The organism is Bythopirellula sp. (genome assembly GCF_041737835.1).
In the GTDB taxonomy this organism is placed as follows: domain Bacteria; phylum Planctomycetota; class Planctomycetia; order Pirellulales; family Lacipirellulaceae; genus Bythopirellula.
Map to the genome: position 1 here is coordinate 115,344 of NZ_JBGSQY010000040.1, position 57,671 is coordinate 173,014.

46 protein-coding genes and 1 tRNA gene (2 of these 47 cut by a window edge) are annotated in these 57,671 nt (G+C 56.0%); 13 read left to right on the forward strand and 34 right to left on the reverse strand.

Annotated features, from left to right (window positions below):
* From AC6T8Q_RS12065 to AC6T8Q_RS12085, 5 genes are all read right to left on the reverse strand, one after another.
* A protein-coding gene (locus tag AC6T8Q_RS12065; protein WP_500679315.1) for a S8 family serine peptidase crosses the window boundary here: on the reverse strand, positions 1-1,234 show its 5' portion. 794 nt of this gene lie to the left of the window's left edge; only the first 1,234 of its 2,028 coding nucleotides appear in the window; it begins with the start codon at positions 1,232-1,234; its stop codon lies off the left edge, out of view.
* A gap of 68 nt (positions 1,235-1,302) precedes the next feature.
* Positions 1,303-2,046, reverse strand: coding sequence for a hypothetical protein (locus tag AC6T8Q_RS12070; RefSeq protein WP_500679316.1), 744 nt, complete (start codon positions 2,044-2,046; stop codon positions 1,303-1,305).
* A 24-nt stretch (positions 2,047-2,070) separates the two neighbouring features.
* Positions 2,071-2,790, reverse strand: a complete 720-nt coding sequence (locus tag AC6T8Q_RS12075; RefSeq protein ID WP_500679317.1) for a hypothetical protein — start codon at positions 2,788-2,790, stop codon at positions 2,071-2,073.
* Between the two features lie 225 nt (positions 2,791-3,015).
* On the reverse strand, positions 3,016-3,264 hold the full coding sequence (locus AC6T8Q_RS12080; protein WP_500679318.1) for an antitoxin family protein: 249 nt from the start codon (positions 3,262-3,264) through the stop codon (positions 3,016-3,018).
* A gap of 89 nt (positions 3,265-3,353) precedes the next feature.
* Positions 3,354-4,331, reverse strand: a complete 978-nt coding sequence (locus AC6T8Q_RS12085; RefSeq protein ID WP_500679319.1) for a D-2-hydroxyacid dehydrogenase — start codon at positions 4,329-4,331, stop codon at positions 3,354-3,356.
* A 214-nt stretch (positions 4,332-4,545) separates the two neighbouring features.
* Here AC6T8Q_RS12085 and AC6T8Q_RS12090 point away from each other — a divergent pair, with 214 nt between their 5' ends.
* Positions 4,546-5,685 carry a DoxX family protein gene (locus AC6T8Q_RS12090; protein ID WP_500679320.1) on the forward strand — a complete coding sequence of 380 codons (1,140 nt, stop codon included), beginning with the start codon at positions 4,546-4,548 and terminating at the stop codon, positions 5,683-5,685.
* On the forward strand, positions 5,682-7,478 hold the full coding sequence (locus tag AC6T8Q_RS12095; RefSeq protein WP_500679321.1) for a Gfo/Idh/MocA family protein: 1,797 nt from the start codon (positions 5,682-5,684) through the stop codon (positions 7,476-7,478). Before AC6T8Q_RS12090 ends, AC6T8Q_RS12095 begins: the two co-directional genes overlap by 4 nt.
* A gap of 4 nt (positions 7,479-7,482) precedes the next feature.
* On the opposite strand, the gene AC6T8Q_RS12100 is transcribed toward AC6T8Q_RS12095, so the two are convergent.
* The 16 genes from AC6T8Q_RS12100 to AC6T8Q_RS12175 form a co-directional block, all read right to left on the reverse strand.
* Positions 7,483-7,803, reverse strand: a complete 321-nt coding sequence (locus AC6T8Q_RS12100) for a type II toxin-antitoxin system RelE/ParE family toxin (protein ID WP_500679322.1) — start codon at positions 7,801-7,803, stop codon at positions 7,483-7,485.
* Positions 7,803-8,081, reverse strand: a complete 279-nt coding sequence (locus AC6T8Q_RS12105) for a ribbon-helix-helix domain-containing protein (protein WP_500679323.1) — start codon at positions 8,079-8,081, stop codon at positions 7,803-7,805. Before AC6T8Q_RS12105 ends, AC6T8Q_RS12100 begins: the two co-directional genes overlap by 1 nt.
* Before the next feature lie 71 nt (positions 8,082-8,152).
* A complete protein-coding gene (locus AC6T8Q_RS12110; protein WP_500679324.1) occupies positions 8,153-8,713 on the reverse strand; it encodes a hypothetical protein in 561 nt (186 codons plus the stop codon).
* 202 nt (positions 8,714-8,915) lie between these two features.
* A complete protein-coding gene (locus AC6T8Q_RS12115) occupies positions 8,916-10,898 on the reverse strand; it encodes a PDZ domain-containing protein (RefSeq protein ID WP_500679325.1) in 1,983 nt (660 codons plus the stop codon).
* Positions 10,895-11,995, reverse strand: coding sequence for a S1C family serine protease (locus AC6T8Q_RS12120; protein WP_500679326.1), 1,101 nt, complete (start codon positions 11,993-11,995; stop codon positions 10,895-10,897). The genes AC6T8Q_RS12115 and AC6T8Q_RS12120 overlap by 4 nt, the downstream gene beginning before the upstream one ends.
* Positions 11,995-13,797 carry a S1C family serine protease gene (locus tag AC6T8Q_RS12125; RefSeq protein WP_500679327.1) on the reverse strand — a complete coding sequence of 601 codons (1,803 nt, stop codon included), beginning with the start codon at positions 13,795-13,797 and terminating at the stop codon, positions 11,995-11,997. Before AC6T8Q_RS12125 ends, AC6T8Q_RS12120 begins: the two co-directional genes overlap by 1 nt.
* Entirely contained in the window at positions 13,794-15,026 is a 1,233-nt protein-coding gene (locus tag AC6T8Q_RS12130; protein WP_500679328.1) for an NPCBM/NEW2 domain-containing protein, read from the reverse strand. Before AC6T8Q_RS12130 ends, AC6T8Q_RS12125 begins: the two co-directional genes overlap by 4 nt.
* A 14-nt stretch (positions 15,027-15,040) precedes the next feature.
* A complete protein-coding gene (locus AC6T8Q_RS12135; RefSeq protein WP_500679329.1) occupies positions 15,041-16,093 on the reverse strand; it encodes a hypothetical protein in 1,053 nt (350 codons plus the stop codon).
* A 5-nt stretch (positions 16,094-16,098) separates the two neighbouring features.
* The gene (locus AC6T8Q_RS12140; RefSeq protein ID WP_500679330.1) at positions 16,099-17,955 is read right to left on the reverse strand and encodes a hypothetical protein; all 1,857 of its coding nucleotides are present in this window, start codon (positions 17,953-17,955) and stop codon (positions 16,099-16,101) included.
* Between the two features lie 16 nt (positions 17,956-17,971).
* The gene (locus AC6T8Q_RS12145; protein WP_500679331.1) at positions 17,972-20,209 is read right to left on the reverse strand and encodes a hypothetical protein; all 2,238 of its coding nucleotides are present in this window, start codon (positions 20,207-20,209) and stop codon (positions 17,972-17,974) included.
* Between the two features lie 8 nt (positions 20,210-20,217).
* Positions 20,218-22,698 carry a VWA domain-containing protein gene (locus AC6T8Q_RS12150; protein ID WP_500679332.1) on the reverse strand — a complete coding sequence of 827 codons (2,481 nt, stop codon included), beginning with the start codon at positions 22,696-22,698 and terminating at the stop codon, positions 20,218-20,220.
* Entirely contained in the window at positions 22,695-24,902 is a 2,208-nt protein-coding gene (locus AC6T8Q_RS12155; protein WP_500679333.1) for a BatA domain-containing protein, read from the reverse strand. Before AC6T8Q_RS12155 ends, AC6T8Q_RS12150 begins: the two co-directional genes overlap by 4 nt.
* A gap of 25 nt (positions 24,903-24,927) precedes the next feature.
* Positions 24,928-25,839 (reverse strand): DUF58 domain-containing protein, encoded by a 912-nt coding sequence (locus AC6T8Q_RS12160; protein WP_500679334.1) that lies wholly within the window; start codon positions 25,837-25,839, stop codon positions 24,928-24,930.
* On the reverse strand, positions 25,805-26,800 hold the full coding sequence (locus AC6T8Q_RS12165) for an AAA family ATPase (protein WP_500679619.1): 996 nt from the start codon (positions 26,798-26,800) through the stop codon (positions 25,805-25,807). Before AC6T8Q_RS12165 ends, AC6T8Q_RS12160 begins: the two co-directional genes overlap by 35 nt.
* Before the next feature lie 100 nt (positions 26,801-26,900).
* On the reverse strand, positions 26,901-27,971 hold the full coding sequence (locus AC6T8Q_RS12170; RefSeq protein ID WP_500679335.1) for a prenyltransferase/squalene oxidase repeat-containing protein: 1,071 nt from the start codon (positions 27,969-27,971) through the stop codon (positions 26,901-26,903).
* 86 nt (positions 27,972-28,057) lie between these two features.
* Positions 28,058-32,656, reverse strand: a complete 4,599-nt coding sequence (locus AC6T8Q_RS12175; protein WP_500679336.1) for an outer membrane protein assembly factor BamB family protein — start codon at positions 32,654-32,656, stop codon at positions 28,058-28,060.
* 544 nt (positions 32,657-33,200) lie between these two features.
* On the opposite strand from AC6T8Q_RS12175, the gene AC6T8Q_RS12180 reads away from it, so the two are divergent.
* The 5 genes from AC6T8Q_RS12180 (at position 33,201) to AC6T8Q_RS12200 (ending at position 37,931) form a co-directional block, all read left to right on the forward strand.
* Positions 33,201-33,527, forward strand: coding sequence for an HU family DNA-binding protein (locus tag AC6T8Q_RS12180; RefSeq protein WP_500679337.1), 327 nt, complete (start codon positions 33,201-33,203; stop codon positions 33,525-33,527).
* Between the two features lie 273 nt (positions 33,528-33,800).
* The gene (locus AC6T8Q_RS12185; protein WP_500679338.1) at positions 33,801-34,544 is read left to right on the forward strand and encodes an SDR family NAD(P)-dependent oxidoreductase; all 744 of its coding nucleotides are present in this window, start codon (positions 33,801-33,803) and stop codon (positions 34,542-34,544) included.
* A 71-nt stretch (positions 34,545-34,615) separates the two neighbouring features.
* Entirely contained in the window at positions 34,616-36,079 is a 1,464-nt protein-coding gene (locus AC6T8Q_RS12190; protein ID WP_500679339.1) for an SDR family oxidoreductase, read from the forward strand.
* Positions 36,080-36,210: 131 nt separating this feature from the next.
* Positions 36,211-36,864 (forward strand): heme-binding protein, encoded by a 654-nt coding sequence (locus tag AC6T8Q_RS12195; protein ID WP_500679340.1) that lies wholly within the window; start codon positions 36,211-36,213, stop codon positions 36,862-36,864.
* Between the two features lie 230 nt (positions 36,865-37,094).
* A complete protein-coding gene (locus tag AC6T8Q_RS12200) occupies positions 37,095-37,931 on the forward strand; it encodes an SMP-30/gluconolactonase/LRE family protein (protein ID WP_496922971.1) in 837 nt (278 codons plus the stop codon).
* A 47-nt stretch (positions 37,932-37,978) separates the two neighbouring features.
* On the opposite strand, the gene AC6T8Q_RS12205 is transcribed toward AC6T8Q_RS12200, so the two are convergent.
* From AC6T8Q_RS12205 to AC6T8Q_RS12220, 4 genes are all read right to left on the reverse strand, one after another.
* A complete protein-coding gene (locus AC6T8Q_RS12205) occupies positions 37,979-39,184 on the reverse strand; it encodes an NTP/NDP exchange transporter (protein WP_500679341.1) in 1,206 nt (401 codons plus the stop codon).
* A 77-nt stretch (positions 39,185-39,261) separates the two neighbouring features.
* Positions 39,262-39,708: a hypothetical protein gene (locus AC6T8Q_RS12210; RefSeq protein WP_500679342.1), complete on the reverse strand. Its 447-nt coding sequence runs from the start codon at positions 39,706-39,708 to the stop codon at positions 39,262-39,264.
* Between the two features lie 67 nt (positions 39,709-39,775).
* Positions 39,776-40,261 carry a VOC family protein gene (locus AC6T8Q_RS12215; protein ID WP_500679343.1) on the reverse strand — a complete coding sequence of 162 codons (486 nt, stop codon included), beginning with the start codon at positions 40,259-40,261 and terminating at the stop codon, positions 39,776-39,778.
* A 9-nt stretch (positions 40,262-40,270) separates the two neighbouring features.
* Positions 40,271-41,365, reverse strand: a complete 1,095-nt coding sequence (locus AC6T8Q_RS12220; protein ID WP_500679344.1) for an SMI1/KNR4 family protein — start codon at positions 41,363-41,365, stop codon at positions 40,271-40,273.
* Between the two features lie 529 nt (positions 41,366-41,894).
* Between AC6T8Q_RS12220 and AC6T8Q_RS12225 the strand changes: the two genes are divergently transcribed.
* Complete coding sequence (locus AC6T8Q_RS12225) at positions 41,895-42,560, forward strand: PEP-CTERM sorting domain-containing protein (protein WP_500679345.1); 666 nt, start codon at positions 41,895-41,897, stop codon at positions 42,558-42,560.
* Between the two features lie 174 nt (positions 42,561-42,734).
* Here the strand turns inward: AC6T8Q_RS12225 and AC6T8Q_RS12230 are convergent, their stop codons facing one another.
* The 7 genes from AC6T8Q_RS12230 to AC6T8Q_RS12260 all read right to left on the reverse strand — a co-directional run bounded on the left by AC6T8Q_RS12230 (position 42,735) and on the right by AC6T8Q_RS12260 (position 49,614).
* Positions 42,735-43,115, reverse strand: a complete 381-nt coding sequence (locus AC6T8Q_RS12230; protein ID WP_500679346.1) for a thioredoxin domain-containing protein — start codon at positions 43,113-43,115, stop codon at positions 42,735-42,737.
* A gap of 135 nt (positions 43,116-43,250) precedes the next feature.
* Positions 43,251-43,592 carry an antibiotic biosynthesis monooxygenase family protein gene (locus tag AC6T8Q_RS12235; RefSeq protein ID WP_500679347.1) on the reverse strand — a complete coding sequence of 114 codons (342 nt, stop codon included), beginning with the start codon at positions 43,590-43,592 and terminating at the stop codon, positions 43,251-43,253.
* 191 nt (positions 43,593-43,783) lie between these two features.
* Positions 43,784-44,899 (reverse strand): hypothetical protein, encoded by a 1,116-nt coding sequence (locus AC6T8Q_RS12240; protein ID WP_500679348.1) that lies wholly within the window; start codon positions 44,897-44,899, stop codon positions 43,784-43,786.
* A 716-nt stretch (positions 44,900-45,615) separates the two neighbouring features.
* Positions 45,616-45,688, reverse strand: a tRNA-Phe gene (locus AC6T8Q_RS12245).
* Positions 45,689-45,833: 145 nt separating this feature from the next.
* Complete coding sequence (locus tag AC6T8Q_RS12250) at positions 45,834-47,321, reverse strand: MFS transporter (RefSeq protein WP_500679349.1); 1,488 nt, start codon at positions 47,319-47,321, stop codon at positions 45,834-45,836.
* A gap of 114 nt (positions 47,322-47,435) precedes the next feature.
* Complete coding sequence (locus AC6T8Q_RS12255) at positions 47,436-48,812, reverse strand: serine/threonine-protein kinase (RefSeq protein WP_500679350.1); 1,377 nt, start codon at positions 48,810-48,812, stop codon at positions 47,436-47,438.
* A 103-nt stretch (positions 48,813-48,915) separates the two neighbouring features.
* Positions 48,916-49,614 carry an RluA family pseudouridine synthase gene (locus tag AC6T8Q_RS12260; RefSeq protein ID WP_500679351.1) on the reverse strand — a complete coding sequence of 233 codons (699 nt, stop codon included), beginning with the start codon at positions 49,612-49,614 and terminating at the stop codon, positions 48,916-48,918.
* 25 nt (positions 49,615-49,639) lie between these two features.
* On the opposite strand from AC6T8Q_RS12260, the gene AC6T8Q_RS12265 reads away from it, so the two are divergent.
* Together AC6T8Q_RS12265 and AC6T8Q_RS12270 are read left to right on the forward strand one after the other, a co-directional pair.
* Positions 49,640-50,260, forward strand: a complete 621-nt coding sequence (locus tag AC6T8Q_RS12265; RefSeq protein ID WP_500679352.1) for a Maf family protein — start codon at positions 49,640-49,642, stop codon at positions 50,258-50,260.
* Positions 50,261-50,336: 76 nt separating this feature from the next.
* Positions 50,337-51,326 (forward strand): Gfo/Idh/MocA family protein, encoded by a 990-nt coding sequence (locus tag AC6T8Q_RS12270; protein ID WP_500679353.1) that lies wholly within the window; start codon positions 50,337-50,339, stop codon positions 51,324-51,326.
* 14 nt (positions 51,327-51,340) lie between these two features.
* Here the strand turns inward: AC6T8Q_RS12270 and AC6T8Q_RS12275 are convergent, their stop codons facing one another.
* A complete protein-coding gene (locus tag AC6T8Q_RS12275; protein ID WP_500679354.1) occupies positions 51,341-52,366 on the reverse strand; it encodes an ankyrin repeat domain-containing protein in 1,026 nt (341 codons plus the stop codon).
* A 239-nt stretch (positions 52,367-52,605) separates the two neighbouring features.
* On the opposite strand from AC6T8Q_RS12275, the gene tkt reads away from it, so the two are divergent.
* The 3 genes from tkt (at position 52,606) to AC6T8Q_RS12290 (ending at position 57,258) form a co-directional block, all read left to right on the forward strand.
* Complete coding sequence (gene tkt / locus AC6T8Q_RS12280) at positions 52,606-54,663, forward strand: transketolase (protein WP_500679355.1); 2,058 nt, start codon at positions 52,606-52,608, stop codon at positions 54,661-54,663.
* Positions 54,664-54,694: 31 nt separating this feature from the next.
* On the forward strand, positions 54,695-55,402 hold the full coding sequence (gene trhA, locus AC6T8Q_RS12285) for a PAQR family membrane homeostasis protein TrhA (protein WP_500679356.1): 708 nt from the start codon (positions 54,695-54,697) through the stop codon (positions 55,400-55,402).
* 119 nt (positions 55,403-55,521) lie between these two features.
* On the forward strand, positions 55,522-57,258 hold the full coding sequence (locus AC6T8Q_RS12290) for a hypothetical protein (protein ID WP_500679357.1): 1,737 nt from the start codon (positions 55,522-55,524) through the stop codon (positions 57,256-57,258).
* Here the strand turns inward: AC6T8Q_RS12290 and AC6T8Q_RS12295 are convergent.
* On the reverse strand, positions 57,252-57,671 hold the 3' portion of the coding sequence (locus tag AC6T8Q_RS12295; RefSeq protein WP_500679358.1) for an amidohydrolase family protein. The gene runs 792 nt beyond the window's last position; 420 of the gene's 1,212 nt are visible here — the last part of the coding sequence; the start codon falls outside the window, past its right edge; its stop codon occupies positions 57,252-57,254. The genes AC6T8Q_RS12290 and AC6T8Q_RS12295 overlap by 7 nt on opposite strands.

Here is a 57,671-nt window from a genome sequence, read left to right on the forward strand (position 1 = left end):
GATACTCGGTGGGGGTGCCGTCGGTTTCTTTGAGAATGACGTTCAAAACGCTGGGAGGGAGCAAGCGATTGGCCATCGCAAAGACATCGAGACGCGAGTACCAGGCGTTGGTCGGTGTGACGTTATTGTCTTCGTCATCGCCGTCGTAGATCGCAACGCCAGTTTCTTGGAAGAGCTCGATAAGATCTTCGCGGTTGAGGCGGCTGCCGGTAGCGTAAACATTCATCTGTTGGGCTATTGCTATAGCTGCCGCGACGTGTGGCGCAGCCATGCTGGTGCCATGTGCATCATAGTAGATGCCTGACAGGCCGCTACTATTAATGAAAGCCCCAGGTGCAAATATATGAACTAAATCTTCATGACGCTGAGAGAAGCCAGCGATCCGATCAGGAGCAACTCTGTACTCCTTCGCACCACCAACATCTACGCCTCCAGGATAAAATGGGACTTGAGCTACAAAGGTTGTATCCCATGTCGCTCCAACTGAAATCGCACTAGCATCTGCTGCAGGATAAGATACACCGGGTCCACTAACACTTGGAGGTGCAGGTTGTTGTTGAACATCATGAAATTGTGCATAAGAGTTTCCTGCTGCCACTGAAATGCCAATGTTCATTGAACTTATGGCTACCATTTCATCGGCGAAGCCGTAGGGATTGACCTGAGTATTATAGTTTTTCCCATCGACAATCGACATATTCACAGCAGCAATATTATAAGTTGATGCGTTTGCGAAAACCCACTGCAAAGCCGCTTGAACATCGTTAAAATCTCCCGTGCCATCATCACCAAACACCTTAAGAATGATAAGACTCGCTCCTGGCGCGGCACCGGCTACAATTCCCGCCACATGGGTGCCATGCCCATACGCGAAGTATGAATTGTGTGTATCCGATGCGTCAGCATCATTTTCCGCAAAGTCATATTGATAAACGATCCGGTCTGCGATCCCGTTAGTGGCGGGGCCAAAAATTGGATGGTCCAAATCGGCCCCTGAGTCTAAGATGGCAATTGAGTAGCCTGTTCCATCAAAACGTGAATAACTCGAATTCTCGTAGTACGCATCCACACCAATCAACGGATAGGATTCAGCGCGGGCAGGGTACATGGGGGCATTTGTGGTCGCGGTTGTGATTTGGCTTGCTAGTTGTTGAACCACAGGAATCTGATCCTGTGATAACCAGGATGGCAGATTGAATTCTTCGCCGAGCATCGTAGCGGTTGCCGACAGCATTGATCGATCTTCAAGACGCTCAATGCGCAAAATTCGAGAGAAAGATGTTTTCTTTGGGCCAAATCCGTTCATGACAAAATTCTCCGGCTGCAAGAACGATGCGCAAATAAAGGCCCCAGAAATGTGAGCAGCAATATCCCACTCGGTTCTGGGATGAATTTGCCATACTGTAAGTGGTCAAATGTCAGCGCAATGTGGGGCACCCCTTCAAACGACCGTCGATACTGCTGGACCTTGATCGAAAAAATTCCTAGTGGATTCAGAAAGCCCATAAATATGTCGTCGTTCGGATCGAATGATTGTGAAATGATTCCTTCGATGTCAAAGGTGGTCGTTTCATACTGACCTGTCTCGAATTCATAGGCTTCAACGGTAATTTGTCCTGCGGCTCCATTACTACCAGTCATCACAATGCCAACGGCAGTAGGAAAATTACCTGAAGGCATAAGATCAAAGGTCCATAATGCTTCCACCGTGCACGAGTTGCCAATACAGGCACCAAGACCGGAAGCTCGAACAGAATGACCTCCAACATCAAGGCCATCTACTATTCCATCATCTGCATCAACAGAGTTTCCTAATATCGGATCAGTCGAGCTTGGATAGCCGGGAGAGAAAAGCAAACCTGGACTCAGCACATCGTCTTCAAAGTCCTCCAAAAAGAACGTCGTGCCGAGACCACTCATATTGAACGGGCTATCCGCCGCGCTGCGGTATGGCGTTGGTCCTAAGAACGTGAAAGCAGCGTACGAAACGCTGCTTCTCGTCGTTAAAAGTAGCCCCAAGCACAGAATGAATCGAACAACGTTCATGAGAATCTCCTCATTCACGAAAAATTAGGCCCAGCAATACCCACGTCCAGGGTAACATGATAGAGCCAGAGAGGCTAGCAGAAAGGCACTGGGTTCGGGCACGTGCAAGCCGTACCGGAGATGATCGAAACTAGGATTTGAAGTTGTCGTCCCCGGTATAGGTCGTCTCAACTGTTCAAAAGTGACGGAGTACATTCCAAACGGGTTCGTGATGCCAATGAACCAGTCATCACTGGCGTCAAAAGCTCGGGAGATAATTCCCTCGAAATCGAATGTCACAAACTCGTATCCATTCTCCCCAAAGCCAATAACGGATACCGTACCTTGAGAGCCACTATTGGCAGTTAGAACAAAACCTATTGCTGTTGGATACTTACCAAATGCCGAATTATTGAAATTCCACTGCGTGTACACAGTACAGTTCGGGCCACTACAGGCGTCCGGGGGAAAAGCCAAGACAGATTGACCTCCGGAATCAAGTCCATCAAGAACCCCATCATCGGCATCGACAGAATTATCTGATATAGGGAATATCGAACCAGGAAACCCGCTTTCGAGACCCGGCGTCAGCACATCGTCCTCAAAGTCCTCCAGAAAGAACGTCGTGCCAAGCCCGCTAAGATTGAACGGACTATCCGCCGCGCTGCGATAGGGAGTCGGACCAAGAAACGTGAAAGCAGCATGGGAGACGCTGCTGCCCGCTAATAGCAATCCCAAGCAGAGAAGGAATCGAACAACGTTCATGAGACGGTCCTCATTCACAAAAAACTAGGCCTAGCATACCCACGTCCAAAATAACACACACAGCCAGCAAGGCTAGTAGAAAATTGCTGGGGTTTCGGCAGGCCTAAAGTTCGGCCAAATCTATCGAGGTTGTGTATAGCCGGCAAGAATACTGACTGAAGTGATGATGTAATCCCGCTGGCCTACGCATATGTGCAGAGCAGATATTCGTATCGAGAAGAAAGCTCACGACGGCTCGTCCCGAAAAGTTGCAGATTGGCGCATTTCCTCCAGTTGCTGCAGTACGTCATCCACTCCTTCAACATTGGCCCAAGCACCAGCCGTGCGCAAAAAAGCTTGCTCATCCTTCGTTGAGTTTTCTGTTTCCGTATTTGCCTGTGGAAGCATAACAACAACATTAGATTGTTCGGGAAGTTGAACCGGCTGTAACGGGTGAAAGACACCGTCTCGATAGATGGCTGGTATGCCGATCATAGAAATTGTCTCCCGATTCAACGGAATGGACGAAATCGCCAACTTTATTGTCGCAGGTAAAGCATTCCGTGACAACAATAAACAGCGCCTTAAGGACTGAACAAAATCGCCCCGTGCTCGGGGAATCCCAACTGCTTATCCACGCGGTTGATGAGAGTTTCGCCAGCTTGCCAGCGGCGAGAGTTTTCCAAAAACAAGCGTGTCATGTCGTCGATGCGACTTTTACGTTGGCCGCCGACGTGCGGGGTGATGATGAGGTTGGGAATCTCCCACAACGGACTATCCGTGGGGAGTGGCTCTTCTTCGGTGACATCGACCGCCGCGCCCCAGAGGTGGCCGGATGTGAGAACCTTGGCTAGATCGCTTTCAACGATCAACGGCCCGCGAGCCATGTTGACGATCACAGCTTCTTTGGGCAGTAGTCGCAACCGACGTTCGTCGATCATGCCGCGGGTGAAATCGTTGAGCGGGGCGGCGAGGATGAGAATATCGCAGCGCGGTAAAATCTCATCGAGCGCATCGGCGGGATGAAGTTCATCGACTTCAGTGGGTTTGTTCTCGGGATACCAATCGGTCGCGAGAATGGTTGTCTCGAACGGCTTGAGGACGCGGGCCAACACGCGGCCGTTGCCCCCCATGCCGACGATGCCGATGGTCGCGCCGTGCAGATCGCGGGTCGGGCGGCGGATAAATTCCCGCGCATCTTTGGCGCGAAAAAACGTCGGCAGGTTACGAAGCATTCCGGCCAGCAGCGCCAGCGTGTGATCGGCCACCTGTTTGGCGAGTACGCCCGAAGCGCTTGTCACAGGGATTTCAGAATTAATGACCGACGGCACGAGGCAGTGATCCATCCCCGCGGCAGAAGATTGAATCCACTGGAGCTGCCCGGCAGCGACCACTTCATCCCATGGCACCGGCACTTTGGCGTGTCCACAATAGATGTCGGCCGTTGGAAGCTCCTCGGCGATGCGTTCCTGTCCCGCGTCGATAATTTCGCTGCCAGGCCAAGCCGTGCGAATTTGGGCGAGGTGGCGATCTTCTACCGGGTAGCAAAGGACAATACGCATGGGAAAAATCGGGGTAAGTTGTCGAGTTTACGGAACTTTCGAGCCCGCCAGGCACTGGAGAATTCTGCAATTGTGGCCTAAAATGAGTTACTTAGGCATGTAAGAAAATCGTTCGTTATCTTGTCGCCAGCCGTCCTGCTTTTCAGATATCCCACCTAACACTCTATATCCATCCCTCCGTCATTCGACGGACCGCTGACCGAGGTTTCCGATTGTGAGCGAAAACTCCACCGTTGAGAAGAACAGTTGTACGCCGACGGGCGTGAGTTGCTGCGTTTGGTCGGCGATTGTCGCGCTGGTGTTTCTGCGGCTGTGCATCGGCTGGCACTTTTTCAGCGAAGGAATCAAGAAGGTCGAGCACGACACGAGCCGGGGTGAGTGGAAGATGGTCTTCTCGGCGGAAGGATTTTTGAACGGAGCCAAGGGGCCGCTGGCCCCATTTTTTCAGAACCAAGCCCCCACAACCCACAAGTGGCGCGACAACTTGGTGGTCGCCAAGCAGCTTGATCCTGCGAAGAGTGCTAAGCTCTCGGGCTGGGTGGCCAGCTACGTAAAGCGCCGGCAGGGGGAACTCAAGAACGGTAAGCCGACCGACGCCCAGTTCGCGGATTTTTCACCCGCGGCAACATGGGGCGAGCAAATTCGCGCTGATTGGCAGGACACGCTCAAACGGTTCAAACAGATCAAATCGCTCAGCAAGGAACAACTCGAAAAGGCCGACGCAGCGTTCAAAAAGCACGAGCGTTATCTGGCCGATTTTTTGGCCGAAGAAGCCCTGGCCATTGAGGCCTATCAGCATGAAATCTGGCGGTTAGAAACAGCCAAACAAACGCCCGCTTTCGACGAAGTGCCGTTTGAAATCGCCCGGGTGAGCGACCAGCAAGCCACGGTCGAGCGGACCCCCGGCAAGTGGGTGGCACAGGCAAAATCGCTCGATGAGGGTTTTGCCGACGAACTCCGCGGGATTTTGACCGTACCAGAACAGGACTCGCCGCTAGCTAACCAGGTTGACGCGGCGGTTGCCAATCCCGAAGTGACGCGACTCAATCGCATGAACGTGCTGATCACGTGCGTCGTGACGGGGGTGGGCATTTGCTTGATGTTGGGACTTTTCACGCGCGTGGCCGCGGTGGTCGGCGCTTTATTTTTGTTGTCCGTGATGGCTTCGCAACCCCCGTGGGTCGCGGGAGCCAACGCGATGTTTTTCTACTATCAATTGGTCGAATTCGCGGCCCTCATCTATCTCGCGGCCATCGGCGCGGGGCAGTGGGCGGGCCTCGACTTTATTATCCAGGGACTGTGGAGCAGACGCCAAGTCACTCCAAAAAGCAGTGCCCAGGGAGTTAACGCATGAATCTCACCCCCGAAGAAAAAGCCGTCGGTAAGCAAAACTTTCAAGAAGCGACCGGCTACAACCTGAACGCCAATCGTCGCGACTTCCTCAAGGGGGCCTTGGTCGGTGGCGCCGTGACCGGTGCGTCGCTGGGGGCCATGTATTTTGGCTACGGCTCGATCAAGAACGACCGCTTGCGGGTGGGAATCATCGGCACGGGGGATGAAGGGGGCGTGCTGATCGGCGCGCTCAATCCGGAATTTATCGACGTCGTGGCTATCGCCGACATTCGGCCGTACAACATCCACCGTGCATTCTATGGTGACCTTTCGAGTCCCGGCACCGCTAAGGCCCGCCCGGGCTTATGCAGTGTTTATGGTTGGAAGGATCAAGCCGAGGGCGAGAAGAACGTCAAGATTTATTGCCAAGAGAAAGGCCAAACTTACGACGAACTGATCAACGATCCCAACGTCGAAGCCGTGATCATCGCCTTGCCGTTGTGGTTGCACGACGTGGCGGCGATCAAGGCGATGCGGGCCGGCAAGCACGTGTTGACCGAGAAGCTGATGGCTCATAGCGTGCGCCAATGCAAAGAGATGGGCCGCGTCGCGAAGGAAACCGGCAAGATACTCGCCACCGGTCATCAGCGGCATTACAGCATTCTGTACGCCAACGCGGTCGATCAGATTTCCAGCGGTCTGTTGGGCGATGTCCATCACATTCGCGCCCAATGGCATCGCGACAACCTGCCGGGCAACGACAGTTGGCAACCAGCGTTGCCGACGAATGTTTTGACGCCCAGCGAATTTGCCGAAATGGAGCGCGCGGCCAAGGCATCGGGTGGCGATGCGGCACTCGCCACTTTGCGGAACGAATACAAATTGCTGCGTGAGCTTCATGCTTGGACCAAGCAGCGCGACCAAAGCACGGGTACCGCCGCGGAGGAATGGGCCCTAAAAGTCGCGCAGAAGCGTCAGCAACTCGAAGACGCACAAGTGGATGCCGCCGCTTATGGTTACGAAAGCCGGATGCTCACCGAGCTCAACCGCGAGCGGACTCCGCTCGAGGAATTGATCCGCTGGCGTTTGTGGGACCGCACGGGCGGCGGCTTGATGGCGGAATTGGGCAGCCATCAACTCGATGCCGCGAGCATTTTCATCAGCGCCCAGAATCCGGCCCATGAAAAGGTGTTGCCGCTCAGCGTCACAGGCAACGGCAGCCGCTCGTTATTCCCCGCCGACCGCGACGTCGACGACCACGTTTACACGATCTTTGAATACCCAGCCAAGGGTTATTACAAGGAAGGTTTCAAAGGCGAAGTGGCCGACCCCAGCAAGAAAACGATCGTCACTTACTCGTCGATCAACGGCAACGGTTATGGTGGTTACGGCGAAGTTGTGCTTGGCACGAAGGGAACGCTGATCTTAGATCGTGAAACCGAAGCGATGCTGTTCAAGAAATCTGACACAGCCACGAAGATTTCCATCACGAATGCCAAGGGTGGCGCAGCGATGGATACCTACGAAACAGGTGGTGGACAAGCCGCGGTCGCCGAAGCGGCGCTGCCCAAGGATGTCAGCCGTGGCTACAAGGAAGAGATCGAACACTGGGCCTGGTGCATTCGCAACCCCGACCCCGCCAATCAGCCCAAATGCCCGCCCAAGGTGGCACTCGCCGACGCGGTGATCGCACTCACCTCGAACATCGCGATGAAGCAAAACCAACGTATCGACTTCAAGCCGGAATGGTTTGATATCGACAGCGACGAAACACCCGAAGGCCAAAAGCCCCGAAAGTTGAGTGAGTTGGTGTAGAGGTTTATGACTTGGAATCGCTAATTACTGATTCCAGATCTCGCGAGCCATGTAGAACGCGAAAGATCTCGATCTCTTCACTCACGATTCTACAGAAGACGAGGTAGTCTCGAAATTGTGTCACGGGCCTGACGCGTAGGTCGGTGTATCTACAACCGTCAACCAACTGAATCGGACTCAGTTCTGGCCAATTTTGTACAAAAGCGAGCGTTTCGTCTAAGCTTTTCAAAAAGCGGATTGCGGTATCGTTGCTGAATTCCTGCAAATGGGCAGCACACGATACGATGTCGATATGGGCCGCGCTAAGAATACGCAAAGGCCTCATCAGAAGCCCTTTTGAGCTGCGCGATCGTAGACTTGTTGCTTGAGTTCCTCCAGGTATTCGGCGCTCCAAATGCGACCCGGACCACTATTAATGCCTTCTTCAAGCAAGGCTGGGAGTCGTGGGTTGGTCTTTAAGCTGGCAAGGAGTTCCTGTGTCTCTCGATCGGCCGTGACAAGAGCAGAAACGTAATCTTCCAGTGAGGAATATCGTCCTGAGGTTACCTGGGCGCCGGCAAACTCAGTGATTGAATCCGGCAGATTCATTTCGATTTGCGACATCAGATGCTCCCGTACTCCCAAGTTAACGACTGCCTAAATTCTATCACTCAACGCACTAAATTCCAATTGAGTTATACCGCCACCCCTAGCAGTCTCAAGAACGGCCCGAAGAACGCCTTGGCTCCGGCGTCGACGCCGTGGACGCTGTCCCACACGTGCGAGCCGAATCCGATTTGAGCGAGCACATAGCCGCCGAGCGCGATCTGGCCGATGGCGATGTGGCCCGTCACGAATTGGCCTAGGCCGAAGTATGCGCCGATTCCCAATTGGCCGATGGCAACAATCCCCGTGGCGGCTTGGCCTAAGCCGAGTCCTAAGCCAATCGCGAGTTGCCCGATCGCGATGATTCCCACCGAGGCATGACCGATGGCGATCACTCCGCGCGCGAGCCGGCCGACCGCGATGAAGCCGTGGGCGACGATCCGCCTGCCCGTCTCAGGGCACTTGCCGTAGGTGTAGTGCAGAATCGGCAGCGGGCCGATGTAGCCGTGTGATTTGAACTCTTCGAACCGCGAGCCGCTGGGATAAACATATCTCCGCCAGATGCCCAGGGCGGTTTCTTCCCACTGGTACTCAATTTCCTTGAACAGCAGGTTGTCGTTGGCCCCGAGGGAACCGGCATTGGCGGTCATGCGTCGAATCTCCGCGATTATGATTTCGTGTTGTTCGCTATTCGCCGGGGAGGATGGTATCTTGGCGGAAAAATTCCGTCATTCTGAGGGAGCCTAGGCGACAGAAGAATCTAGCTTCCTGACCTACACGTCTTCAATACGTGAGGGTACGAGAGGCCAGATCCTTCGGTCGGCAAGCCTCTCTCAGGATGACTCCCCTGGTTCAAAACCGCCTCAACCCCGCGATCCAACGAACCAGCGCTGCTCGGGTTTTGGCATCGAGAAGCTGACCTTCGTCAGTCGCCGCGGGGCGTTCGAGGATGCTTACAACGAACCCTTTCTCGCGAAGCTGCGTGATGTCTTGCTTCACGAGCGGGGCAAAGCTTGAGTTCGCCGACATGATGGTCAGTAGCGAGAGTTGATTCGACGGCGAATTGTCGGGGATCGTGAGCGTGCGGGGGAGGGGGGCATTGTCGGCAATCACGCCGCTCAGTTCATCGGCCCGCCGCAGCCCCAGGGCATAGGCTACTTGGCCCGCCTTGCCGCTGCCGGCGATCACGGTCCGCTGCGGATCGGCGTTGAATTTTCCCTTCGCCATGCGGACCAAGTTGTCGAGATATTCCAAGTCTTCAAACTGCCAACCATCTTCGCCACTCGGCCGCGGCATCAAGAGCACCAATCCTTGCGCATCGCAAACCGCTTGCCATGACTTGGCGAGCGCCGCCTCTTCCTCTTCACCTTTCTCGGGAAGCCAAACCAACAGCCCGGGCTGATCCGGATTCTTATCCGGCATGAGAAACTTGGCCTCTTGCGGAAATTGCGGCAGCTTCAAGGTTTCCAGTTCACGCGGCTCGGCAGGTTTGAGCGAGCCCTGTTGATCGAGATCGACGCTCGTCAGGATGTTGTCTGGCAGAGTCGTGAGCTCGGTCGAGAGCTCTCGCTCTTTGTCATCGCGCATGATCGTAAGCTTGATTTCTTCCTCGGGTTGCAAAGCTCGCAGTGCCGCCAAAGCCGCGGGAAGATGTGCTATTTCCGTGTCGTTGATTTTCGTCAGCCGATCGGCAATTTCAACACCTGCGCGGGCCGCGGGGGAACCGGGCCACACGTGGGCCACGACAACTCCCTTGTCTTTCGCTTTTTTCGGCTCGGCTTTCGGCAAGAGGCCCAAGAAGGCATGGCGATAGGGTGGCAACTCGCCGGCGAGCGTGATTTCGGTGTCGAGTTCTTCCGCTTTGTCCCCTTCGCCGCGTCGCAAGGAAATTGTTAGCGTGTCCCCCGCGTAGAGAGGCTTGGTCAAAAACTGAAGTTGCGACTGTGTGGCCACGCTTTTACCATCGACCGCGATGATTGTGTCGCCCGTCTGCCAAGCCGCCTCAGCCGCCGGGGAACCGGGCCATACTGTATGAATCACCGGCGGTTCGACAAAGGGGCTGCCCGCTTTCAGGGCTACGCCCAACTTGCCGGGAAGCAAATCTTCGCCTTTCTTCCACCGATCAAGCGTTGTGAGGACATGCTCCAGCGGTACCGCAAAGCCAATGCCGGAGTCGTAAAACTCGGCGCCGGCGACTTCGCTTTCCGCCCCAGCGCCCGCCGGTTGCGGTGACATGGGAACGAGTACCCCAAACACGCGGCCGCGAATATCGACCAAAGGTCCGCCATAGTTAGCCGCGGAGACATTGGCATCGGCTTGCACCACGCGACCATGCATGCGATTGAGCGCGCTGATAATCCCCAGCGAAGTATCGACTTTGTCGGTCTGAAACGTGCGTCCCAACGCCAAGGCCCATTGCCCCACGGCGATCTCCCGCTCAGGAACAAACGTCGGCACGGGGAGTTTGTCCTCGGCTTCAACTTTCAGCAGCACCAACATGCGATTGAGATCGCGAGCCACCAACTCTGCGGAGAGTTGGTTGCCATTGGGAAGCGTCACGAGAATCGAACTCGGCCGCTGTGCGAAGTTGAACGCGCTCGACACGATGTAGCCATCGGGGGTCACGATCAAACCGGTTGATGGACCTTGTGATACCGTCGTTTCACCGATGCGCTCGAAACCACCCACCGTCCGAATCTGGACGACCGAATCTGCAACCGCTTGGGTGGCTTGGTTGATGGCTTGTTGTTCGAGAGCGTAATCGCGATCCGCCGCATAACTAGCAGTCGCAGTTAGGGACAACGCCAACATCACGAAAAAGGCTTTGCAATTCACGGCGCGGCCTCCTCGGAATCTTCCGCGGTGGGTTCGTCTGTGCTCGTTTCTTCTGCTGGCGAGTCTTCAGAAGTTGCAACAGGTTCTTCCGCGAGTTGCAAACTCGTCTCGACAATCACGCCATCGCGCAGCACAACCAGATCGATTTCCTCGCGTTGATCGTGATATGACAATTCTTCAACAAGCGCTCGGCAGGAAGCGATTTGCTTGCCTGCGGCGAACACGATCAAATCATCCGGCCGTAAGCCAGCTTGCTCGGCACTCGAGCCTTGCCGCACGGCGTCGATGTAAGGGGGCGTGAGCCGCAACACATCGGGAATCAATCGAATGCCGAGCAATTCAGGGCTCAGCGAATCCTCGGGAAGTTGCGACGGCGGTTCGACGTTATTCGCGCGACCGGCAATCATGTTGTCGACGCTCTCGGCGAAACTCGTCACCGGCAAAGCATAGTTGAGCCACGTGCCCGTGACGCGGCTTTTGAGTTCTTTGCCCAACAGGCCCAAGAGTTCGCCTTGCCAATTCACCAGCGCCCCACCCGTCGCACCGGGGTTGTTGGCATAAGCATCAGTGATGTAGACATTTTCACGGTAAGTCGTGGCAAACGAACCACGGCGCGCATCGAGCGGCGCGATCGCGGTGATCATGCCTTGCAGCACGCTCACCGGTTCATCACCCGCGGCGATGCCGTATAAATTGCTGAGGGCCATCACACGTTCGCCGATGGCCACTTCGGGCTTTTGTTTCAGATCAAAGTAGGGAACGGTTTCCCCTTCTTCAAGCGGCAGTTTCAAGAGCGCCAGTTCACGCAAAGGATCGGTCCCCACACGCTCGGGCAAAAACTTTCGCCCATCATCAAGCACCACTGCCAGGTCATCGGTATCAAGCACATAGCTCAACGTCGTGAGCACATGCCCTTCTGGCGAAACAATGATGCCCGACTGATAGGACTCCATTTGTCGCAAACCGCCCGCACCATAAATCTTGACGACTTTTTGCTGTGCTTGGCGAATGACTTTGTGCAGATCTTGAGCCTGCAAATCGCCGATGACGAGCAGCGTTGCCAACCAACAAATCCATTTGCAGACGGCGCGCCTCATCAGTTGGTCGCCTCCGGGGCAGGGGCCACAGCATCAATCTGCCAAGAAGTAATTTGCAAGTCGGCAAACTCCTTATCGCCGTGACGTACTCGCCACCGCTTGGGCAAACGCTTACCGTTAACTTCGCCGTAGTCTGAGAAATGAATCACGCAGGGGTCGGCATCATCGGACGGCGACATCTCCAGGCCCACGAGCTCACCCGTGGCCGGTGAAAAGAGTTGACGAAATTCGAGGCCCGCATGATAGCCGACCAGGCAATCGACCAGTTCGCCATTCTCGCCCAGCGGTAATTGCCCGAGATAAAACACTTCGCCGAACTTCTGCAGGCCTTTGTCGAACATCCGCTGCCAGAGATGCAGCGACAATAAGAACCCTCCAGAGCCGGGGGGACTCAATTGCGTATCGAGTTCACCGGCGAACACCGCGCCAAACTGGCCCGTGGGCAAACGCATCTCCGCTCGGTCAGGACCAATCTTGAGCGTGAACTCGCCATCCTTGTTGGTGCCAGCAAGTTGCCAAGCCGTGCCCATTTGTTCCAGATGGTTTTCTGCACGAAACTTATTCCAAAGTTCCTCTTGCTTCTGCCGGTTGTACCAATAGTTGGCATAGCCGCGAACTTCTTCGTAACGCGCTTTCACCGCCGCAGGCATCTCGGGCTCTTTTTTGAGCAGCTTATGCAGATCGGGAATCATGCCCGGCTTTTTTTCTTTGCCTTCCTTGGGCTCTTCCAACGGATCATCGGAGGGCTTTTTCTCCTCCGAGGGCTCCATAGGCTCCGCTTCTTGTTTTTGAATCATGTCGATCAGCTGCGCGGGGTCATGCACTCCCGGCAGTCGCACAGTCACCTTGTGATTCTGACCATCCCGACGATACGTGAGTGTTGTGACCCAATCACGCGGGAATGTGCCAAGGGCCGTTTTGAGCGCATTGGCCGTTGTGATTTCACGGCCGGCGAACTCTACGATTTCATCTCCATAACGCAATCCACGGCGATAGGCGTCGCTGGTTTCCAGAATGTCGTCGACCACTACGCGGCCAATCTCGCCGGTACTCACGGTGAAGCCCAGCGAGGCGTGATCGACGATCCGTCCCGCTTCAAGGTGCGAGAGAAATTTCTTGATCTGATTGATCGAAATAGCATAACCGACGCCGACGTTCACACGGCCACGCTTTTCAAACGAGCCACGGCCGTTGATGCCGATGAGTTTGCCGTCGGCATCGAACAAAGCGCCACCGGAATTGCCGGGGTTGATCGCCGCATCGGTTTGCAGACAGTCGGCGTATTCCAGCAGCGTGCCGGCGGGATACTGATAGCGATGCACACCCGAGATAAATCCATAGCTGACGGAAGGAGTAAAATCGTCGGCCAATAAAAACGGATTGCCAATCGCGAAAGCCCAGTCGCCGACGCGCACCTTGTCGCTATCGCCCAGCTCCGCCGTGGGAAAATCATCACGACCGAGCAATTGAATCAAGGCGACGTCGCCCACGGGATCTAGGCCCACGATCACTGCATCATAAAGCTGGCCATCGTTGAGTCCGCATTTCATCGTCGCGCCACAGGGGGCTGTGACGTGAAAATTGGTGAGCGCCAAACCATCAGGCGTGATCAACACGCCTGAACCACCCCCTTGGCCGCTCGACTCAAATATGGCGACCGCGGCGGCTGAGGCCCGCTTCACGACTTCCACGCGCTCGGCTTCGGTGGCAAGCACCTGCGGATCAGGCGTGACTTCGCCACGCGCAATTCCCCCGAACGCAGCCAGCAGCAAACAACAGTTGATTAGTAGCGGGTATTTCATTTCACCAATCGTGCGTCGACCACGTGTAGCCGGTCGCCCAAATCGAGGTTCTCTCCATAGTCCACGATCAGCTTGAGTCGCTGTTTGCCGGCAATATCCAAATCGATGGCCACCGGTTCGGCGGTGCCGTCGATGGTTTGCTTGAAGACCTGGGCGCCGTCGACTTCGATTGCCAGATCAACGCTCCCCTGGGATTGGGTTTGCGGATCGATCCCCGCAATTGCCACGAATCGCCGCAGACCTCGAGGCAGTCGATATTCAAGTTCCGAGCGGCTGCGAATCGCCAACCCTTTATCGTAAGTCGTGAGCGCAGTGTTATCTTTGCCGGGCCACGAGAGCGTGAGTGGCGAACCCGTGAAGGAAATGTTCCGACGGAACTCACCGAAATTTTGAATTGATTCCGCACTTGTGGGCAGCGCCACAAGTGGCGTCCAACTTGAGGTGAGCGGCTCAAGGTCGCTTAAATAGGTCAGCTTTCCGAGAGAGTAGTCGGCGCTGATGATATCAGCCAGCGGCAGTGTGAATTCCAATTTGCCAACGGTCGTTACGCGCAGTTCATCACCCGATTGCTCGATCTTAGCTACAGGCAGTAACGCTGCCGATGCGAGTTGCAACAAACAAACCGGCTCGGTGGATTCAGCCGCTTGCGCGTGAAAATATCCCAAAGCCGCGATCTTGGTCCGTTTGACGGGAATCGTGTCCCCATCCCAGGAAAACAATACCTGCTCAGGCAGCACGTCGCCGATGACTCCCTCAAGCGTTTCCGTTTGATCGGAATCCTTCTTGGTGATGACCAACACGTCGGCAGTAAGATCTTGCTGCCACGGTTGCGTACCGTCTTTCAAAGCCACGAATTGCACGTCGCGAATCTCCTGAGTGGAGATCGTGATCGTCTGCGGTGAGAGTGTCGTCGAGATTTTGGCTTGCCGATCAGCGACTGTGAACTCGGTGAACGGTATGCGTGTGCCATCGACCAATTCGACCGTTGGCGTGAAGACCACCTTGGCCACGGGAGCGTCGACCATTCGCACGGCCAGCAAATCCCTGGCAGGGATCGTGGTGGCTTTTCCCTCCACTTCAATGGTCAGCTGATCACTTTGCCAATCGGTGAGTTCTCCGGTCGATTTTTTACCATCGAGCTGGGTGAACTCGACCTGCTGCGCCCAAGCTGTTGATAAAAACAGCAGCGACACAATCACACAGCGGGTTAGGGAACAAATTCGCGACATATTTTTCGGCGGGGTTACTTCTGAGGCTCGTTGGTTGATTCATCGGCCAGATCGCGGAAATACTGTTCGATCAACTGGCGATAGTGGGCGGGATATTCACGGCCAATTTGTTGCATCGCTTCTTCGCGTTCCTTGGGGGGCAAATCCCCCCAACCCGACTTGTGGCCAATGTCGCTGGGATCGACCTTGCCGGGAGCTTGCATCGCGGGGAGTTGGCTGTCTTGCATCGGTGTGGAACCTTGGGCCGCGCCACCACCGCCACTTTGTTGTTGCTTTTGTTGCTCTTCAATCTTCTTGATCATGTTGTCGAGCGAATCGGACACCCCTTTTTCGACGACTTGAACCGTCTTACCCGCTTCGCCCAATTCCAGCCGCCGACGGACGTCGTTCATGCGACGCGAAATGTGATCGAGCGACTCATCTTTAAGCCCCGCCAGATCTTGGCGGATCATCTCGGCAATTTGACGATAACGCACTGGCAGTTGATCTTCGTGTTCTAATAGTTCCACGAGCGCGACACGGCTTTGATCGGGCTCGACGATTTGATGGTAGGCCACCATTCGATAGAACAACAAGCTGGCCGGGTCGACAACGTCGTCGGGCTTAATGTCCCCAACCGTTTCGAGCACTTCATCGTACATCGCTTGCTGGCCAAGCCAGCGGGCCACATACAGCCGCAGGTTCTGCTGAACGAACGCCGGCAAATCGCTGTCGCCGATCCAGCTCACGTCGGGTGCTTTGGGAATTTGCACCTCGGCATTGCTTTGTTTGACCAACTCGGCGACTTGCGGATCGAGCAGGGCTGCAGTTTCGACCACGCTATCCAGCAGTGCCGGGCCATCCATTTCTCGCAATGCCACCGACGGCCACAGCGACCGCGCTTCTTGTTTTAACTTGGCGTTGGCCTCGGATTGATCGATCCACTCGAACACCTCTCCCCGCACATCTTCATAAGCGGGCAGTTGCCAACTCGGCTCGAAGCTCAATTGCGCCCGCGCGGGCGCAACCATACTCACAGAGATGAGCGTGACAACGGCCAACCAAGTTTTGTCAGTGTGCGAAAACATGTCTGTTATCGATTGGTGCCTTGATCCAAGTCGCGGGTCGCTTCAAAAATCTGTTCCTGGCGTTCCGCCAAGCCGTCGAGCGCTTCTCGTAGCTCCGGTTCAAACGTGCGGTCTTCGAGAATAATCTTGTCGTAAAACTCGGTGCGATCGTTCACCCGGTTTTGCAATGCCCGAATCATACGCAATTCGGCCAACTGGTCTACCAGAGCTTGCTCGCCGGGTTCGCCACCGCCGCCTTGTTGCGAGGCCTTCTGCTCGCGCAGTTCTTTGAGCGCTTGCTGCAAAGCCGCCAGCGTTTCTTCGAGCGTGGCGATAATATCTTCTTCCAGCCCCTGCGTAATCTTGTCGGGCTTCACGCGGCGTAACCGCTCGGCGACGGTCTGCATATCTTCGCGAGCTTGCTGCAACGCTTCAGGAAACGCCACCGACGTGCCATCTTCACGCAGAAGCACCAGCGCGCGATCGGCTTCGTTGACGATTTGATCTTCCTTGCGGCCCAAGCTTGCGCTCGCGATTTCGAGTTCGTGATGAGCGATCTGCTTGGTCGTTTGGTCGAGCTTGACCGTTTCATCGTAAACTTCATTCTGTGCGTCGAGCATCTTGCGAATGCGGGCTTCCAACAGCACGAGCATCCGCTCCATTTCTTCTTCACGCAGTTGCCTGAGGATTTTTTCGAGTTCGGCCTTGGCTTGCTCCAGTTCCCGCAGCGCGGCTTCTTGCTCTTCGACTGCCTTTTCACGTTCGGCTTTTTTCAAGCGTTCTTCTGCCTGCTTCATCTTTTGTTGAGCTTGGCGAAGTTTCTGAACCGCTTTTTCGCCTGGGCTTTGCGATTTTTGTTGCTCTTGGCTCTCTGACGATTCGCCGCTCTCGCCAGCTTCGCCGGACTGACCTTGGGATTCGCTCGACGAACCTTGGGATTGGGAATCGGAGGGCTTGGAGTCTGAGGGCTGTCCTTCGCCCGACTGCGACTCGCCTGGTTTTGATTCGCTTGATTCCTTCGAATCGGATTCGCCCGGCTTGGGTTCACCCGCTTGTTGTTCGCCCGGCTTTGACTCCGATTCGGATTTCTCACCGGCTTGGCCTTCCTTGGATTCGGAGCCGCCGGGCTTTTTGTCTTGCGATGCACCTTCTTTTGAAGATTGCTCTTTATCCGACTTCGATTGCTCACCAGGCTTGCCGTCCTTGGAATCGGACTCGCTTGGTTTGCCTTCCGAGGATTTGCCATCGGAATTCTTGGCATCCGACTCTTTGCCTTCTGAATCAGCTTCCGAGGAGTTGTCTTTTTCGCTGACTTCGGTCTCTTCGATCTTGTTGCCCAGCTGTTTGGTATTGTCGGCCGTGCGATCTTGTTCGTCGCTGAGCTCTTTTTCGTTATCGCCACCCGCCGTGCGAGCGCGAATTCCGCGTTGCTGGCGAATCACTTTGTTGAGTTCCGCCAGATACTTGCTGATGCGTTGCCGCTCGGATTCGATCTGCCGATCGCGATCTTCCTGAAGCAACAATTCGAGCATCGCTTGCAGATCGGTTTGCAAAGACGTTTGACCGTCGTTCGCTTTGCTCAGATCGTCGGTCTTGAGCGCCTCGACAATCGCTTCAAAGCGACCCGGCAAATCTTTCTCACGGCTACGAGCCACGAGTTGTTGCAAGAGTTCCGCCCGGCGAGGTTGCGTTGCCTTCGACATTTCTGCCAATCGACCGGCCAAGAGTTCCAAGCGATCGTAACGTTCGGAGAGGGATTGCTCTTGCGTGGCCAGATCCGATTTCTGTTTTTCTTCTTGAGCGAAGAGTGAACCGACCGCGAGCGTGAGCATGAGCGCCACGCTCATGCAAAAGAATCGCCAGTGATTGAAAACTTGGATCATCGGTCTTCGCTCTCGATTATTCCTCATCGAGCAAACTACGCAGTCGCTCGCGGCGTTGGGCTCGGGTTTCTTCGCTCAATTGCTTCTGGTCTTCCACGATCCCGCGCAACAAGTCCACCAATTCATTGTAACTCTCCAGCTCCAGCATGCGGTCCAAAATGCGCTGCATGGCCGCGACAACTTCATCGGACTGGATAATTGCCGTGGAAAGCGCGTCGGCATTTCCGTTATCGTCGTCGAGGGCCGCGGGGATTTTCTGGACACGTTTTTCTAGCTCGGGTATCAAATCCGCCGCCACGACCCGCAACGGTTCGGCGATATCGCGGCCCAAGCGTTGCGTGAGCTCTTCGGTGTTAATGCGATTGTTTTCGAGTTCGATGACAATATCTTCAAACCCTTCGGCCACGCCAAACGTCTCGAAGCCAAGTTGCGACACATTCTGCAAAATACCCACGACCCGCAGTTTATCGCGTTCCTTGAGCTGAGCGATTTCATCGGCACTCAACGGCCTGCCGTCCTCGCCTTGGGGATTGAGTTCAATCCGCGTGAGCAATTCGCGTGTTGAAACCATCTTTTCGTGCAACGCTTCAAACCGTTGCCGTAGACCTAACTCGCGTTTTTCTAAGAGCGATCGCAACTGTGAGTCAGTCACCACGTCGAGTACAAACCGCTGGCTGGAACCGACGTGTGGTGCATCGTCTAAGTCATAGGCGTCTTGCGCTTTGACCGAGAGCGTCACTTGTTGCCCCGGCTTCAAGACGAGCAATCGTTCCTGCGTTTCGGGATCAATCGCCGCCAAATCAAACTGGCCGAGCTCGACATTCTCGCGGCTCGTGTCGGCAATGTTATCGAGCGGACGGCGCTGCGGCTCTTGTTTATCGACTTGACCATCGATCCAGGCTTGTGCCACGCCGTGATCGTCGACAATCGTCCCAACGAGTGGAATTGTCGCCTGCGGAGTGATCGCCGCGCCAATGCCGCGGAGTTGCACCGCGACCTCGGGGAGTTCATCGGGCACCATTGCGACCATCAGACGATACGGTTCGCGATTGACGACGCCGTCCTGATCGCGCAAATCAACGAGTAGGATGCGGTCTTCTTTAATCGTCGAGAGCGGGAAGCTGAATTCACGTGGCTTGTCGTTGGAAAGCTCCGCGGTAATTTCTTCTTTGGTCGCGGGGTCGTAAACGCGAACCTCTGTGAGCGGCTTGTTGACCTCGGCCTTGCATACAATCTGCGAACCGTAAGGGACTTCGACCCGCCCCGTGAACGGAATCGAACGCGGTGCCCAATCCAAATAGGCTGGAAATTCGCATTCCACGGCCGTCTGCAAAATCTGGGGGCGTTCAACCACATGCAATCGCAGATCGCGGATACGATCGTCGCCGCCGATCACGTCGAACGAAATATCGCCGGAGAGATTCTTGAAATCGTAATGGAACTTTTGGGCATCATCTTGCCCAGCGACCGCGGCACCGATTTGAGTCAGCGTATCGCGGCCCCGGCGACCATCGGCCAGTTCATAACGAATCTCAACTTGCTCGGGGGCAACGTGCTTGTCTGTGAGCGAAGCCAGTACTTGCAATTCAAAGTCATCGTCGCGGGCGACGTTGCGAACTCGCTCGCCATCAATTTCGTCGAAACCCGCGACCGCGAGCTGCACTTGCCGCGGCCAAAGATCATGAGACAGGGCCATCCGGTCGAGCCAGAAGTGATACGCGTTGGCACGCAGCGTAGCGAAGGCGACGATGGACCCCACGAGTGCGACCGCCGCCAAACACTTCCAGATCAATGGCTGGTACCGAAACACTCGGGTGAGCGAAACTTCTTGCAATCGGTGGCTGGCTTGGTTGCTCGTGTTGGTCAGCAATTCGCGTTGCTGCGGTGAGATGCTAAACCGGCTGTGCGCGGCTTGCAGCGTTGTGACCAAGCTTTCATTGATCTGGGGAAACGACCGTTCCAACAGCAAGGCCATGTTGTTGTCGGAGAGCCGGGCAAAGAACCGCGAGAAAAATTGCCGCCACGCCACAAAGCCGACCACAGCGGCGGCAATGGCCCACATGATCACGCGCAGCGCAGCGCTCGGTTCAAACGACCAATCCAAGAACAGAGCGATCCAAAAGGCGAGTCCCGCGGCAATCGTCGTCGCCGCAAGACCCTCGACGGCCACATATCCGCGCACGAGCAGCCGCAACCACTGCACCTTACGGGCAATCGTCTTGGGTATTGCAGTGGATAGGGAAGCGGAGGCCATACACTTTCTTACGCGAGTTTCACCAACCTACGAAGCAGCCATTCCAGGCACAATGCGCCACAAATGACGGCGAGCAAAATCTTGTTCCATCGTTCACCAAACACCGGGTCGGGCGTGCCACGCAAGGTGCGCGTCTCGGCTCGACTTTCGATGAGCTCGCCGATCGGTTTGAGATCGTCGGTGCCATTCACAGCGGCGGTCAAATCTGTGTAATACTTTCCGTCGGTGCGATCGGCCAGTGCCGCTAACAGTTCATCATTACGGCGGGTGTGATCGAATTCCAAATCGGGAACCACCACTTGAATACGCCGCACGAGTTGTTCGTCCACCGCATCCGGCACCGCGAGTTGAATGCGATAGGAGCCTTCCCGTTTGACGGTGAACTGGCCGATATAGTTCCCCGGTCGGCTTTTATCGGATTGCATCACGAGATTGCTGCTGCGGCCGCCATCTTCCACGACTTGGGCGGTGACTTGATCGGCCAGATACGGCTCGCGGCTCGCCGACAAAAGTTGCGCCCGCACAACGACTTCATCGCCGACGGAATAACGATCTTGCTCGACAAGCAAGCGCCCCCGCGACGAACCTTTCAGCAACCGGCCTTGGCTGACATGGCGAATAAGTCGCGTGGTGAGGACTTCAAAATACGCCGGATCGAGTGAACGCAATCGCCACAGCTCGCCGCTCCCTAAATAAAAGACACGACCACTGCCATAAAACTGCTCGGCCATATAAACGGGATAGTCGCCCGAAAGACTCGCGTCGGGATCACCATAGTAGCCCAGCACACGCGCCCCCGGCTTGGGACCTTTCACGGCATAGCAGCCATACACGCCGGGAAACTCTTCCCAACGGACGCGGCTTTCGACGGCATCATCGGCGAGCCATAAAAACTCGGCTTCTTCCCCTTCGCGAGTGAACAGAATGGGCCACGGTGTCTTGCTGCCATAGAGTCCATCGTCGAGCAAAGTCAGGCGGCGTTGGAACTCGACGGGATAGAGCGCGCGGATCTTGCCGAGTTCGGGGCTTTGCGACCAGCTGAGCGTGTAGATGGGGCCAGCCACGACAATCAAGCCGCCGGCTTCTTCGGCAACCCACGAATCGAGCATTTCCACTTGCTCGGCATCGAGCAGTTCCCAATTGGGATCGAATGCCACGATGGCGTCGTAGTTGTAAAGTTCCTCGCGGGTGCTCGGAAAACCATTGAGAATATGATCGGCCTCTTGCGAGATGCCCCCGTCGGCGGATTGAATCCACACGTCGACCGTGGCATGACGATCGCGGAACAATTGATTCCGCAGGAATTGATAATCACGCGAAGCACCGCCAGCGATCAACAGCACGCGGGTGCTGGCTTCGACGACTTCTACCTCAACTTCGCGCTCATTATCTCCGGCATACTGATCTTCGCGCGGCGCCATGATGCGCAGCTCCAACGCCAAGCGGCCAATCTCGGCGGGCTCGATGGGGAACTCCACGGGCAAGATTTCCGAATCCTCTGAGAACGTGACTTGGGCTTCACCCACCAACGCGGGAACGGCGTCTTTAGATTCCGCTTCGCGGGCGTAAAGTTGCACCGGCACGGTGCGGCCGGCAAAGCCTTCGCCCTGAATCATTGCCGTCACCATCGTGCGATCCTCGGGATACACCCGCGAGGGGGCGCTCAGTTCTTGAATTCGCAAATTGCGGCGAGGTTCGTTCGAGCCAATTCCGACGGTGTAAATCGGCACGGACGATTGCTCGTCCCCTTCGACCAAGGAGAGCGGTTCGATGCCGCTGTTTTGCACGCCATCGGTGATGACAATCATCCCGGCGAGCGGACCTTCGCGTTGTTGATCGAGTGTCCCCTTCAAAGCGTCGCCAAGCCGAGTTTCGACGCCGCGCGGTTGCAGGGCATCTTCCCAATCCAAAGGCTGCAACGCCTGTGGCGAATCACCAGCCGTTTCAGCAGGCTTTTCCGAAGTATCGGTGCCGCGATCCCAACTGCGAATCTGCCGCAAGTTGCGGTCGAACGTGGCGAGCGAAACCTTGTGCCGTTCGCGCAACGATTTCACCAGCGGCGACTCTTCGAGCGTTTGTGCGACCGCTTCGCCACGGGTGAGCGGCTGCCGGCTTTCAGCATTCACGTCGGCCACCGACATGCTTTGGCTGGTGTCGACAAGCAATACGACTTGCGAATCGGAAACGATTTGTTGATCGACCCGCTTTTCGAGTCCCAGGAAAAACAGGATTGCCCCGGTCCACGCAACGATTCGCAGCACGGGAAAAACCAGCCGCAGGGCAGGGGAGAGCGTCAAACTTTCACGGCGGTAGAGCCACACGATATAGGCTGCGATCAACACGGCCAGTACAGTGAGCATCGCCCAAAAGATGCGGGGGTCATCGAATTGCGTGAGCCGCCGAAACTCGTAGGTCACGAGTTCGCGCGTGGGTGCTGTGGCGTCACTAGCAGCGGCAAACAGCAAATTGATGGGGAGCGTGGGGATCATGACCGGCTCCCCATGGGACTGTGATAGCTCACTTTGTACGCCAGCCACTGCTCGGCGAGGAGTGCCCCCAACAATAAAAGCAGCATCGTGTCGCCCAAGCGGTAACCGGCGAGCTGATCATCGGCGGCGGTCATTTGCGACGCCAACGAAAATTGGTAGTCGATCCCAGTGAGTTCGTTGGCCAAGGCCGCGCGATCCATGTGATGCAAGTCGCCTTCACCATTGGCCACATTGACGGCGACCAAATGGCTCGCGGGGGCTTGCTGCCGGGGCTGCAACGCGAATTGCCAAACACCACTCACCTGGCCACGGCCGGCATCGACCACATATCGGCCATCTTTGGCTTGCGGGGTGAGCGTCACGAGCGCATCGCTCGCAGGCGTGCGAACTTGCACTTCAGGCTCATAATCATCTTCCGGCAAATCAAACGCAATGTCGCTGCCGACCTGTTCGACGTCGGCTTCGCGTTCGCCCGCGGTGAGGTAACCGGCCAGTTCATTGGCAACCACGGGAAATACGGGATTCAAACTCCAGTTGCTCCACACGCCGAGGTCGGTCGATTTGGGCGACAACTTGCTCAGCTGCACAACAACACGGCCCGCGCCATATTTCTTTTCCACCACGAAGGGGGCTTCGTTCTGCAAGCGGGCGATCACACGCACGTCGGGATTGTCCCCCGAAGTTTGCGGCGCGGTCGCGTAATAAAAGTTCACTTGAGCGACCGACAAAAAGCTGTTGCGCTGGCCGGCAAAAATCCGGAACACGGGGTGATCGGTCACCACCACGTCGGGCGTCTCTTCCGCACCGTCGCTCAACAGTTGGGATGGCACTTCCAGTGGCACCGGCATCAAACCCGTGCCATCGCGATAAAGATGGTCGTTATAAAACGAGCGCTGACATTCCGGGCCCAAGAAGATGGCTAGGCCACCACCCTGTTTGACGTAATCTTCCAACGCGGTGACCTCAGCATCGTCCAGGCGGGGGACATCGAGCAAAAAGATCGCCGCGAATTTTTTCAGCTCGTCGTGATCGCGTAAAAAGCTGGGGGGCTCGACCCGCGGGCTCCAACCCGGCTTGCTGGAACCAGGGCTCAACGCGGTGCGCAAATAGTAGCCGTCATCCCCGGCGGGCGAGCCGTCGATCAGCAACAACGGAAACGTGTTGGGCACATCGCAGGCGAAAAACCGTTTGTTGTCGGTCGTGACGGCATCACTCGCGATTTGGGCTTCGAGTTCATGGGGGCCCGCTGTGGGAAATGCGACACGAAATCGTCGTGTCACTTCTTCCCCGGGACCAATTTCATCGAATTCCACCGCAGGCAGTTTATGACCGTCTTGCGAAATGCTCACCGGCACCGCCACGGCGGGTTCATCGCCATAGTTGGCCACCGACAATAGCATCCAAGTTTCGACGCCGGCCGCGCGGATGCCGGACTCGGGTTCCAGTTGCGTGATCGCCAAATTGGGCCGCGTTTCGTCGATGGCTTGCACCAGATGCAAGTCGGAAACCTGTTCGCGGAGCTCGCCCAAAACTTGTTTCGCCTGGGGATTGTTGGCCCACTGGCGATTGCGGAAGTCGGAAATCAAATACACGATCTTCGATTCCGCGGTCGTTGCGGGCAGTCCCAGCACGGCTTGGATGACTTCCACCGGCCCCACGGCGGTTTCGCTCGCGGTCGTTCTTTCCAGCAGCGAGTTCACCTGATCGAGCGTTTCGCGGTCGAGCGGTTTGTCGGCAAATTCCAGCCCTTGCCCGGCCGTGGCATCAGCGGCTTGCGAAAATCGCATCAGCGTGAGTTTCTGACTGCCGCCGCTCGCAGTGGCTTGCTCGAGAATCTCGCCGACGGCTTGCTTGGCTTGATCCCAAGCGCTCGTGTCCTGCCAGCGGTCAGCCATGGAATAGGTATCGTCGAGCAGCACGACGTGATGCGTCTGACCGGTTCCCAGCAAACTGCCCCATTGCGACATCAACACGGGCCCAGCGAGCATCAATACCACGAGCAAAATCGCCGAGGTTCTCAGCAGCAATAGCAGGAGTTGCTTAAGCCGGATCCAATTCTTGTTGCGTTTCTGGCTTTCCAGCAGAAAGTCCATCGCCGCCCATTCGACGCGCTGATGCCGACGCAAGTTAATCAAATGGATTAACAGCGGCGCGGCCACCAACGGCAGACCGATCCAAAGCAGCGATTGAAACAAAAATGACAACGAACAACTTTCTAATACTTGATTCTCAAACCGAGCGCGTGCGTTCCGCGGCCAGACGATGACTCAAAAATGCCGTCAGGGCCGCGTCGAGGGGGGCACTCGTGCGCACTAGTGCGTAGTCGACTTCGTTACGCGCGCAGCCTCGCCGCAACTCAGTCAGAAATTTCTCCAGCGCCGCAAGATAACCTTCACGCAACGCCCGCGGATTACAGTTCAAATGGTCGGGAATTTCTAAACCCTCGAAGCGAGTGGGTCCTTCAAACGGAAAATCCAACTCGTCATCGTCCATGACGTGTAGAACCATCACGTCATGCCCACGTTGTCTTAAGAGCCGCAAGCCTCGCAACGTTGATTCCACTTCTCCCAATAAATCAGAAACGACCACGATCATGCCCCTACGTGGCGCACTCTCAGCGATTTCGCGCAAGATCGTGCCGGCATCGGTTTTGTTTTGCGGCTTCGTGGCGTCAAGCGTTTTGACAATCGAATACAAATGCTGCCGGGTGCTGTTGAGCGGCGATCGCGCGCGGATCGTGCTATCGAACGCTACGCACCCCACGGCATCGTGTTGCTTGAGCAATAAATAAGCCAAGCTCGCAGCCACCGTGGCGGCATATTCATATTTGTTGAGCGGACCGTTGCCATACTGCATGCTGGCCGACACGTCGACGAGCATCGTGACCCGCATGTTCGTATCTTCTTCAAACTGCTTAACGTATAAGCGATCTTGCTTGGCCCAGGCCTTCCAATCGACGTGTCGGAGATCGTCGCCGGGGGTGTACTGCCGGTGCTGCAAGAACTCTACCGATTGCCCGAAGTAGGGACTGCGGTGCATACCGCTCAACAGGCCTTCGACGATATGTCGGGCGCGGAGTTCCAGACGGCTGATGCGTCGGATCGCTTCAGGATGCAAAAATCGCTTGGAATCGGGCGTCATTGGCCAACTCATCCTCCTGTGTCGGCGTCGAGGCAAGCAAAGAATCGATCACGTCGTCGGAAGAGACCCCGTCGCTCTCGGCGGCGAAGTTAACGACGATGCGGTGGCGAAGCACCGGTTTGGCGAGGGCTTGAATGTCGGCCACGGTCACGTGCGAACGGCGATTCATAAGGGCCCGCGCCTTGGCTCCGATGATAAGAAACTGCACGGCCCGCGGTCCCGCGCCCCAGGCCAACTGTTCGGCGACAAACTCGGGAATCCCTTTCTCGCCGACACGCGTTTGCCGCACGAGCGACAATGTGTAGCGAATCACGTGATCCGAAACCGGTACTTCGCGGACGAGCTTTTGAAGCGCGATGATTTCATCGGGCGAGACGACCGGTTTCACCGAATCGTTCATGGTCGTCGTTGTTCGCCGAGCGACTTCAAATTCTTCGTCGAACGTCGGATAGGTCACCAACACCTTGAACATGAAGCGGTCTTGTTGCGCTTCGGGGAGCGGATAGGTCCCTTCCTGTTCGATGGGGTTCTGTGTGGCCAGCACAAAGAACGGATCGGAAAGCTGATGCCGCACGCGGCCGACGGTCACCTGGCGTTCCTGCATCGCTTCGAGCAAGGCCGCTTGTGTCTTGGGGGGCGTGCGGTTGATTTCGTCGGCCAAAATGATATTGGAAAACAGCGGCCCTTCAAGGAATCGCAAATTCCGTTCGCCGGTCGAGCGATTTTCTTCGATGATGTCGGTCCCCGTGATATCGGCGGGCATCAGGTCGGGCGTGAATTGAATGCGGCTGAACGACAGGTTCAAACTCCGCGCGAGCGTGCTGATCAGCAAAGTCTTGGCCAGCCCCGGCACGCCCTCCAGCATGCAATGCCCGCGGCTAAACAGGCTAATCAATAGCTGCTCGACGACTTCATCCTGGCCGACGATCACTTGGCTGAGTTGATCGCGAATACCATCCATCGCCGCGGCCAGGCGCTCAATGACCTGACCGCTTCCATTTGCCGAATCAAGAGAACTCATCCGGATATGCCTCTTCCTAATCACGCATGTTGCGTGGCAATTAACGTTGATAAATCGGTAAACAAGCCTTATCCAACTGCAAAATTATCAAATTGAGCGCCGTCGTATAAACGGGGCCCACCATGCCTTGCTTCCACACCGCGACGGTTTCGTCGCCGACTTTCATCAGCTCGACTTCTCGCAGAATCCGTTGCGAAATCGTCTTGAGATACTTATCCCAGTCGTCGCCCCCTTGGCGATAGTTGACTTGAGAATAATAAAAGTGGGCGTAATGCCAATGGCCAAAGCTGTCGTGTTGGTCGGGCTGCAAATTTTTCTCACAATATTCCAACATCCGCGGCACATATTCGTCGTCGTATTCGCCCGCGTTGTACAAGCAGGCAATCGCGGCGGCGGTAATCGCAGGGCGGCTGCCGCCCCCTTTGGAGCTGTACTGCACGCCCCCTTCACTGGTCGTACACTGGTGAATGTAGTTAATCGCCTTATCAATAACTTCCTTGGGGACGGGAATTCCCGCGTTGCGACAACCGCGCAGGCCTTGCACTTGCGTGATCGTCGTGGAACCTTCGTCAAAGCCGCTGCCGTCTTTGGCACTCACATAGCCCCAACCCCCGGCGGCGGTCTGGGCCTGGCCGGTGAAAACCACTGCTTTGGTCAATACGCGGATCAAATCCTCGCGGCGTTCTAAATCTTCCTCTTCCCCCAAGATTTGCGAAAGAAACAGCATCGCAAACCCGTGGCCATAGGTATAGCGGTCGTCACCGGCATCGCCGATCAGGCCATTGGGCCGCGCGCGGCGCACGAGAAAATCAACCGCACGGCGGAGATTCTCGGAATACTTGCCTTGAGTCGTGGTCGAACCTTCGCAAAGAAAGGCAAGTCCGGCCAGCGACGTCATTGCGGCGGGATAACGGCCCTGGGCGGTCCAGTGCCCCCCTTTTTCTTGCTGATAGGCGAGCCAATCCAAACCTTGCTGAACACGCTCATCGACTTGTGCTTCACTGGCTGATTGCGCGGCACACGCTGTGTTAACCAGCGAGTGACACAACGCTAGACAAATAACGAGCGTGAGCCACGTTGACGAACCCAGTAATCGGAAAAGGCGGGGCATAAAAACTTGGAAAAGTGATTCAGGCGGGCAATAAGGCTTCTGATTTATATCCGGAGCATCGTGCTAAGAAAACGGCGCGGCGAGTGTCACGGCACGCCGCTGAATTTTTCCAGGATGCCGAAAATTCCTTTCGGCCCTTCCTGATCCGACGGGGCGGCCTCGTAACTGGCCGGGGGCTCGGGCGCGCGGGGTTCGTCGGTAAACTTCAGTCGTACCAGTCGGTTGATCATTTCGATGAACACTTCATCAGTCGCCGGGTTGGCCACCGCGACACAATGGTTCGACGATTGGGGCAGACCTTCTTCCGAGAACAAAACTCGACCCGTCGCTTTTTCGAGCAGCAGCATGTCGACCAATTGCCGCGAGCCATTCGCATCCTGCCGAGTATGGTTGCTGACGAACGTGACGATCGGCGAATCAACCGGTTGCGAAAGCATGAGTGATTCTTGACGCACTTCGGCGGGGCGGGACCACAGCGGCTTACCATCTTCAGCGGCAAACGCCATCAATTGTCCGTTGAAGATCACAAAATCGAACGGATTGAACGGCATGTGCGTGCGGTCGGCGGTCGTGTGGAGATTCACCTCGGAGGCGATCAAATAATGATCTGTGCCCGCGAACAGATGAATTTTGCCCAAACTTGGGATTGGCTCAGACTTATACTCCACAAGCGCGCGGCCATCGACGGCATCAATTACGTGGTAGCGCCCAGTCGGCTCGACCACGGCGATGAAACGATTGCGTGCCACGTCGACGTGAGAACCCCGAGCGAAAGTTTTCTCCCAATCCACTGTGCCGGTCATCGCATCGCGCCGCGAAAGGACATGCTCACCCTTGTCCGAGCGAGTCCATGCGATCAGGTTAAGTCCTTGGGTTGCGAGTTGTTCCTGCCACCGTGGCAGAATCACTTCGCCCAAACTGCGGCCGTCGAGCATGCTGTAGGCCTGCGCGGGTCCGGTGCTTTCTGGAACGGCGATCACCACTTCTTCGTCACCCAAAAGTTGGCAAGCATTGGGCGTGCCCAACCGCGACCAACGCAATTTGCCGGTCATCGAATCCACGCAGTGCAAACCGCGTTGATCTTGGTAAACGCAACTATCACGAGTCAGCGGAGCCAACACGCCCACAAAGCGATCGCTTTCTCGGAACCGGGGAGGACGATATGAACCCGGTCGCTCACCACCGTAAACGCTTTGACCTTGAAAGCGGAAGCGGTCACCCGTCAGACGGACCGTGCTTTTTCGCCAGAGCACCGCGGTCGCGTCAGACTCTTTAGCGAGGGTGTTGATCGCGGTGATCTGTTGACCGATCGAGCAGATCAACAGATTGCCGCGGGACACGCCGTAAATTCCTCGGGGGTCGAACAGCTGCTTTTCTTCTTCCCCGAGGACTTTGTGAAACACTTCGCGGCCGTAACTATCGCGAATCAAGAGCTCGCCAACTCGCATGCAGAAAAAGAGATTGGAACCGTCGAGAACTTCGTCCCCATGTTCCAGACGTATCTCCGCCAGCGGCACTTGCGCGCGTCGCGGTGCCGTGGGATTGGTTTGCGGCGGTTGGTCGACTTCGACTTTGCCGTAGGGCCACTGGAGTGTGTTAATCTCCGCCTGCGGCCTCCACGAGGCCAAACATTGCTGGCCCGTTTTGCCGTCCAAGCAAGGAATGTTGGCAAACTGACCAGCAAGCAATTCGTCAAACGACAAGGCCGATCGGCTAAATCCGCGCTCATGGAGCATCCGTGAACAAAGCGCGACCGCTTCGGCTTGATGGGGTCCGTCGCTTGATGTGTAGTCGAGCAGCAATTGCTGCGCGCCGAGCAATTGATTCTGCTTGGCGAGTTCCAACGCGATCTTGGCATACTCATCGTCAACCGTAGCATCGATCCCCGGCAGGCCCGCTAAGAACGAGGTCAATCCGGGATCGTGAGTCGGCATTTCTTCTTTCAAAGTCGCCAACTGTTCCAGAATTTTTTCGCGTGTTTGGCTATCGGCTTCACGCCAGATTTCGGCGATCTGCGCCCGCAGCCAATTCGCGGCGCTCGCTTGATGATCGGGAGCAATCTCCAAAATCTCTTGATCTTCACCAGCCGTGCGCGCGATTTCCAAACAGACTTCAAAGGCCTCGACCGGCTTGTTGAGCTCCAACATGCCTTGCGCTTCGAGCCGCAATAAAGTCAGCTTTTTGGAGGGCTGATCCGTGAGGATCTCACGCAATTCCGGCAAGCGGTTATGATAGGCGGCAAAGTCTTGTTCGATCGCTTCGAGCAGACAATCGCCCAGCACTTCGCGGGTGCGGGGATCATCGGCGGAAAGTTCGTAGGCCTTTTCCAACAACTCGATCGATTTGGCCAGCCGGCCTTCGTTGTAGGTCAACTCGCCCAGCGTTCGCAACGCTTCGAAATCATCAGGGTTCTTGGCAAGTCGCATTTCAGTGTCTTCGCGGAGCACGTCGATTTGATCGAAGCAATCAAGAAACTTGCCGTTCTGCGACAGAATGGCCCCTTCGTGCGAAATCAAATTCCCCAGCACCGTGCCAAAACGCGATTGCGTGCGTTCGACAATCTGGCCGCTGGTCATATCCAGGGCCACCACTTCCGCCGTGTTGAGCGGCAAGAAATATTTGCCTTCGCTGAAGAACCCACGGCCACTCGGCATCGAACCCGTCGGCAAGGCGTGCGTTTCTTCTTTCCAAATAGGTTTACCCGTTTTGAGGTTCAGCGCGGTCAAACCTTGCTGCCCGACAATCAGCACAGAGTCGCCTTCCACACCCGCGACAAAAATGCCGTCGCCGCGACCACGTTTCCACAGCACTTTGCCTGTCACCAAATCGAGGCAATGCAGCCAATTGGATTCCGGCGGAGCGAGCAATACCTTGCCGTCGGCAAGAATTGCGGAACTTTCGATCCACTGCGTCGGATGCTGCTCGATGATCCGTCCCCCTTCGCGGCGGAACTGATTCATCGAGTTGTTTGTCGTGTCGTATTGATAAGCCCACGCCAGCGCGAGCTTTTCCAAGTTGATGCCAATCACGACGCCCGCACCGGTAGGACACACGAGCATGCCCGAATCATAAGAAGGCATCGCCGCCTGCAACCGCCGCAGCGGGTCGAGATAGATGCCGTTCTGCAAACCGGCGAGCTGTTGTAGCCATTCAAGTTGGCCCGTATGTCGGTCGATGGCCGCTAGATGAATCGCGCTTTTGATTTCAGCGAGACAATAGAGCTTCTGATCAACAATGACGGGGGCACCCAAAAAATAAGCTCCCGCAAGTTCCCCTTCGCTCGCCGCGCCGTCGATTTCCCACACGAGCTTGCCTTGGCTCACCAGGTCATAAGCACACAAACGATTGGCGACGACTTGATCGCCATACTCACCACCACGGAACCCCATGCCGCCAAACGGATCGGGATCGATAAACTCGGGCAGCTTCAAATCGCGGATCACAAACACCCGCTGGCCGTCACTGCTCACGCTGTTGTAGAGATAATCGTCCCACAACCGCCGGGCAAAAGCCTGAACAAGCGGCGACGTGGCATCGAACTGGTTCATATCGGTTGCGGCATTGAGCAATTGCTCGAATTCGGTGATCCGTTGCGGCTGCGTCTGCCAAATCCGCTTGCCCGTGCGGAAATCGACGGCTACGACATTCTGGGCCGTGGTCGCGATAATCGTGTCGCCAATCGCCAGCGGAGTTCCCGCCGTGGGGAGAGCTTGCCTGCGCTGTTCGAGCGACGTCCACAATTCATTATGGACCGTTTCGTACTGGGGATGGCTCAGCAGCCGAGCTTCCCAGCGCACCCGCATGTGGGGCAGGCCCCCCTCACTTTGACCGTTGCGGGCTGCATTGCCGCGGGGCATCAGCCATTGATCGATCGGAGTCGTGTCGGTGCGGCGGGGTAGGCCCACGATCTTTTCAAACCAGTTGAGCGGATTATCAGCCGCCGATTTCAATTGTTCTTTGCGGCCAGCAATCTGCGCGGTGTCGTCATACTCGCTCGCCGAGGCCACGACCTCGCCCGCTTTTTTGGTTTCACCCAGTGCCAAGCGGCTTCGCGCGGCCAGCAGCGCGAGTTGCGGATTCAAACGCTCGGCGGCTGCGGCCGTGTTGAGCAGTTGATCGTACAACAGACTCGCCGACAAATGACGACCCGCGTCGGCTTCGTGCTGGGCGACCATCATCGCCGCTTCGTAACCGGCGGGGGTGTAAAAATACTGCTGAGCCACTTTCCGAAGCTCAATGACATTGCCCGTCGCCACGGCATCGTTCAATTTCTTACGCGCCACGGGGCCAAACAGCGATTCGTACATCTCGCGGCCCGCAGGGGGCAGATCGCGAATCATATCGCTGGCGGTTTCTTTCAAACCAGCGTGTTCGCCCGCTTCGCCCACGGCGATGAATGAATCTTGCTCGCCGGAGAGCACTTCATCCAAGAAGCGAATCGCCTGAGAGAATTCCCCCTCGGCAATCCGATCTTTCGCGCGATCGATGCCGCGGGCCATCGTGCGATCGGTGGGCAGGTCCACGGTCGACATCGATTGATCGATCACGGTGCGGCCCCCTGGACCGACGATCACGCGCGGTTGTCCCCACGCGGGGCTGATTGCCGTCAAGAAGAACAGTGCTATCGGCAGGAGAATCAACCGGCCCGGTGCGGGGATAAGTTGCTTGGTGTGCCGAGCGTTCATAGACGTTTCCTGACGAACGATGCTTTGTGACTCAATCCATTACGAGCAAGCGGCCACGCACGGCCAAAAGAATTCATCAAACAAATTCAAAGAGCCAAAACATAGCGTGGCGAAGGAATTCTAGCGGCGGGTCGTGCGATAGCTGCCTTATATGGACGTTATTTCGAGAAAAATCGTTCCAAATTGCCGCATTTCCCAGGCGACGGGGCAGGCCAAAGCACGTAAATCTTTACCTTGTATAATCTTAGATCACCACTGCCAATCGGGCAATTGAAATCGGCGGGCTAGAAATATCGCAGTAGCGAAAAAGTCGATAATCGTGCGGCAAATCATCACAAATCCGTCTCAAACCGCGACAAAATGGCCCCTCTGGATCCTTTTTTGCCAAAAAACCCTATTTTTCTAGACAAAACAGGCAAATATGCCTTGTATTTTCGTGCCAGCAGGCATTAAATCAGCTCGTCGAACAATTTGTAGGTGCTAGGGTTCAGAGCGTATTCCTAGCATCCCTAATCACCCAGAGCACTATGGAGGGTTTCCAAACATGGCTAAAGCCGCAGCACCAGTAAAAAAACCACCTACCAAAACCGAAATCTACGCCAGCATTGCCGAGACAACCGGCCTGGCCAAGAAGGACGTAGGCGCCGTTTTCGACGCACTCAATGACGAAATCACCAAGGCGTTGGGCAAGAAGGGTCCCGAGACCTTCACGATCCCCGGCCTGTGCAAGATCGTCGTCCAGAAGAAGCCCGCCACGCCAGCTCGCGAAGGCATCAACCCCTTCACCGGCGAAAAGACGATGTTCAAGGCCAAGCCAGCCCGCAACATCATCAAGATTCGTCCGCTGAAGAAGTTGAAGGACATGGTTTAAGTTTTTGCGACGAAGCGAGAGCTTCGGAACAGAGACCGATCAACCAGTCGAAGGCGAACATACAAGAGCCCGAGGAGCAATCTCCTCGGGCTTTTTTGTTGCGCCATGAACATTGACATATTGCCTACACGCGGATCACTGTTTTGGTGGCGGTCGGTTAAGTAAGTGTTCGGCGCTACGGTACAACTCCGTAGGCTGAGCAGAAGCAATTTGTCGGATTGTTCCCAAAGAGCTCGCTGATGGACACTGTGCCGAGCAGACTCGCTGAATTTTATGTCAACAATCGCCATACTGGGATCGACAGGAACGATTGGCAGCACGTTGGCCGAACGATTGGTGATTACTGGTCGACGACTGCTTCTCGTGGGCCGAGATCATGAAAAGCTCGCCCGCCAAGCGAAGGAACTCGGTCAGCCATTTGTAGTCGTCGATTTCACCTCGTCAGATTCTCTGGAAAAAGAGCTGAACTCGAAATCCGAACTCTGTGAGGGTTACGCGGGGTTCGTTAACTGCTGTGGGTCATTGTTGCTTAAGCCGGCCCATACGACCTCGGACGAAGAATTCAGACAGGTTTTCGAGACCAATTTATTTACGGCTTTCGCGACCGTCCGCGTGGGAGGCAAACTGTTGCGCAAACAGGGGGGATCGATCGTCCTGTTCGCCTCGGCGGTCGCTGAAATTGGCATTCCTAATCACGAAGCCATTGCCGCTGCCAAAGCAGGCGTTGTCGGTCTGGCCCGCTCGGCCGCAGCCACCTATGCTCCCCACAATATCCGGGTCAACGTCATCAGCCCGGGATTGGTTCGAACCGAACTCACGCGCAGAATTTGGGAGAATTCAACCTCGGCCACGGCGTCGGCTGAGATGCACGCCTTAGGGAGGATTGGAGAACCCGAACACGTTGCGTCACTCGCAACCTGGTTACTCGATCCCCAAAATGACTGGATCACGGGCCAAGTCATTGGAGTCGACGGAGGGTTGTCACGCGTCCAGCCGAAGCGCAGACTCTCCAGTTGAATCTTAGCAGGGCATTGAAGTTGTTTGGACGATGTGCACTGCCAACTCCGACTATTTGAACTCGAGGCGCGATGGAGAAGCATCCAACCAACCTGATCCTGCTCACCGGGGCGACGGGCTATATCGGCGGCAGACTGCTGCCACTCTTAGAAAATCACGGCTATCGTCTGCGCTGTCTCACACGCCGTCCCGAAGCCCTGGCGGGTCGCGTTGGCGAGTCGACGGAAGTCGTCGCGGGCGACGTACTTGATCGAGACTCACTGGCAAAAGCCATGGTTGGAGTCGACACCGCTTTTTATTTCGTCCACTCGATGGGCGCGGATCGTGATTTTGAAGAGGTTGACCGGACCGCCGCGGAGAACTTCGCCCAGGCTGCCACGGACGCGGGAGTTCGCCGCATTATCTATCTGGGAGGACTTGGCGACGCGAACCGCGAACTTTCCAAACATCTCCGCAGCCGCCAAGAAACCGGCGACATCTTGCGGACCCATCATCCGCAAGTCATCGAGTTCCGGGCGTCGATCGTCATTGGGTCGGGGAGTCTCTCGTTCGAGATGATTCGTGCACTGGTCGAAAGGCTCCCCGTGATGATCTGTCCTCGCTGGGTGCAGGTGAAGGCCCAGCCGATCGCCGTCGAAGACTTGTTGAGTTATCTTCTGGAAGTGATCTCACTGCCAACGAGAAGCTCGCAAATCTTTGAGATCGGTGGTCCCGACCAAGTGTCCTATGGGCAACTCATGCACGAATACGCTCGCCAGCGCGGGCTTACGCGCTGGATGATTCCGATCCCCTTCTTAACGCCCTATCTATCGAGCCTGTGGCTGGGGCTCGTCACACCGCTATACGCCCGCGTGGGGCGGAAACTTGTCGACAGCCTGCGCAATCCGACTCTTGTTTCAAACCGCTTGGCGGAAACCACATTCTCAGTCCGGCCACGCTCGGTCCCTGCGGCCATTGCCAGGGCTTTAGTGAATGAAGATCGCGAATTCGCCGAAACGTGCTGGTCCGACGCCTACTCGTCCGCGGGAGTGCCGCGTAGCTGGGGTGGCTTGCGTTTTGGTTCGCGACTCGTCGATTCCAGAACCGTCACGGTCGACGTTCCCCCTGAGCAGGCCTTCACGCCGATTCGCCGCATTGGTGGCCGCAACGGTTGGTACTACGGCAACTGGCTCTGGTCGCTGCGCGGTTTCCTCGACTTGCTTGTGGGTGGCGTCGGCGTGCGCCGTGGCCGCCGCGATTCCGAGCAGCTGCGCGTCGGCGATCCCGTCGATTTTTGGCGCGTGGAACATTACGAAGCGCCCCATCGCTTGCGACTCAATGCCGAAATGAAGCTCCCCGGCCGGGCGTGGCTGGAGTTTGAAGTCACACCGACTGCCAAGGGGAGCACGATCCGTCAAACAGCGATCTTCGATCCCCTGGGGCTGTTCGGACTGATTTATTGGTACGGCATCTATCCCCTTCACCAACGCGTGTTTGCCGGCATGTTGCGGAACCTCGCACGGGCAGCAGAGCAGGTTGGCACGAAAAATGAATAGTGACATATTGCCCGAAACTACGCTGCTTCACAGTCGTTTTTCTTAGTTTGCATCTACCGGCGTTGTCGGAGCGAATCAATAGGTGCCCGCTAAACCTGGACACACACAATTTATCGAAACTAAGGTCTCACATGAATTTCAACTCTCTTGCCGCCCCGTTCTCATTTGTTGTTTGTCTCATCACCAGCATGATAGGCACCCAGGCCGCGCTGGCTGAAACACCAGAGAAAGCCGATCTTCCTGCCGGCTATGTGGAAGAGGCCCCACTCCCGGAAGGGTTTCCGCCGCCGAGCGAACCCGGCAAGGTTGTCGAAAAGACCTACCCGGTGGTGCGATCCTACTCGGCAACCGGCGCGGATTCGTTCATGAAGTGCTTCGTCTATCTAACGACGAATCAACATAAGATGACTGCCCCCGTCGTCATGGAATGCAGCCCCGAGCTCGATACCAGCCAGCCTGCCCCCGGCGATGGTGTCCCGGTCCCCTTCGAACGGATGCATTTCCTGCTCGAGAAGAACTCCCTCGACAAACCACACGAGGCGGGTCCCGTGGAAGTGGCCGACATGCCCGCCATGCGGGTGCTGAGCATTGCCTATCAGGGGGATTCGAAACCGGAGTTGGTCAAGAAGGGCCAAGCTGCGATCGAAGCGCGTCTCAAAGAATTGCCCGACGTGGAGCGAGCCGGCGATTACCGGATCCTGGGTTACAACAGCCCGATGCTCGAACGCTCCAAAAATTTCTGGGAGCTGCAACTGCCGATTCAAGAGAAGAATGCGGAAAAATAACGTGCAGCCCAAGAATTTTTTACTCAGAATAATCCCGGATTAGATTTCGTGTTTAGTGCGTTAGCCGTAAGGCGTCGCGAAGCAAAGCCGAGCGGTTTCGCAACCCCGCTAAACCACGGCGTCCCAGGGTCGACGACACCTCGGGTAGTCGTAAAGCACCCAACGGATAAACTGATATCTAAGGCTAATCTCCATTCTCGCCGCTAAACCGATGTCACAGGAATTGAATCGTGAAAAGCTCGAACTATGCCGCGGTTGTATCCCTTTTCTTTGGTTCGCTGTTTCTATCAGTTCCCTTATCAGCATCGCAATTGTGGTCGGTCGTAGCTGGAAATAGTGGGTCGGTCGATCTTTATCCGGTCGATCAATCGACCGGCGGTGTTGGGGCAGTTAGCAAAAGTGGTGACGGATTGATCCGCACGGCAGTGCGCGACCTCGCTGCCGAACCCATCTCGCAGGGCGGTCTCGTTTGGGCCGTGCGTTTTGGCGGTGGGGGCAACGAGTTGCTCTCAGTAAATCCTGCCAAACATCAACTCGTTTCAATGGTCAATATAAATCTCGTCAATACAGTCGAGACTCTGGCGATTGACCCAATCGATGGCGGCTTCTATGCAACCACGGCCAGCGCACTCTATCGTCTGAACCCAAATACCGGAGTTGCCACGTTGGTCGGCAACACAACCGTACAGGTAGAGAAAGGACTTGGTTTCGACGTACAAGGCAATTTGTACGGTGTGGGCAATGGTAACAATCTGGTCGCGATTGATAAATCCAACGGGGCGACCTCAGTTATCGACACTTTGGCGTTGTCACGCATGGAAGATATCGCGGTCAGACCGGAGGATGGTGCAATGTACGGCATCGGTTACGGGCCCGATTATAACCTCTATAAAATCGATCTTGCCGATGGTTCACTTACGACGGTTGGACCCTCATTAGGGCGTCCCTCCGGACTAGCCTTCGCTGCCGTTCCAGAACCGAACTCAATCGCAATGAGCGCAATTCTCGCAGTCACACTCGCAGCAACTAGCTCATTTTCTACCGCCCGAGGCAGGAAGCAATCATAATCGTACGTGTGCTGCACGGGTTGCAACAAATCGAAAATTTACGCCCCTCAATTCCCATCCCCACCTTTCGCCCGCCCCGCTTGCTCCCGCCCCAACCACGCCCCTAGCGCCATCCATGCCACGGTGAGGGGCAAAATTGCTATCGCCGCGGCGCTGATCGAGAAACGCCCCAGCGCGTCGCAGACGTTCGAGGCGGCGACGTCGCTGCCGCGGAACACTACCGTGTCGATGAACGCCTTCGATTCGTATTTTTCCGCGCGGCTCACCACAGTGAACAGCACTTGCTGCGCGGGGACCAGCAGGCCGTAGCCGACGATTTCCTGCACCACCTTGGCGACCATCAACGGCCAGAGGGTCGCGTCGAAGCTGAGCCACGCGAACAGGCCGACGATCACCCCGCACGCCGCCGCCAATGTCGCGCCCACGCCCACCAGCCGCATCAGCGCCGCGGCCAGGACAGCCTGAAACGCGAGCGTGCCGGTTTGCGAATAAAAATTCATCGTCGAAAACAGTTCCGTCCGCTCGGCGACCGCCATTTCCTGGGCGCGCAAGGCGTGTTGAAAATTGTTGTAAACAAACGTCGCGGCGAACTTGCCGATGGCCGTAAATGCGCAGATCATCAGCAAATAGCGCGAGGCCAACACAGTGCGCAAGCCTTCGCGGAGTGAACCGCTCGTGGGTGCAGTCTCGCCGCTGCCGCGTTGCTCGGATCGCAAAGCCAACCACGCCAGCGCGATCGCGAGTTCGAGCGCTAGAATTGCGATGACCATCAACCCGGCCACGCCCAACGTTTGCGCGGCGACGTTGCCGACGAGCGATGCGATAATCGAGCCCGTCGTCCCCGCCGCGGCCATCGCGCCGAACCAGGTCTTCCCCTCCTCGGCCGAGAACAAATCCGCCATCACGCTCCAGAACACGGCCACGACGTAAAGATTGAAGACGCTCACCCACACGAAGAACGCGTTTCGCAGCCACACCGTATCCCCATGTCCGCGGGCTACAAGAATCGCAAACAGAACCAAACACGCCACGAAAAACTGATAGACGCCAAACACGAGCTGCCGCCGCGTGGTGTGCGCCACGATCCGCCAATACAACGGCAGCGCGACACATACGGCCAGAAACGTCGCCAAATACAACGGCCCGAAGAGCCGAGTTTCGGTCGCCAACGCATCGCGAACCGGCTTAAGGACGTAATACGAAAACAGGACGAGAAAGAACCAAGCGCAGGAAACGAAGAGGCGGAAGCTCATAGGCCCCAATCATACTGCAAGACTGGCCTACCGCACCACGCCGTTTAGCCAACGCCAGAGCTGCTGCTGATTCGCATTTAAGCTGACGATCGCAGTTTCATATAGAGCGATTGCACGGCAGTCATACAGCAGCGGCCGTCGGCGGCAAGTGTTCGGCAATTCGCCGCCGGTGATTTCGACTTCGCCAGGAGGTCACGAATACGCAACGGCGTCTCGTCCTGTGCGTCGGCTGCTACCTCGTCGTAGGTGAAGCCGAAGCAGGCGCAGATCGGAGCATCGGGATCCTTCGGATACACAGGAGATTTCAGCTCGTCGATGGCGATGGTCACTTCGAACTGGTTGAAGTACGCGACATCGCAGTACTGATAATTGCAGCACCAGGCGTAGTCGCCCAATTTTGCACGGAATTCAGCCCGAATGTGCGTATCGAGCGGCCCAGCTTCCACCGCAATGCCCAGCGACCGGCAACGCGGACAATACGCCCGGCCGTCATCTTCCTGCTCGCGGACAAAGGCTTTGTTCATGGTTGAGAACTTATCGGGGAGGGAAGTCGATCAAGAGAACCCTTAGCGACGTTATTAGGCGTATTCTTTAACAATCGGAATGCTGAACCAATGGATCTGTTCGCTCGGCACCTTGCTCCTTGAGTTCTTGAGCGAGACCAATAAGAATTCCTTCCGGCCCGCGGATGTAACAGAGTCGGTACATGTCTTGGTAGTTAACGACCTTATCGACAAGCTCCGCCCCGCGTTTCTTGAGCCGCGTGAGCGTATCGTCGATGTCCTCGACGGTAAACATGACACGCAAATACCCGAGCGCGTTCACCGGGGCGTTACGATGATCGGCCACCACGGGCGGCGCAAGATACCTCGACAATTCAAGTCGGCTATGGCCATCCGGCGTGCGCAGCATGGCAATCTCGACGCGCATGCTGGCGAGTCCCGTCACGCCCGAGGCCCAGTCGCCTTCAATCGGGGCGCGGCCTTCGAGCACGAGGCCCAGTTCAACAAAAAACTCAATCGCGGCATTAAGGTCCTCGACCACAATCCCGACGTTGTCCATTCGCTTGACGGTCATAATGGCTCTCTAGTTCTTGGCTGGATTATCAAAACCTGACATTCCTCGAATGGTGGCCAGTGCGCTCGCGATGTCCGACAAGTGTCGCGTGGCCATTTGCTTGCCTGCGTCATCGCCGATCTCGAGGCTGGATTCCAATAACTTTTGCCAACCCTCCTGCGATTCCAACAGATTCTCTTCGAGCAACGTCATTTCTTTAAGCGGATCGACTTGTTTCGTACGGGTGTCAGCCGTGGGGGATGTCGTTGCAACATGTCCAATCAAGGCCAATGCGCTCGCGATATTCGACAAGTGCCTTGTGGCCATTCGTATACCCGTGTCATATTTCGTTCCGCGACTGTGTTCTAATAACCCATTCCAATGTTCTTGTGCATCCACCAGCCGATCTTCAATCGTCGCATTATCATAACGCGAGTCGACGTGAGTTGTCCGAGTGCCAAGTTTAAGGAAGGTTACCGCGACACCGAACTCTTCGCTATTGATAGAGCCGAAAATTGGATGCCAAAAATTGGGGACCACGAAATTTATATCGTAGCCTTCTTTGACAAACTTCTCCGCCATAATCCCACCATGCCGTGGGTTCGACGAGGCGTGGCTGAGCTGAAAGAACATGCCATCCCGATCTTTGCGATTCTTGGCGGGGCCAAATTTCCGCGGCAGTTCGGCAATGTCGAAATACAAGCGTTTGACATTGCTGTAATCTGGATCTTCGTAGCGAAATCCGAGTTCCTCGACTTCGATCCAGCAATAGAGTGCTCCGGCATCCTCACTAGAACATTTCAGGAGCAGCAACGATTCTGTCTCTCCGAATTGCGCGATTGGTAGAAATTCGGCACGCAGTCCGTGTTCCGCCCTGAGTCGCTGGCAAGTTTGGACAAGCCCATCCTCACCAAGCGAATAGAATCGCTCGACTTTGGTGCCCCCTTGGCCAGGACCCGTAAGATAGGCCGGGGAGGGCGATCCGCCGTTGTTGGCCAGCAGAAAATCGACGTAAGGTTGTGGAAAAGTGATCGCTAGCTCCTGCTCTGCGGAGGAAATCGCGTCGCGATCCACGGGCTTTCCGGGTCGCCGGATGACGAGGTCATAGTGATTAATGGCCGTCATAATTTAGTTAAATCAGAATAACAGAAGAGATAAAGCTTAAGCTTGTTGCCGGCATTCAATTGGAGCTGCATTGACCGCCAGTATACCGCCGCGACACGAAAAGCACCAAACCGGCCCTAGTCGCGACCGAACTTGGTCGCGGGTCAGCAGCAGCGATACGTTAAAAAGTTTCACCTCACTCCGCATCAAAGTCCTCGACCACGATACCGACGTTGTCCATTCGTTTGACCGTCATAGTTTCTCCTGGGACGCCGAGAATCGATTCACACAAAATCCAATATGCGTTTTTCTGCGGTGTTTTTTGTTGACATGCGTATCTTGCAGTCACTATAACAGCACCGTCCCGGGGAACCGGCTCAACAAACAGATTATTCTAGAGAACGCTAGTGATTAGTAGATAAAAACTGTTCGCACGTCATTTTTGAACGTCGTGACCCCGTAATCTCATTGCTGTCGTTCTCCTCATGGTTCAGTCGTATCAGGTGATGAAGGGGTGAAAATGACAGCGAAACATTCTCGGATAGCTCTCTTGCTGGCCTCGGTCCTCGTCTTTTCAAGTTCGGCGTATGCGGCCACAGCGATTTATTTCCCGACCGGCTCACCCTCCAACGCGGTCAACACTGGCGGCATGACCGCCGGCGGGCTCTTCCGGCGAGCGCCCGACGCCGCGCCCATCATCTTCAATTCCCTCGGGTTTATCGATCTGAACACCGACTTCCCCACACTCCTCGGTCCGGATGGCATCAGTGGCAGCTATCAGGTCTCGCTGTGGCGGATCGATACCTACACACAAACGCCGCCCATGGTTGGCCCCGTCGTGCCGACGTCGTGGACGCTGCTCGCCAACACGACCATCACGCCGTCTTCCCCGCTGGGTGAAAACTTTGGCGATGCGTTCCGATACAACCGGATCCCGGCAACGACAATCAACCCCGGCGATTACATCATCATTGGGGCAACGCTCCCCACAGGCCCACTACCGGACAAATGGTTATCCGGCGCCGTCCCGGTGAACTACGTCGGCTTCACCGGACCGGGCACCGGCTTCACCCTCAGCGGCGGAGTATTTTTTTCCGGCCTAGGTCCCGGCACCTTGATTGCCAACGCCAGCACGGAAATCTTCATCCCAGAACCGGCGAGCCTGTCGCTACTGGCAATGGCCGGCCTGGCGATGCTTGGAAGGCGAAGGGCTTGAACTGAACTATCGCGAGCAAGCTCCGACGGTTCTGCCATCGGCGATAAATGAGATCGCACTTCCTTTGACGAGGCGTTCGCGGTCGACCTCCCTGGCCAACGCGCTAGCCGCGTGTACTTCAATTTCACAGACCGTGCTCAACCATCGAATCACGCTACGCTAGCGCGTTTGGGCTCATGGTTGCTGAGGTATGTGGTTAGCAAGCGTGTCCGCAACCCACATCCAGGCTTCAATCATAGAGCGGAGTTCGTCAACGGAACGCAAGCCGATCAAATTGTTGAACCACTTGCCACCGATAAAGCATCCGAGCGCGGGAATATTCGCGATTTCATTTATGAACGCTTGGTTCTCCGCACGATCAACGTCGCAGGAACGGAAGCATATTCGACCGACATACTCTTCCCGCAGCGTTGCGAGCAGCTTGTCCATCTCCCGATCAATCTTGTCCCATGCCGCCCAATAGTGGAGGACGAGAATTTGATACTCGTCGAAGTCTCGCTCCACAACTGGGACCGTACTCGGGGACCAATCGAAGTTGGGAGACTCGTGTGACATGACCGCCTAACTCCAAAGCCATTTCCTCACTCTCAAGCGAGCAGGAGTAAACGCCAGTATACCGCCGCGACCAGAAAAGCACCAAACCGGCCCTAGCCGCGACCACACTTGGTCACGGATCATCGGCAGCTCTAGTTACGCCACATCCTTACCATACGCTCTCTCAACACGCGCAACTCGCAGGTGGTAATCTGAATACCAGACGCGCTGGCCCGTCTCTTGGGCCACGGTGTGTTCGGTGTGAGCCTTCCAAGCCGCGATCGCCTCTTCGCTCGACCAATACGAGACCGTGATTCCCAGTCCCCCGGCTGTTCGCGCGCTCTCCACGCCGAGAAAGCCGGGCTGTTGTGAGGCCAACTCGACCATGCGATCGGCCATCTGGCCGTAGCCTCGGTCCCCTTCGGTGCGTAGCGAAGTGAAGATGGCCGCGTAGTAGGGCGGTTGTGGTGTCGTGGCGATTTCGTTGGGGGTGGGCATGTTCGACACGTATGCAGCCGCCTATCAAGGATTCTCTGAATTGTTCCTGGATAATTCTGCGAGCATTCTGTGTCTTTGAATAGCGGTTGTCAATTATGCCAAACAGAACCGGACGCTAGCGCGTGGCGGCTGATTTTCATCAGCCGGCCGCCGCGGCGGACTAGCCCCGGTTTTTGAAATCGGCTCGACGATTACCACACAAAGTCGATGCCGCAGGTCGCACCGTGGTAGAAGAGGCCGGCATCGTCAGAGACTGTGGTTAACAAACTCGGATTCGTTAAGCTGCGGCTGGCGGCGTCACTGGCGAGCGCCACATTTTCGATCCACAGGAGTTGATAACCACCTCGAACGGCGATGTGATTGGTGAGCCGGTAGCCGGTGGTGAGATTGATTTCACCCACGAAGGACGTGGTCGTGTCACTACCAAGAAAGCTTCCGATCGGATTAATTCCCGAGAATTCCCTAATACCACCATCGACTTCGTTGCCGAAAATGCCCGCCTTACTTTCGATGTTCGCCATCAGACGGCGGCCCGGTTCAATAATGGCGAAATTTCCGCCCACCTGACCACCATAGAGGCGATTGTCGTAAGCGTAATTGCCGCGAGCCACGCCGGCGTTAATCGTGTAGTCCACTTCGTCTTGCAACTCAAGCCAGCGAAAGCCCGTCAACAACGTGAGTCGATCACCGACTTGCTTACGAACATTGATCTCGGCGTTGTCGAGTTTGGTCAGATAACGACCCGTGAACGAAGCTCCGCCCGGACCAGTGAATCCCGCGCCGATGAAATTACCTGGAGTAATGAATGCGACGTCCGCTGTATGATCGACACCGAAGTAACGACCTTCCACGATATAGCCATTATCGAAGCGCCGGGCGAGTGCTACCTCGGGGCCACCCTCCCAATCGAAATCAAAATCTTGGGCGGATGAGAACGGAGTTAAAGCTGGGTTAGCGGCAATAATCGTTCCCGCAGTCGGCGTTTCGCGATCCAAAATCACGGCGCCGATGGTGGCGTACCACTTAGGGCAGCAGTAATTTACGCCCAAGCCACAATCGACTGCGCCACAACAATCGTCGCAGGCACTCTCTTCACAGCTACAGCAGGAGATGAGCGAACTTGCGTCCGTCGCGTAAGTATCTCCAGCCAAGAGAACGGCGGAGTTGGAATCGTCGTCAAGGCTTGCTGTTGGTTCGTCCCACACCACGTCGGCCAATGCGACCTCCAGTGACGTTGCGGCTTCAGCCTCGCGGCCTGCTAGAAAGCCAAGAACTACCGCGCCGACAAGATACCATTTGCCAGTCATACAATCACTCCGTTGATTGGAACGATCAATGAGCGCGAGTGCCTCATTGCATCAAGACTTGAAAGAAGGAATCGGCTATTGCTAGCAGTTTGGCGCTGTATTTACCCCACGCATGGCTCCACCGAATTAATAGGAGTGCGCGGAATAGCCGTTAAGGTTTACCATTGGCGAGAGAAATCCGGCGGGCGAGCGGCGGTTTGGGCTAAGATATATACGAAACCGACCCTAGCCGTGACCACACTTGGTCGCGGGTCTTTGCACATGTCGCATAACCGAGAAGTCGTGCTTTCTTCGCGAGAGTCTTCGATTTATTTTGTGATAGAAATTGGCCACCCGCTGCGGTAGAGTGTACTGATGTACATTGTCACACAGCAGGTTGCCGCCGCGTGCAGGCTTGCTCTTTGAAAACTTGGATAAACCGACCATCGGATATGACGTCGATTGGCCCTAGGTACGGTCGGACTTTCGGACTGTCCGATCAACTGCGCTACCTCTGCGTTGAGATTCCGTCCTCGGAATCCCAATTGGCAGTTGCCCCCCTAAAAACTTTGACCGCTTGGGGGAAATGTTGGCCGCTTGGCCAGAAACGTGGTCTATCCTTGGCCGCTTCGAGAGGATGTCGAGGATTTTCGACAAGCCGCGTGTCCGCTGCGACAAACAGGCTGGGAAAACCAGCACCCAGCAGGTGGAATGGCCGAAAGCCAAAAAGAAAAAAGTGGTCAGGGCCGGGATCGAACCGGCGACACCTGGATTTTCAGTCCAGTGCTCTACCAACTGAGCTACCTAACCAACACCGCAACAAGTCGCGGGTAATTTGCCATCGTAGAAAGGACTCCCGGGAGTGTCAATCGGCTCGCGGAGGTCGTTCTCAGGCCAAAGCCTACCTTATTTTTGCTGGCAAATCTGTTCTAACGATTGTACGGACGCTGCGGGCTCAGCGAGGTTCGGGCGGCTTTCGTTCCCGGCGTGCATAGCCGATCACCAGCACGATCGTGGCGGCAATCAGCGGGAAGGGGGCGACCCGCATCAAGCCCGTGGCGAAGTCCCCCTGATCGGCGGCCTCGCCCACGATGACAGGCCCCACCGAGCCGCCGAAGTTACCCACCATATTGATAAAGCCGATGGCCGAGGCGGCGGCGGTCGATCCGAGAAACAGCGTGGGGATAGCCCAAAACGGCGGGACATGCGTGTACATGTTGCTTCCCACGAACACGATCAGGAACAATAACCCGAGCAGCGGCTGGCCGGCACTTTGGCTCACCAGCAGCAGGCCCGTTCCGACGAATAGCATGGGGATTGCGACGTGCCAAATCCGCTCATGTTTGAGGTCGGAATGCCAGGCGTTGAACTGCATGCCGAGGAAGCCAACGAAGTAAATGAGCGCGGTGATCCAAGCCGCAGCGGTTTCGCTGGTACCGACTTGGGCCTTCACGATACTCGGCATAAAGGTCGAGATGCTGTACGCCACGGCATTCTGGCAAAAGTAGACAAGTGTCAGTAGCAGCACGATGCCCAAATGTTTGTGCCACGCGCCTTGCTCGCGAGCCGCGCGAGTGGCGTGTTCGTCGACCAGGGTTTTTAGCAGCCATTCGCGTTCGTCCTCTTTGAGCCATTCCGCTTTCTGCGGCCGGTCGGGCAAACAGAACCAAACGCCGACGCCTGCCAGCACCGGGGCGATCCCTTCGAGAATGTAAATCCAACGCCACCCGGCGAGCCCGCCCCAGTTGATGTTGTCGCCAATCCACTGCGAAAGGGGCGTTCCTAGCACCATCGACAACGGCATCGCGGCCATGAAGCTCGCCATGGCCTTGCCACGATGCTGGGCTTTGAACCAGATCGACAGGTACATGACGACCGTGGGAAAGAAGCCCCCTTCAAAAAAACCGAGCATGAACCGCAGAAAGTAAAACTGGCTTTCGGGGTTGATGCCGAGTTCGTTCCAATGCCGTGCGATGCTCGCCAGCCAAGGCCAACTAGCCGGCGCGGGAAGTTGGGGTAACCAGCCGAACAATGTTTCCATGATGGGCATTCCCATAAAGCCCATCAGCACGGCCACGAGTCCCCACATCACGAGAATCCGAAAGAAAACACGGCGCGCACCGCGGCGTTCGACGCTAAGCGTACTGGGGATTTCCAGAATCCAATATCCCCAAAAGAACACGCCGCTGCCGAAGCCGATGATCTCGTTATTGAAGCCGAGCCCTTGTTCTTCGACGGGCCGGTTCATGCCGAATTTCGCCACCGCGATATTCGAGCGGTCGATGTAGGCGAGAATGTACAGGCCAAAGAGAATTGGGAGCAGATGCAGCCACACCCGGCGCCGGGTTCGTTCTTCAACGGTCGTTGCCGCGGGTCGTCCCCACCACAGCCACCGCATGAAGCGATCGTCCCAACGAGATTCTTCTGATTGAGAAGTTGCCATCACATCCTCAAACCCATCCGGCAGCAGAAAAGAGATGGCTGGATCGTAGCAGCTTTGGGGGCATGCGTGTAGGGATTGCAGGTCTGGACTGTTCGCTTAAGCGAGCAGTCCGAGCTATTTCCCGGTAACCATGAGATAAACCGCGGCACCGGCGATCACTACGGCGAGTGTGACCATCACGGTGATGATGCGATCGAGCGGCAAGACGCGCTCGGCTTTGGCGCGTTCTTTTTCTAACTCCTTGAGCCGCTCGGCTTCGGCCCGCGCGCGTTCTTCAGCCACGATTTGCGGCAGCGTCGCTCCGCCTAATGAACTGGAATCGGTGCTTTCCTCTTGGCGTCCCATGGTTTCACTAAGCTCGTATTCGACAGCAATCGTATCAGCCAAAGGAGATTCATGCTTCACCTTGGGGGGCAGTTTCGTGAGGTTGCCCACGTGCTGCTGCGCGGCACTACTTGAATTATTGACCCAAGGTCTGAGAAGTTCAGTCACTCCCTCAGCCGTCGCAACGCGGTCGGCGGGGCGTTTTTCCATCATCGCGGCAATCACTTGGGAAAACTCTTCCGTCACCGCGGGATTCAACCGCTGCGGCGCGATCGGGGCTTCATCCAATTGGCGGCGGAGCTTGTCGGCTGTGTCGCCACCGGGGAACGGCACCTTACCGGTCACGGCGTAATAGAGCGTGCAGCCCAAGGAATAGATGTCGCTCACGGTGCGCAAGACATCGGGCGACACGATAATTTCCGGGGCAATATAGTCGGCCGTACCGACAATGTGCCGGGGCTTTTTCTGGCCCGATTGCTGATCGTCGGAATAAAAATAGGCCAAGCCCAGATCCGCCAATTTGCTGCGGCCATCGGTCGTAATCAATATGTTCCCAGGCTTTACGTCGCGATGAATGAGTCCGCGGCCGTGGGCATGGGACAAAGCTTCGGCAGCTTGCGAAATAATCACCGCTGCCTCGTTCATCATCAGCGGTCCATGATGCCGCACCATTTTTCGCAGGTCCGTGCCGGGGACGTATTCCGTCACGAGGAAATAGGTGTCGCCGTCGGTGTCAGCATAGGTCAGATGCACGAGATTCGGATGGTTGAGCTGTGCTTGGGCACGAATCTCGCGCAAAAAACTGGCAATGGAATTCGGGTTGGTTTGATTTTTGGGGAGGACCTTGATTGCTTCGACGCGACCTAAGAGGCCGTGCTCGCATTTGAAGACCCAACCCATGCCGCCGTGGCCGATGGCATCGAGAATGCGATAAGCACCCAAGTTGAACTTGGTGCGACCCTGGCGAAGTTGCTCCGCTTGCCAGCGATTCAAGTAACCCAGGGCAATCATCTGCGCGGCGAGCTGCTCGTCGGTGATCTTTTCGAGCGTGACATCCGCCGCCGGCAACGATTCGATCAGCACCTGCCAAGCGCGGTCGATCTGCTCCTCGGTCAACAGGCCACTGGCCAAACCGGCTTGTTCAAGAATAGATCGTTCTGTTCGCACGCAGTTGGCCCGGGCCGTTAAGAAAATTCAAGAAGTTTGTAGATCGCAGTTATTTAAGTCTAGTTTCTCTTTTCCAAGAGCGCCAAGCACGTACACGCGACGTTTAGAATAATCCGGCAAAATGATGATCCGCTCGCCAAGCCTTGGGGAGTGGTGCAACAAACGTCAACTCATCGCCACGAACTGGGTGCGCAATAACCAACTCCCGGGCATGCAGGGCGATCCCCCGCGAAAATTCACGCTGGCTGCCGTACTTGCGGTCGCCGACGATTGAACACCCCAACTTGGCCAGTTGCACGCGAATTTGATGCTTGCGGCCTGTTTCGAGTTCAATCTCCAGCAGCGATAAGCCGCTGACAGTTTTGAGCAAGCGATACTGTAACCGCGCTAATTGAGCATCAGGCGCGGTCGCATGGGTGACGTGCACTTTGCGATGGCGTTCGTCTTTGCGTAGATAATGTTCCAGTGTCCCGGTCGGTTCTGGAAGTTCGCCCGCGACAACTGCCCAGTAAAGTTTCTTGACTTGGCGCTCGCGAAACGCTTCGGAGAGCCGCGCGGCGGCTTTGGAAGTTCTGGCAATAACTGTCACCCCCGTGACGGGAGTATCAAGCCGACTCACGATGCCGAGATAGACATTCCCCGGCTTTTGATATTTTTCGCGGATGTATTCCTTGGCGAGTTTTAACAGGCTGGGCTCGGTTTCCGCCACGCCCATTGTCGGCAACATCGCGGGCTTGTTGACGACCAGCAAATGATTATCCTCGAACAGCACATCCAGGTTATGATTGAAGCGTTCCGGCATATTCACAATTCAGACAATCGGCCCCATGTTAAAGCTCCCTTTGATTCTCGCCAGTAGCTCGCCCCAACGAAAGAGCCTGCTTGCCGAGGCAGGTTATGAATTCGAGATTCTTCCGCCCGATGAAGCTGCCGAAGGGGGAATTTGCAGCCAATGCGGTCCCGCGGAGTTGGTGCTCGATCTGTCGGCCCGCAAAGCCGCCGACGTGGTGAGTCAACTACGCGCGGCGGACCGACCACAGGAGCCCACGCTCGTTTTGGCCTGCGACACCGTGGCCGAATGCGAAGGAATGATCTTGGGCAAGCCACGCGACGAGGACCATGCCCGCTCAATCCTCGAGCATCTGCGTGGCAAACGGCATCGTGTGTACAGCGGGCTCTGTCTGTGGGTGCTCGGCGCCACGCAACAAAAGACGGCTCCCCGCACGCGAATTGCGATCACCGAACTCGAGATGGACAACCTGACGGACGAAGATATCGACGAATATCTGGAAAGCGGCCTGTGGCGGGGAAAGGCCGGTGCGTTTGGCTATCAGGATCGCCCCGGTTGGCTAAGCATCGTTCAGGGGAGCGAATCCAATGTGGTTGGCCTCCCCATGGAATTGCTGGCCGAGATGATCGAACAAATCTCGATTGAGCCAAACACGTGAATGCCCCTATAATTCAAGCTGATCGCGGCGTCATGATTGTCGCGACAGCACAACTTGAGCATCCCACGGAACGGTTATGAAACTGCGGGTCGGTGTTGTTGGAATTGGATCCGCGTGGGAGTCGCGGCATTACCCCGCATTGAAAGCCTTGTCGGATCGACTGGAGGTTGTCGCAGTTTGCGATCCGGTGCAGCACCGCGCGGTTCAGGTTGCCAAACAGTTCAACGCGACGGTCTATGATGGCTTCCGCTCGTTAATGGATCGCGACGACATCGACGGGGTAATGTTGCTCTCGGCCCATTTTTACGGACCGACGCCGATTTTTGCTGCCTGTGAGTATGGCAAAGCCGTCTATTGCGCGGCCGCTCTGGAATTGGAAGACGATCAAGCCACCACCCTCCGCGAGCGCGTGCAGGAGTCGGGCATCGCCTTCATGGCGGAGTTCGCCTGTCGGTTGTCGCCAGCCACCTTGCGGCTTAAAGAACTGCTCGCCACGAAGCTGGGCAAGCCCCGACTGTTGTTTTGTAATCGTCGCCGTAGCTCGCCGATCAAGTGCGAAAATGGCGACCGCTGTGCCCGCGATCTGGTGGAGCTGGTCGATTGGTGTCGCTACGTGGTGGAAGGCGATCCGACTTCACTCATTGCCACGGCCCACCGCTCGGCGGAAACACCGTTCAACGATTACTTTGCTGTGAGTTTAGATTTCTCACCGAATGCTGAGTTTGGTCTCGGGCCCGTGGCGATCATCGGTTGCGGCAACTATGTGCCCGAGTCGCTCGAAGAATCACTCGCGTATCGTAGGCCGGCCGATCTCAAAGTGGTGTGCGACAACGGCATAGCGTTTGTCGATCTGCCCAACACCGTGGCGTGGTTTGACAAGGCGGGACAACACATGGAAAAGCTCGACCACGAACGGAACGTCGGCGAGCAATTGCTGATGACTTTTCACCGCGCGGTGTCTAGTCTGGTTCTCAAAACGGCGAGCCTCGACGACGCTCACAAGGCGATCATTATCACGAATCAGGCGAAGGTGAGCTGCAAGACAGGGCAGCGGGTATTTTGTTAAAAAATGGACTCGTATCAGCGATTGCCACCCTCGGCCACGCTTGCGAACAGCTCAACAAACTCCGTCAAACCGCGCTCAACTGCTAAATCAGCTACTGATGGCTCTTTGCTACCAGGCGGAACGCTATGCGGGTTGGCACCCGCTTCGACGAGAAGCTTCGTCATTTGCAAATTGAACGGGGCATGAGTTTTCGGCAAAACGAGCCGTAGCGGCGTGACTCCCTTCGCAACAGCTTGATTGGGGTTCGCACCATGTTTCAGAAGCAGACCACATAATTCGAGCCGAGCCGGATCAGTCACTTCGTAGTCAAACGAACCGCCTGCTAGATCGAAGTTGTTAAAACGCAAAAGCGTTGCCAACGGAGTATCACCTTTCTTGGGACCGTATTCCTCGTTTTTGGATAGCGGTAAGTCGACGGGACTGCCTCCTGCAATCAATAGCGAAACCATCTCCACATCGCGGCAATAGATCGGGAAATGCAATTCGGATCCCTGGAGCGGTGCCCCCGCTTCGATCAATCTTTGCAGAATCTCTGATGCATCAGGATGCTTGTGAGCTTGAGGAGCATAAGACCGTAGGACGGCATGGACCGCTGTTTGCGAATGTCGATTCGTTGCCAATGCGTCGGCACCAGCAGCCAGTAAAAGATGAATCGCCGTGAGGTCGCAACGTTCAGCGGAAATCATCAGGGGAGTGTCGTCAGATTCACCTGAACCAGCCGCTTGCCGTGCATCAACATTCACACTAATGGCCAATAACGCTTCGATAAGTTGGTGATTCTTCCAATCGCAAGCGTCCAAAAGAGGAGTACGGCCAAAAGTTCGCCGATCGGCATCAGCACCATTTGTGATGAGATAAAATGCGAGATCGGTGTAGTTTTGGCTGGCTGCAATCGCGAGAAGCCGCTGCTTGACGCCTCCCACAACGAAAACTTGATCGGGGTCGATCTCGTTCTGCTGGAGCAGAGAAATTATTGCCGTTTCATCTTTGGCAGCTAAGAAGGCCGCGACGCGCGTACCAATTGGTTCTTGATGAGTCATGCCAATAAGATATGTCGGCGCTATTTACAACGACAAGTTGTCGGATCCGGGTCAGCATTCCGGCACGCCAGAGTTCCTTTCGCAAATCAGCCGATGAAGTTCGTTTTTTACGTCTTCTTAATCGAACCTAGATCGTTGCCCGGCAACACTTTCGGTCAATTGACACTTTGCCCGAAATGCCCCTATATTAGTGCTTCGGGTTGAGTACTTTGCCACGACCTTTTCATGCTATAAGACACATGCCGAAAACTGCTAACGACCTTTCGCAATTGGCCATCAACACGATCCGCACCCTTGCGATGGACGGCGTCGAAGCCGCGAAATCGGGGCATCCTGGTACGCCGATGGCGCTCGCGCCGGTGACCTATCAATTGTGGACCGAAGTGCTCAATTATGATCCTTCGTCCCCGGCTTGGCCGAACCGCGATCGCTATGTCCTTTCCTGTGGCCATGCATCGATGTTGATCTATTCGATGCTGCACCTAGCAGGCGTGAAAACGATTAAAGATGGCAAGCTCACTGACGAGCCTTCGGTTTCGCTCGACGATCTCAAGAACTTCCGGCAGTTTGCTAGCGCGACCCCCGGACATCCGGAACATGGCCATACAACGGGTGTCGAAACCACGACCGGCCCGCTGGGGCAAGGTTGCGGCAATAGCGTTGGCATGGCGATCGCCAGCAAATGGCGCGGCGCGCGATACAACAAGCCCGGCTACGAACTGTTCAACTTCAATGTCTACAACCAATGCAGTGACGGCGACCTGATGGAAGGGGTTGCCTGCGAAGCCGCCTCACTTGCGGGCCATTTGAAGCTCGATAATCTCTGTTGGATTTACGACGATAACACGATCACGATCGAAGGCCACACGAATCTGGCCTTTAGCGAAGATGTGGCCACACGTTTCAAGGGGCTTGGCTGGAATGTGATTCGCGTCACCGACGGCAATGATCTCAAATCGCTGGCCAAGGCTTACGAAGCGTTTCTCAAAACGACCGACGCCCCCACGTTGATCATTGTGAAAACGATCATTGGCTACGGTTCGCCCAACAAGGCCAACACCTCGAAGGCTCACGGCGAAGCGTTGGGAGCTGAAGAAATCAAACTCACGAAAGCCGCTTACGGCTGGCCTGAGAATGAATCGTTCCTGGTTCCCCCCGAAGTGCCCGAGCATTTCCAGAACACGCTGGGCGAACGAGGCCGCGACGCTCGCGAAGCTTGGGAAGAGCTTTTCCAGAAATACACGAGCGAGTTTCCTGAACTGGCCGAGCAGATCAACCTGATGCAGATGAATGAACTGCCCAAGGGTTGGGACAAAGAGATCGTCACATTCCCGGCCGATGCCAAGGGAGCTGCCACACGCAACTCAGGTGGCAAGGCTCTCAATGCTTTTGCCAAGAACATTCCATGGCTGGTGGGTGGTTCGGCGGACTTGGCTCCTTCGACGAAAACACTATTGGAATTCGACGGTACCGGCAGTTTCTCCTCGGAAGATTTCGCAGGGCGGAATTTCCATTTTGGCATTCGCGAACATGCGATGGCAGCGGCTGTGAATGGCATGGTACTCAGCGGATTGCGTGCCTATGGTGCAACGTTCTTTGTGTTTAGCGATTACTGTCGGCCTTCGCTCCGTTTGGCCGCGATCATGAATCTGCCGTCGATCTTTGTGTTCACGCACGATTCGATCGGCGTTGGCGAAGATGGGCCCACGCATCAACCGGTGGAACAGCTGGCAGCCATGCGTGCCATTCCTAATTTGCTGTTAATTCGCCCCGGCGATGCTAACGAATCGGTATACGCCTGGAAGGCAGCGCTCGCCAACAACCACCGCCCTTCGGCGATCATTTTGACTCGCCAAAACATGCCGACGCTGGATCGCGAAAAGTATGCCGCGGCGGATGGCGTGATGAAGGGTGGTTACATTCTTTCGGATGCCCCCGGCGGTAAGCCTGATGTGATTCTTATGGGAACCGGCAGCGAGCTATCGATCGCGGTCGCGGCGCAAGAGGAACTGGCCAAGTCCGGCATCAAAGCCCGGGTTGTGAGCTTGCCATGCTTCGAACTGTTCGACGAGCAGCCCCAAAGCTATCAAGACGAAGTCTTGCCACCGACGGTGACCGCTCGCGTTGCAGTCGAAGCCGGCGTGCGACAAGGTTGGGATCGCTATCTGGCGGGTCGTGGTGCCTTCATCGGAATGCACGGTTTTGGTATGTCGGCTCCGTTCGAGCAGATCTACAAAGCCGTGGGAATCACTCCCGAGAAAATGGTCGAAGCCGCGAAGAAGCAACTCGGCAAATAGTCGTGTTGCCAAGGTCCACGGTATCGTGACGATGCCGACAAACATCGGATGTGTCGTGGCGCAGGTGATTTCAATCTCCGGTTTTGCTGATCCGTTCAGCAGTTTGTCGCACTTGTTGGGTGCGGCGATCTTCGCGGTGTTTTCGGTGTTCTTGCTGCGGCGCGGCTGGGGGGATCCGCTGCGCGTGGCCAGTCTCGTGATCTTTTGCTGCGGGACGGTTTTTTTGCTCGTGGTGAGCGGCCTGACGCATCTTACGGGGCCCGGAGCTAGCCACGAATTTTTGCGGCGGCTCGATCACGCGGCAATCTTTTTACTGATCGCGTGCTCGTTCACTCCCATGCACGTGATCCTGTTTCGCGGCCGCGAGCGCTGGTTGGTGCTGGTGATTGTGTGGACCGTTGCCGTGCTTGGTATCACGTTCAAGTCAATCTACTTTGATTCCATCCCGCCGGTTGCCGGCACGGCCATGTACATTGGTATGGGCTGGATTGGACTGATTTCGTGGCGCGATTTGGTGCGGCGCTATGGCTTTGAGTTTGCCCGACCCGTCATGTGGGGCGGGCTGGCCTACACCTTCGGTGCGATTCTCAACAGCATGCAGTGGCCCGTGATCGTGACGGGGGTTATCCAGTCGCACGAAATCTTCCACGTGGCGGTGCTGATCGGGCTGGGCTGCCACTGGGCGTTTGTCTATTCAATCGCCAATCGGCCCTATTTGCCAATCGAAGATGCCGTTTGATTTTTACCACGAATCTTACCAATAGTACGAATTAATTTTGTCTCCGCTTGTGAGACAAAACTCTCTGGGGATAATGTGACGAGTTCGATTTTTTAACCCTTTTGAAAAGTCCGCAACCGATGAAATCCATTCTTTCCAATAAGTCTCGCTTAGTTGTTTTTATCACGCTATGGTTGATGGGAGCGAATACGGTCCGCGCCGTCGACGGGCTTTCCTATTTGCCAGAGGAGGTGCTGAGCTTCGCTATGGTCCGCAACGTCCAGGCGGCCAACGACAAGATTGTGAAATTCGTGGGGGTGTTTCACGATGGCTTGCCTGCCCCACTGGAAATGGTGCAAGCGATGACTGGGCTCTCAGCAGGTCTTAATCTCGAAGGCGATTTGTTGTTTGGTTTGCTGCCATCGAGCGAGCCGGGCGTTCCCGCACCAATGTTTTTGCTGCCCGTGAGTGATTACAACGCCTTCGCCGAGGCGATGAAAGCGGATGCGACGGGCGAAATCTGCCGCATTACCGTGGCCAATCAAGACGTGTTGGTGGCCAAGCGCGCTGATTTCGCGGTGGTCATGAATCTTGAACATCGCGAGTTGATGCAAAAAGTTTTGGCTCAACCCGAGAAAACTCCCGCGGCGGTCGCCGAGTTGACCGAGTGGCTCGCAGTCAATGATATCGCGATCGTGGTTTCGCCAGCGGGGATCGCTTACATCGCGGAACAAAATAAACGCCAGCTGGAAGCCACCGATGCCACGGATGTTCCCGCCCAGCCTTCGGCGATTCCCAACGACATGCTCACTTTAGGCGACGACCTGCCGTTCGCCGAATTCTTCCGTGAGAACATTCAGTCGGCAGCTCTCGGCATGGCGATCGACGAAGAAATCAATGCCCGCGTTCGCTGGCATGTTCAGTTTCAACAGCCCATCGCCGAGGCCAAACTCACGGAGGTCGAGGACGCGGAAAAGCCACTCACGGGTTTTGCCGCAAAGCCGTATGTCGTTGCGGGAGGGGGGCCGGTTCCGCTCGGCACGGGGATATGGCTGCCGGAATTATTCACGAACATCTCCCGCGAGATGGCAACACAGGATGGCCGGGACGATTTCACCGAAGCGGATTGGCAGGAAGTGCAACATTCGTATGAATTGGCCGTCGCTGATTTGCAGAAAGTTTCTTATCTGATCACCAGTGGCAAGGAAGGGGAACCCTTGTTGTCGGTCGTGTTCGCTCGACTGACCGTTGCGGATTCCGCTAAGTATATGCAGTCGCTTAAGGAGTTGTTCGATCTGTCTAACAAGTTGATTCAACGCTCGAAAAGCGATATCAAACTTGTCTATGAAATTGCAGAGACCGAGATTGCCGGCGCGAAAGGGATTGAAGTCACCTGCGATTTGGATGAAGCGGCTGGCGACGGGGACAATATCATCTGGCAATCCATGTTGACGTCGCTTTTGGGTATCGATCATAAATTGTCGCTTTATTTTGTGGCCACGGATGATTCGCACATTTTCTTTGGGATGGAGTCGAGCGAAAAATTGGAGAGCTTTATCGCCGACTTTAAGAAGCAGGACGCCGGCCTCAGTAAAGATCCCCAAGTGCAAACGACGCTCAAGCTCACCGACCTCGAGGCCGACTGGGTGGGACTATTGAATCCTGAAGGTTTAATGACACTCGTAAAGAATGCCTTGAAATCGATGATGCTTTTGGGCTCGTTTCCCGAGTTGCCGGAATACCCAAGCGCACCACCATTGGCCCTCACGATGAACGCCGGCGATGTGGCCTGGTCAGGGGAAATCGTTTTGCCCGTGGAGGCCTCGAAGGCGATGTCGAAGTTCACCAAGGAAGTGGAACAGATGTTCGCTCACTGAGCCACGATAACTTGCTCGCCACGCACAAACACATGCGTGGGCTGTTCGGAGCCGTGCAATATCGAGCTAAACGGACCATTGCTGCCGGGGCAGGGGATCGCAACGAGATCGGCCAATTTGCCGGGTTCTAGTGTTCCAATGTCTTGACTCAAACCTAAGGATTCAGCGCCCCACAGCGTTCCCATTTGCAGAATTGTTTCGGGGGTAAGATTCGGGAATTGCTTCGCTACAAAACGCATTTCGCTGAGCAAATTCAAATCGGGATTTGATGCGCGGCTGTCTGTTCCTAAAGCCACACGCACGCCAGCGTCCAGCATTTGCTGAAGAGGGTATTCACTATGCCCAAAGAAAGCATGCGTTCGCGGGCAATAGACAACGGACACCGTTTCGCGATTCTCACCCAGGAAAGCAAT

Excerpts from the sequence above, each read along its gene's own strand:
- AC6T8Q_RS12085 (WP_500679319.1), bottom strand. The coding sequence starts at position 4,331 with ATGCGTATTGTCCTTTGCTACCCGGTAGAAGATCGCCACCTCGCCCAA.
- AC6T8Q_RS12220 (WP_500679344.1), bottom strand. The coding sequence starts at position 41,365 with ATGACGGCCATTAATCACTATGACCTCGTCATCCGGCGACCCGGAAAG.
- AC6T8Q_RS12080 (WP_500679318.1), bottom strand. The coding sequence starts at position 3,264 with ATGATCGGCATACCAGCCATCTATCGAGACGGTGTCTTTCACCCGTTA.
- AC6T8Q_RS12165 (WP_500679619.1), bottom strand. The coding sequence starts at position 26,800 with ATGGATGGTATTCGCGATCAACTCAGCCAAGTGATCGTCGGCCAGGAT.
- trhA (WP_500679356.1), top strand. The coding sequence starts at position 54,695 with ATGCCGACAAACATCGGATGTGTCGTGGCGCAGGTGATTTCAATCTCC.
- AC6T8Q_RS12230 (WP_500679346.1), bottom strand. The coding sequence starts at position 43,115 with ATGTCACACGAGTCTCCCAACTTCGATTGGTCCCCGAGTACGGTCCCA.
- AC6T8Q_RS12260 (WP_500679351.1), bottom strand. The coding sequence starts at position 49,614 with ATGCCGGAACGCTTCAATCATAACCTGGATGTGCTGTTCGAGGATAAT.
- AC6T8Q_RS12175 (WP_500679336.1), bottom strand. The coding sequence starts at position 32,656 with ATGAACGCTCGGCACACCAAGCAACTTATCCCCGCACCGGGCCGGTTG.
- AC6T8Q_RS12095 (WP_500679321.1), top strand. The coding sequence starts at position 5,682 with ATGAATCTCACCCCCGAAGAAAAAGCCGTCGGTAAGCAAAACTTTCAA.
- AC6T8Q_RS12275 (WP_500679354.1), bottom strand. The coding sequence starts at position 52,366 with ATGACTCATCAAGAACCAATTGGTACGCGCGTCGCGGCCTTCTTAGCT.
- AC6T8Q_RS12210 (WP_500679342.1), bottom strand. The coding sequence starts at position 39,708 with ATGAACAAAGCCTTTGTCCGCGAGCAGGAAGATGACGGCCGGGCGTAT.
- AC6T8Q_RS12240 (WP_500679348.1), bottom strand. The coding sequence starts at position 44,899 with ATGACTGGCAAATGGTATCTTGTCGGCGCGGTAGTTCTTGGCTTTCTA.
- AC6T8Q_RS12180 (WP_500679337.1), top strand. The coding sequence starts at position 33,201 with ATGGCTAAAGCCGCAGCACCAGTAAAAAAACCACCTACCAAAACCGAA.
- AC6T8Q_RS12250 (WP_500679349.1), bottom strand. The coding sequence starts at position 47,321 with ATGGCAACTTCTCAATCAGAAGAATCTCGTTGGGACGATCGCTTCATG.
- AC6T8Q_RS12170 (WP_500679335.1), bottom strand. The coding sequence starts at position 27,971 with ATGCCCCGCCTTTTCCGATTACTGGGTTCGTCAACGTGGCTCACGCTC.
- AC6T8Q_RS12270 (WP_500679353.1), top strand. The coding sequence starts at position 50,337 with ATGAAACTGCGGGTCGGTGTTGTTGGAATTGGATCCGCGTGGGAGTCG.
- AC6T8Q_RS12205 (WP_500679341.1), bottom strand. The coding sequence starts at position 39,184 with ATGAGCTTCCGCCTCTTCGTTTCCTGCGCTTGGTTCTTTCTCGTCCTG.
- AC6T8Q_RS12235 (WP_500679347.1), bottom strand. The coding sequence starts at position 43,592 with ATGCCCACCCCCAACGAAATCGCCACGACACCACAACCGCCCTACTAC.
- AC6T8Q_RS12140 (WP_500679330.1), bottom strand. The coding sequence starts at position 17,955 with ATGATCCAAGTTTTCAATCACTGGCGATTCTTTTGCATGAGCGTGGCG.
- AC6T8Q_RS12150 (WP_500679332.1), bottom strand. The coding sequence starts at position 22,698 with ATGATCCCCACGCTCCCCATCAATTTGCTGTTTGCCGCTGCTAGTGAC.
- AC6T8Q_RS12290 (WP_500679357.1), top strand. The coding sequence starts at position 55,522 with ATGAAATCCATTCTTTCCAATAAGTCTCGCTTAGTTGTTTTTATCACG.
- AC6T8Q_RS12130 (WP_500679328.1), bottom strand. The coding sequence starts at position 15,026 with ATGTCGCGAATTTGTTCCCTAACCCGCTGTGTGATTGTGTCGCTGCTG.
- AC6T8Q_RS12125 (WP_500679327.1), bottom strand. The coding sequence starts at position 13,797 with ATGAAATACCCGCTACTAATCAACTGTTGTTTGCTGCTGGCTGCGTTC.
- AC6T8Q_RS12195 (WP_500679340.1), top strand. The coding sequence starts at position 36,211 with ATGAATTTCAACTCTCTTGCCGCCCCGTTCTCATTTGTTGTTTGTCTC.
- AC6T8Q_RS12135 (WP_500679329.1), bottom strand. The coding sequence starts at position 16,093 with ATGTTTTCGCACACTGACAAAACTTGGTTGGCCGTTGTCACGCTCATC.
- AC6T8Q_RS12265 (WP_500679352.1), top strand. The coding sequence starts at position 49,640 with ATGTTAAAGCTCCCTTTGATTCTCGCCAGTAGCTCGCCCCAACGAAAG.
- AC6T8Q_RS12120 (WP_500679326.1), bottom strand. The coding sequence starts at position 11,995 with ATGAGGCGCGCCGTCTGCAAATGGATTTGTTGGTTGGCAACGCTGCTC.
- AC6T8Q_RS12075 (WP_500679317.1), bottom strand. The coding sequence starts at position 2,790 with ATGAACGTTGTTCGATTCCTTCTCTGCTTGGGATTGCTATTAGCGGGC.
- AC6T8Q_RS12070 (WP_500679316.1), bottom strand. The coding sequence starts at position 2,046 with ATGAACGTTGTTCGATTCATTCTGTGCTTGGGGCTACTTTTAACGACG.
- AC6T8Q_RS12190 (WP_500679339.1), top strand. The coding sequence starts at position 34,616 with ATGGAGAAGCATCCAACCAACCTGATCCTGCTCACCGGGGCGACGGGC.
- AC6T8Q_RS12105 (WP_500679323.1), bottom strand. The coding sequence starts at position 8,081 with ATGTCGCAAATCGAAATGAATCTGCCGGATTCAATCACTGAGTTTGCC.
- AC6T8Q_RS12100 (WP_500679322.1), bottom strand. The coding sequence starts at position 7,803 with ATGAGGCCTTTGCGTATTCTTAGCGCGGCCCATATCGACATCGTATCG.
- AC6T8Q_RS12215 (WP_500679343.1), bottom strand. The coding sequence starts at position 40,261 with ATGACCGTCAAGCGAATGGACAACGTCGGGATTGTGGTCGAGGACCTT.
- tkt (WP_500679355.1), top strand. The coding sequence starts at position 52,606 with ATGCCGAAAACTGCTAACGACCTTTCGCAATTGGCCATCAACACGATC.
- AC6T8Q_RS12160 (WP_500679334.1), bottom strand. The coding sequence starts at position 25,839 with ATGACGCCCGATTCCAAGCGATTTTTGCATCCTGAAGCGATCCGACGC.
- AC6T8Q_RS12185 (WP_500679338.1), top strand. The coding sequence starts at position 33,801 with ATGTCAACAATCGCCATACTGGGATCGACAGGAACGATTGGCAGCACG.
- AC6T8Q_RS12110 (WP_500679324.1), bottom strand. The coding sequence starts at position 8,713 with ATGACCGCCAATGCCGGTTCCCTCGGGGCCAACGACAACCTGCTGTTC.
- AC6T8Q_RS12145 (WP_500679331.1), bottom strand. The coding sequence starts at position 20,209 with ATGGCCTCCGCTTCCCTATCCACTGCAATACCCAAGACGATTGCCCGT.